This window comes from Kitasatospora sp. NE20-6, from assembly GCF_045862635.1.
Window position 1 is genome coordinate 1 of sequence record NZ_BPRL01000037.1, and the last position, 57,671, is coordinate 57,671.

45 protein-coding genes and 1 riboswitch (1 of these 46 running past the window's edge) are annotated in these 57,671 nt (G+C 75.6%); of the genes, 14 read left to right on the top strand and 31 right to left on the bottom strand.

The genetic code is table 11. The annotated features are described in order from the left end of the window. Positions 1-710: 710 nt before the first annotated feature. The 6 genes from SNE206_RS23675 (at position 711) to SNE206_RS23700 (ending at position 10,056) form a co-directional block, all read left to right on the top strand. Positions 711-1,415: a S26 family signal peptidase gene (locus SNE206_RS23675; protein ID WP_407915499.1), complete on the top strand. Its 705-nt coding sequence runs from the start codon at positions 711-713 to the stop codon at positions 1,413-1,415. 263 nt (positions 1,416-1,678) lie between these two features. Further along, the gene (locus SNE206_RS23680) at positions 1,679-1,903 is read left to right on the top strand and encodes a hypothetical protein (RefSeq protein ID WP_407915500.1); all 225 of its coding nucleotides are present in this window, start codon (positions 1,679-1,681) and stop codon (positions 1,901-1,903) included. A 538-nt stretch (positions 1,904-2,441) separates the two neighbouring features. Next, positions 2,442-3,578 (top strand): LLM class flavin-dependent oxidoreductase, encoded by a 1,137-nt coding sequence (locus SNE206_RS23685; protein ID WP_407915501.1) that lies wholly within the window; start codon positions 2,442-2,444, stop codon positions 3,576-3,578. After that, on the top strand, positions 3,575-5,101 hold the full coding sequence (locus SNE206_RS23690; protein WP_407915502.1) for an MFS transporter: 1,527 nt from the start codon (positions 3,575-3,577) through the stop codon (positions 5,099-5,101). Before SNE206_RS23685 ends, SNE206_RS23690 begins: the two co-directional genes overlap by 4 nt. Continuing rightward, the gene (locus SNE206_RS23695; RefSeq protein ID WP_407915503.1) at positions 5,091-6,569 is read left to right on the top strand and encodes a pyridoxal phosphate-dependent decarboxylase family protein; all 1,479 of its coding nucleotides are present in this window, start codon (positions 5,091-5,093) and stop codon (positions 6,567-6,569) included. The genes SNE206_RS23690 and SNE206_RS23695 overlap by 11 nt, the downstream gene beginning before the upstream one ends. 229 nt (positions 6,570-6,798) lie before the next feature. Then, positions 6,799-10,056, top strand: coding sequence for a penicillin acylase family protein (locus tag SNE206_RS23700; protein ID WP_407915504.1), 3,258 nt, complete (start codon positions 6,799-6,801; stop codon positions 10,054-10,056). A gap of 118 nt (positions 10,057-10,174) precedes the next feature. Here SNE206_RS23700 and SNE206_RS23705 read toward each other — a convergent pair whose 3' ends face one another. From SNE206_RS23705 to SNE206_RS23740, 8 genes are all read right to left on the bottom strand, one after another. Then, positions 10,175-11,641 (bottom strand): DHA2 family efflux MFS transporter permease subunit, encoded by a 1,467-nt coding sequence (locus SNE206_RS23705; RefSeq protein WP_407915505.1) that lies wholly within the window; start codon positions 11,639-11,641, stop codon positions 10,175-10,177. A 95-nt stretch (positions 11,642-11,736) separates the two neighbouring features. After that, the gene (locus SNE206_RS23710; protein ID WP_407915506.1) at positions 11,737-12,750 is read right to left on the bottom strand and encodes an MsnO8 family LLM class oxidoreductase; all 1,014 of its coding nucleotides are present in this window, start codon (positions 12,748-12,750) and stop codon (positions 11,737-11,739) included. Between the two features lie 100 nt (positions 12,751-12,850). Further along, entirely contained in the window at positions 12,851-14,008 is a 1,158-nt protein-coding gene (locus tag SNE206_RS23715) for an NtaA/DmoA family FMN-dependent monooxygenase (RefSeq protein WP_407915507.1), read from the bottom strand. Next, on the bottom strand, positions 13,992-15,734 hold the full coding sequence (locus SNE206_RS23720) for a dipeptide ABC transporter ATP-binding protein (RefSeq protein ID WP_407915508.1): 1,743 nt from the start codon (positions 15,732-15,734) through the stop codon (positions 13,992-13,994). Before SNE206_RS23720 ends, SNE206_RS23715 begins: the two co-directional genes overlap by 17 nt. Next, positions 15,731-16,552, bottom strand: a complete 822-nt coding sequence (locus SNE206_RS23725; RefSeq protein WP_407915509.1) for an ABC transporter permease — start codon at positions 16,550-16,552, stop codon at positions 15,731-15,733. Before SNE206_RS23725 ends, SNE206_RS23720 begins: the two co-directional genes overlap by 4 nt. Before the next feature lie 10 nt (positions 16,553-16,562). Then, positions 16,563-17,489: an ABC transporter permease gene (locus SNE206_RS23730; protein WP_407915510.1), complete on the bottom strand. Its 927-nt coding sequence runs from the start codon at positions 17,487-17,489 to the stop codon at positions 16,563-16,565. Next, positions 17,486-19,192, bottom strand: coding sequence for an ABC transporter substrate-binding protein (locus SNE206_RS23735; RefSeq protein WP_407915511.1), 1,707 nt, complete (start codon positions 19,190-19,192; stop codon positions 17,486-17,488). The genes SNE206_RS23730 and SNE206_RS23735 overlap by 4 nt, the downstream gene beginning before the upstream one ends. Before the next feature lie 326 nt (positions 19,193-19,518). Next, positions 19,519-20,469, bottom strand: coding sequence for an alpha/beta hydrolase (locus SNE206_RS23740; protein ID WP_407915512.1), 951 nt, complete (start codon positions 20,467-20,469; stop codon positions 19,519-19,521). 107 nt (positions 20,470-20,576) lie between these two features. Between SNE206_RS23740 and SNE206_RS23745 the strand changes: the two genes are divergently transcribed. The 5 genes from SNE206_RS23745 to SNE206_RS23765 all read left to right on the top strand — a co-directional run bounded on the left by SNE206_RS23745 (position 20,577) and on the right by SNE206_RS23765 (position 25,657). Next, entirely contained in the window at positions 20,577-21,239 is a 663-nt protein-coding gene (locus SNE206_RS23745; protein WP_407915513.1) for a TetR/AcrR family transcriptional regulator C-terminal domain-containing protein, read from the top strand. Positions 21,240-21,616: 377 nt separating this feature from the next. Beyond that, complete coding sequence (locus SNE206_RS23750) at positions 21,617-22,975, top strand: bifunctional o-acetylhomoserine/o-acetylserine sulfhydrylase (RefSeq protein ID WP_407915514.1); 1,359 nt, start codon at positions 21,617-21,619, stop codon at positions 22,973-22,975. Beyond that, positions 22,972-24,120, top strand: coding sequence for a homoserine O-acetyltransferase (locus SNE206_RS23755; protein WP_407915614.1), 1,149 nt, complete (start codon positions 22,972-22,974; stop codon positions 24,118-24,120). The genes SNE206_RS23750 and SNE206_RS23755 overlap by 4 nt, the downstream gene beginning before the upstream one ends. A 148-nt stretch (positions 24,121-24,268) precedes the next feature. Then, positions 24,269-24,414, top strand: a riboswitch (SAM riboswitch). 36 nt (positions 24,415-24,450) lie between these two features. Next, positions 24,451-24,588, top strand: coding sequence for a hypothetical protein (locus SNE206_RS23760; protein WP_407915515.1), 138 nt, complete (start codon positions 24,451-24,453; stop codon positions 24,586-24,588). Between the two features lie 127 nt (positions 24,589-24,715). After that, positions 24,716-25,657: a glutathione S-transferase C-terminal domain-containing protein gene (locus SNE206_RS23765; protein WP_407915516.1), complete on the top strand. Its 942-nt coding sequence runs from the start codon at positions 24,716-24,718 to the stop codon at positions 25,655-25,657. 39 nt (positions 25,658-25,696) lie between these two features. On the opposite strand, the gene SNE206_RS23770 is transcribed toward SNE206_RS23765, so the two are convergent. The 6 genes from SNE206_RS23770 to SNE206_RS23795 form a co-directional block, all read right to left on the bottom strand. Further along, on the bottom strand, positions 25,697-26,656 hold the full coding sequence (locus SNE206_RS23770; RefSeq protein WP_407915517.1) for an SDR family oxidoreductase: 960 nt from the start codon (positions 26,654-26,656) through the stop codon (positions 25,697-25,699). A 70-nt stretch (positions 26,657-26,726) separates the two neighbouring features. Next, positions 26,727-27,818, bottom strand: a complete 1,092-nt coding sequence (locus SNE206_RS23775) for an LLM class flavin-dependent oxidoreductase (protein ID WP_407915518.1) — start codon at positions 27,816-27,818, stop codon at positions 26,727-26,729. Then, a complete protein-coding gene (locus SNE206_RS23780; RefSeq protein WP_407915519.1) occupies positions 27,815-29,188 on the bottom strand; it encodes an NtaA/DmoA family FMN-dependent monooxygenase in 1,374 nt (457 codons plus the stop codon). Before SNE206_RS23780 ends, SNE206_RS23775 begins: the two co-directional genes overlap by 4 nt. 33 nt (positions 29,189-29,221) lie before the next feature. Beyond that, positions 29,222-30,451 (bottom strand): LLM class flavin-dependent oxidoreductase, encoded by a 1,230-nt coding sequence (locus SNE206_RS23785; protein ID WP_407915520.1) that lies wholly within the window; start codon positions 30,449-30,451, stop codon positions 29,222-29,224. A 177-nt stretch (positions 30,452-30,628) separates the two neighbouring features. Then, positions 30,629-30,751, bottom strand: a complete 123-nt coding sequence (locus SNE206_RS23790) for a putative leader peptide (protein ID WP_407915521.1) — start codon at positions 30,749-30,751, stop codon at positions 30,629-30,631. Between the two features lie 237 nt (positions 30,752-30,988). Continuing rightward, positions 30,989-32,686, bottom strand: a complete 1,698-nt coding sequence (locus tag SNE206_RS23795) for an ABC transporter family substrate-binding protein (protein WP_407915522.1) — start codon at positions 32,684-32,686, stop codon at positions 30,989-30,991. Between the two features lie 364 nt (positions 32,687-33,050). On the opposite strand from SNE206_RS23795, the gene SNE206_RS23800 reads away from it, so the two are divergent. From SNE206_RS23800 to SNE206_RS23810, 3 genes are read left to right on the top strand one after another with little or no spacing between them, the layout of a single operon-like run. Beyond that, positions 33,051-34,034 (top strand): ABC transporter permease, encoded by a 984-nt coding sequence (locus SNE206_RS23800; RefSeq protein ID WP_407915523.1) that lies wholly within the window; start codon positions 33,051-33,053, stop codon positions 34,032-34,034. Continuing rightward, a complete protein-coding gene (locus SNE206_RS23805) occupies positions 34,034-34,999 on the top strand; it encodes an ABC transporter permease (protein ID WP_407915524.1) in 966 nt (321 codons plus the stop codon). The genes SNE206_RS23800 and SNE206_RS23805 overlap by 1 nt, the downstream gene beginning before the upstream one ends. Then, positions 34,996-37,044 (top strand): dipeptide ABC transporter ATP-binding protein, encoded by a 2,049-nt coding sequence (locus SNE206_RS23810; protein WP_407915525.1) that lies wholly within the window; start codon positions 34,996-34,998, stop codon positions 37,042-37,044. Before SNE206_RS23805 ends, SNE206_RS23810 begins: the two co-directional genes overlap by 4 nt. A 146-nt stretch (positions 37,045-37,190) precedes the next feature. Here SNE206_RS23810 and SNE206_RS23815 read toward each other — a convergent pair whose 3' ends face one another. From SNE206_RS23815 to SNE206_RS23895, 17 genes are all read right to left on the bottom strand, one after another. Next, positions 37,191-37,310 (bottom strand): ALQxL family class IV lanthipeptide, encoded by a 120-nt coding sequence (locus SNE206_RS23815; protein WP_405014900.1) that lies wholly within the window; start codon positions 37,308-37,310, stop codon positions 37,191-37,193. After that, positions 37,307-40,108: a class IV lanthionine synthetase LanL gene (lanL, locus tag SNE206_RS23820; protein ID WP_407915526.1), complete on the bottom strand. Its 2,802-nt coding sequence runs from the start codon at positions 40,106-40,108 to the stop codon at positions 37,307-37,309. The genes SNE206_RS23815 and lanL overlap by 4 nt, the downstream gene beginning before the upstream one ends. Before the next feature lie 29 nt (positions 40,109-40,137). Continuing rightward, entirely contained in the window at positions 40,138-40,719 is a 582-nt protein-coding gene (locus SNE206_RS23825; protein ID WP_407915527.1) for a GAF domain-containing protein, read from the bottom strand. Continuing rightward, on the bottom strand, positions 40,719-41,576 hold the full coding sequence (locus tag SNE206_RS23830; RefSeq protein ID WP_407915528.1) for a S8 family peptidase: 858 nt from the start codon (positions 41,574-41,576) through the stop codon (positions 40,719-40,721). The genes SNE206_RS23825 and SNE206_RS23830 overlap by 1 nt, the downstream gene beginning before the upstream one ends. Continuing rightward, a complete protein-coding gene (locus SNE206_RS23835) occupies positions 41,573-44,860 on the bottom strand; it encodes an adenylate/guanylate cyclase domain-containing protein (RefSeq protein WP_407915529.1) in 3,288 nt (1,095 codons plus the stop codon). Before SNE206_RS23835 ends, SNE206_RS23830 begins: the two co-directional genes overlap by 4 nt. 73 nt (positions 44,861-44,933) lie before the next feature. Beyond that, entirely contained in the window at positions 44,934-45,134 is a 201-nt protein-coding gene (locus tag SNE206_RS23840) for an aroma-sacti cluster domain-containing protein (RefSeq protein WP_407915530.1), read from the bottom strand. Then, on the bottom strand, positions 45,134-45,841 hold the full coding sequence (locus SNE206_RS23845) for an iron-containing redox enzyme family protein (protein WP_407915531.1): 708 nt from the start codon (positions 45,839-45,841) through the stop codon (positions 45,134-45,136). The genes SNE206_RS23840 and SNE206_RS23845 overlap by 1 nt, the downstream gene beginning before the upstream one ends. Continuing rightward, positions 45,838-46,914, bottom strand: a complete 1,077-nt coding sequence (locus SNE206_RS23850) for a radical SAM protein (RefSeq protein WP_407915532.1) — start codon at positions 46,912-46,914, stop codon at positions 45,838-45,840. The genes SNE206_RS23845 and SNE206_RS23850 overlap by 4 nt, the downstream gene beginning before the upstream one ends. Continuing rightward, entirely contained in the window at positions 46,896-48,827 is a 1,932-nt protein-coding gene (locus SNE206_RS23855; RefSeq protein ID WP_407915533.1) for a BTAD domain-containing putative transcriptional regulator, read from the bottom strand. The genes SNE206_RS23850 and SNE206_RS23855 overlap by 19 nt, the downstream gene beginning before the upstream one ends. Positions 48,828-49,038: 211 nt before the next feature. Next, positions 49,039-50,367 (bottom strand): MFS transporter, encoded by a 1,329-nt coding sequence (locus SNE206_RS23860; RefSeq protein ID WP_407915534.1) that lies wholly within the window; start codon positions 50,365-50,367, stop codon positions 49,039-49,041. Between the two features lie 106 nt (positions 50,368-50,473). Then, positions 50,474-53,131, bottom strand: coding sequence for a class III lanthionine synthetase LanKC (gene lanKC / locus SNE206_RS23865; RefSeq protein ID WP_407915535.1), 2,658 nt, complete (start codon positions 53,129-53,131; stop codon positions 50,474-50,476). Between the two features lie 108 nt (positions 53,132-53,239). Beyond that, positions 53,240-53,398: a hypothetical protein gene (locus SNE206_RS23870; protein ID WP_405014911.1), complete on the bottom strand. Its 159-nt coding sequence runs from the start codon at positions 53,396-53,398 to the stop codon at positions 53,240-53,242. Between the two features lie 161 nt (positions 53,399-53,559). Continuing rightward, on the bottom strand, positions 53,560-53,718 hold the full coding sequence (locus SNE206_RS23875; RefSeq protein ID WP_407915536.1) for a hypothetical protein: 159 nt from the start codon (positions 53,716-53,718) through the stop codon (positions 53,560-53,562). Positions 53,719-53,873: 155 nt separating this feature from the next. Continuing rightward, positions 53,874-54,008, bottom strand: coding sequence for a hypothetical protein (locus SNE206_RS23880; RefSeq protein WP_405014912.1), 135 nt, complete (start codon positions 54,006-54,008; stop codon positions 53,874-53,876). Between the two features lie 321 nt (positions 54,009-54,329). Beyond that, the gene (locus SNE206_RS23885) at positions 54,330-57,278 is read right to left on the bottom strand and encodes an AAA family ATPase (RefSeq protein ID WP_407915537.1); all 2,949 of its coding nucleotides are present in this window, start codon (positions 57,276-57,278) and stop codon (positions 54,330-54,332) included. A 52-nt stretch (positions 57,279-57,330) separates the two neighbouring features. Further along, positions 57,331-57,570 (bottom strand): hypothetical protein, encoded by a 240-nt coding sequence (locus SNE206_RS23890; RefSeq protein WP_407915538.1) that lies wholly within the window; start codon positions 57,568-57,570, stop codon positions 57,331-57,333. Beyond that, positions 57,567-57,671: the end of a type 2 lanthipeptide synthetase LanM family protein gene (locus tag SNE206_RS23895; RefSeq protein WP_407915539.1), read on the bottom strand. It continues 2,916 nt past the right edge of the window; the window shows 105 of its 3,021 coding nt (coding positions 2,917-3,021); its start codon lies beyond the right edge, outside the window; the stop codon is at positions 57,567-57,569. Before SNE206_RS23895 ends, SNE206_RS23890 begins: the two co-directional genes overlap by 4 nt.

The window sequence follows — 57,671 nt, forward strand, 5'->3', positions numbered from 1 at the left end:
TCAGAGCACGGTAGTTGAGCTCGTCGACCTGATCCGCGAAGTCACGCCACACCTGGGCGCACTCACGCAGCTTGTCCTCGTCCGCCTTCGGCCAGTCGAAGCCGAGCATCTCCAGGACCCACTCGACACCGTCCGGCAGCATCAACGACACGAGTCAGTTCCCCCTTGCGGAATCCCGTGGCCGTCCGGGCCAGGGCAGAAGACGAGCGGTCAACAGGTCGGCGCGGGCCGGTCAGGCCTGCGGGTGTGCGGCGCGGATGCCGTCGAGCGGCCGTGGAGCGGCAGGCTGCGCCCGCCGGCCGTGATCCGCTGCTGCACCACCGAAACTGCCCCGTCCCCGTCCCCGTACGACCACGACCGTGGTCACCCGGCCCTGTGCGGCCGGATGCGACCGTCGACCCGTCGAGCGCACGATCCTACGGCGGGACGCGCAGCGGGCGGCACTGCGGGTCGCCACTTCGCACGACCCCCACCTGACCGGAATGAATCCCTCCGGATCGGCACCGGCCGAAGCCGTTCACGGGGAGGGGGAGGGGACGGGTCGGCGGCGTGGGGGAGGCTGCCGACCGCCTGCCCGGGGCGTCCACCGCCGTTCCCCAGGTGGCAGTGTGATGATCGGTAGGATGCCCCGCGTCGGTGCCGGGGCATGCCCGGGTGCGCGCAGGGTGCGTGCAGGTGTGCGAACGGCGTCGAGGACGGAGTGGTGCGGGATGGTGCGGCGGGGGATCCGGGGGCGGCGGGCCGTGGTCTGGTCGGCGGCTGCGGTGCTGGTGGCCGGCGGCGCCGTCGCGGCCGACGCGGCACGGCACCTGGCGGGCGACTACCACGTGTACACCGTCCGCAGCAGGGCGATGATGCCGCTCCTGGAACCGGGCGACCGGGTGCTGGTCGCGGACACGGTGACCGTGCAGGACGGCGGTGTCGTGCTCCTGGACGCCGGCCGTGCCGCCATGGACGGCCCCGTGTTCAAGCGGATCCTGGGGCATGCCGACGACCGGCTCTACTGCTGCTCCGAGGACGGCATACGGCGCAACGGCGCAGCGATGGACGAGCCCTACGTACGCGGCACCTCCATCGACTTCGACGTCACCGTGGGGCCGCACCAGCTCTTCGTGCTCGGCGACAACCGGGGGGAGACGGCCGGCGAGCAGGTGCCGCAGCACGTCCTCGCCGACGGGGACGGCCTGGTGCCCGAGACCTCGGTGCGGGGCCTCGCGGTGTGGTCGACCGGCGGCCTGGTGGACGGGGCGGCCGGCCGGAAGGCCCGGGCGCTCGTGGTGCAGGCGGGTGTCGGGCTGCTGCTCGCCGTCGCGGGTGCCGTCGCACTGGCGGCGGCGTGGATGCAGGGCCGCCGGAGCAGGCGACGCGCGGCGGCCCCGGACGGACCCTCCCGGTCGGCCACCCCGGTCGGCTGAACCGGGAAGCCGTCCGCGGCATCCCGCGGCCGGCCGGATCGTCGAACCCGGGGAGACCGTCCTGCACGCAGGCCCCTCCGGCCCCGACCCCGGCCCGACACCCGCCACCCCGGCACCCCGACATCGGTCATGGTCCGACCCGCCGGTGGCGAACTGCCGTGCCGCCCGGCCCCGGTGACGGAGGGACCGCGGCCCCGCCCGCCCGCCGCCCTGTCCGCCGATCACTCGTACACCTGTCGCATGCGCCTCCTACACTCGGTGGCGTGGAGAACCTCAAGTGCACGCAGTGCGGTGTCCCCGGTCTGGAGCAGGGCTTCGTCGAGGACACCGGTGAGGGCTCCCGCGGGTACGCGCGCTGGATCGCGGGTGCCCTGGAACGCGGCATCTTCGGCGGGGCCAAGCGCCTGGGCCGCCCGCGCTGGCAGATCGACGCCTTCCGCTGCCCGTCGTGCGGACACCTGGAGCTCTTCGCCGTCAAACCCGTCTGACGGGTGCGCCCCTCGACAGGTGACGCAAGGCCGACTCCTCTTCCGGGCAGGGCCGCAGGTCTGCAGGGTTGCAGAGGCGCAGGCCCGCCTGCCGATCCCGGCGGCCGGCCGGGCAGGCGGCTCTTCCCGCCGGCCCTTGTGGGCGGGGTGGGTTGTCGTTCATGATCTGTGCCATGTCAGGCGTCCTTGCAGCCAGCGAGTCCTTCGTGCACCGGTCCGGTGGCGAGGGCGGCTGTCCGGTGCCCTGTCCGTCGTGTTCCTGTCGCGCCGGCCTCTCCTGTCGCGCCGGCCTCTCCTGTCGCCCCGGCTTCTCCTGTCGTCCGGGCCTCTCCGGTCGTCCCGCCGTCCGTCGCCGTCCCGCCGTCTGACGGGCGGTCCCGACCGGCGGGTGCCGTGCCGGTCGCCGGGGTGAGCCGTGCGCCGCGGGTTCCGCGCCGGTGCGTCACCCCTCCCTTCCCTGTCTCTTCCCGCCGGCCGTTCCGGCCGGTCCCGTGTACCCGGGGTGTGCCGCCCGCGCACCGCCCGGTGAGGAGTTCCCGTGCCCGGAGACGAGCCCGCCCTGCGTGGTGAGCCGGTGTTCCACTGGTTCCTGCCGACCGGCGGCGACGGACGCGACCCCGGCGGGGTGACGTCCGTGCAGGGCCGCACGCTCGCCGCGACCCGCCGCCGCGCCGACGTCGGCTACCTCACCCAGGTGGCCCGCGCGGCCGAGCAGGCCGGGTTCACGGCGCTGCTCGCCCCGGTCGGCCTGGGGTGCGTCGACCCGTGGATCATCGCGACGGCCGTCGCCCAGCACACCGAGCGGATCGGCTTCCTGGTGGCGTTCCGCCCCGGGTTCGCCAGCCCGACGCTGCTGGCGCAGCAGGCGGACGCCTTCCGCCGCTTCGCCGGGGGCCGGCTGCGGCTCAACGTGGTGACCGGCGGGGATCCGGTCGAGCAGCGGGCGTACGGCGACCGCCTCGCGCACGACGAGCGCTACGACCGCACCGACGAGGTGATGGCGGTGCTGCGGGAGCTGCTGGAGGGCCGGAGCGGCGACGTCGAGGGCCGGTACGTCCGCACCGAGGGGGCCGCCCTCGTGGACCCCGCGACCGAGCACCCGGTGCCGCTGTACTTCGGCGGTGCCAGCCCGGCCGCCGAGGCGGTCTCCGCGCGCCGCGCCGACGTGCAGCTGTACTGGGGGGAGCCGCCGCAGGCGCTCGCCGCCCGGATCGCGCGCCTCGACGGTCTGGCGGCGCAGGCCGGCCGGGTGCTGCGGCACGGGCTGCGCATCCACGTGATCGCGCGTGACACCGCGGCGGAGGCGTGGGCGGAGGCCGGGCGGATGCTGGACCGGATGGACCCGGCGGCCGTCCGGGCCACCCAGCAGCGGTTCGCCGCGATGGACTCGACCGGGCAGGCCCGGATGGCCGCCCTGCACGGCGGGCGGGCGGACGCCGCGTCCCTGGAGATCGCCCCGAACCTGTGGGCGGGCGTCGGGCTCGTCCGGGAGGGCGCGGGGACGGCGCTCGTCGGCTCGCACGACGAGGTGGCGGAACGGCTGGCCGAGTACGCGGCGCTGGGCATCGACGAGTTCGTGCTCTCGGGCTACCCGCACCTGGAGGAGGCGTACCGGGTCGGCGAGGAGGTGCTGCCCCGCTTCCGCGCGCTCGTTCCCGCGGGCAGGGCCCGGTGAGCGCCCCCGCGGCCGCACCGCTGCCCGCCCCCGCGGCCGGACCGCTGCCCGCCCGGGTGCGGATCGGCTACGGCATCGGCTCGCTGTGCACGGGCACCTTCGGCACGGTGCCGGGCCTGATCCTGCTCTACTACCTGACCGACGTGCTGGCGGTGCCGGCGGCGGTGGCGGGCGCGGCGGTGTTCCTGCCGAAGGCGTGGGACGTGCTGGTCAACCCGCTGGTGGGTGCGGTGTCCGACCGCAGCCGGTGGCGGTGGGGGCCGCGCCGGCCGTTCCTGCTGATCGGGGCGTGCACGCTGCCGCCGCTGTTCGCGCTGCTCTTCGCCGCGCCGCCGCTGCGCGGTGCCGCGGCGGCCGGGTACGTCGCCGTGGTGTTCCTGCTGGCGGCGACGGCGTACGCGGTGTTCCAGGTGCCGTACGTGACGATGCCCGCCGAGATGACGGAGGACGAGGCGGAGCGCGGCCGGATGCTGGGCTGGCGGGTGGGCTTCCTGGGGGCGGCGATCCTGCTCTCCGGGGCCGTGGCACCGGCGCTCGCGCACGCGGGCGGCGACACGGCGGACGGCTACCGGCTGATGGGCGTGGCGGTCGCGGGCCTGCTGGCGGTCGGCATGTTCGGCGCCTGGCACGCGACCCGGGGAGCACCGGCCGTGGCGCGCAGCCGGACGGAGCCGTCGCTGCGGGCGCAGCTCGCCGCCGTCCGCGACAACCGGCCGTTCCGCCACCTGCTCGGCATGTGGGCGGTGCAGGCGCTGGCGGTGGGCGTGATGCTCGCCGGGGTGCAGTACTTCGCGACGTACACGCTCGGCTCGCCGTCGGCGGTCACCCCGCTCTTCGCGGCGATGATCGGCCCGCTGGTGCTGGTCATGCCGCTGTGGAACCGGCTCGCGCGCAGCCGCGGCACGGCGTACGCGCAGGGCTGCGCGACGGTGCTGTTCGTGGTGGCGTGCGCGGCGCTGGCGCTGACCGGCGCGGCCGGGGCGTGGCTGGGCTACGCGGCGGCGGCCGCGGTGGGCGTCGCGTACGCGGGCCTGCAGCTGCTGCCGCTGACGATGCTCGCCGACACCCTGGCCGCCGACGCCGAACGCACCGGCAGCCGCCGCGCCGCGACGTTCACCGGGCTGTGGACGGCTGCGGAGACGCTGGCGCTCGCCGTGGGCGCCGGGGTGTTCGCCGCGGTGCTCGCCCTGAGCGGGTTCCACGCGTCGGACGCCGCGCACCGCAGCACCCAGCCGGACACCGCCCTCGCCGCCATCACGGCCGGCACCGGCCTGGTGCCCGCCCTGCTCGCGGCGGCCAGCCTGCTGCTGCTCCGCCGCTACCGCGCCGAACCCGCGCACCCCCTGCCCGGCACCGGCCCCCTGCCCGGCACCGACCGTCTCCCCGGCACCGGCCCCCTGCCCGGCACCGACCGTCTCCCCGGCACCGACCGTCTGCCCGGCACCGACCCCCTGCCCGGCACCGGTCCCCTGCCCGCCGCCACCACCCCTGCACCCGAGAACGGAACCACCCGTGCCCGCTGACCACACCCCCGCCGGCGCCCTCCCGCCCGGCCGCCCCGCGGACGACGTCCTGGCGGAGCTGCGGGCCCTGCGCGGCGACGACGCGCCGACCCGCGGCGGCCGCACCTTCGCCTACGTGTACGACGCCGGGCTGGAGGGCCTGGACGCCCTGGCCGCCGCCGCGTACACCGCCTACGCCACCGTCAACGGCCTCGACATGACGGTCTTCCCGTCCGTCGCCCGGCTGGAGAACGACATCGTGGCCGCGGTCGCCGCGGTGCTGGGTGCCCCCGGCGCGCAGGGCACCTTCACCAGCGGCGGCACCGAGAGCATCCTGCTCGCCGTGAAGACCGCCCGCGACCACGCCCGTGCCACCCGCGGGGTGACGGCCCCGCGCATGGTGCTGCCGTCGACCGCCCACGCCGCCTTCCACAAGGCCGCCGCCTACCTGGGCGTCGAGGCCGTCGTCGTGCCCGTCGACCCTGCGACGTACCGGGCCGACGCCGGCGCCATGGCCGCCGCGACCGACGACCGGACGGTGCTGGTCGTCGCCTCCACCCCCTCGTACGCCCACGGCGTCGTCGACCCGGTGGCGGAGATCGCCGCCGCGGCCGCCGCCCGCGGCGTGCTCTGCCACGTCGACGCGTGCATCGGCGGCTGGATCCTGCCCTACCTGCGCCGCGCCGGCCGCGAGGTGCCCGCGTTCGACCTGTCCGTGCCGGGCGTCACCTCGCTCTCCGTCGACCTGCACAAGTACGGCTACGCCGACAAGGGCGCCTCCGTGGTCCTCTACCGGGACGCCGAGCTGCGCCGCCACCAGTACTTCGCGCACGCGGGCTGGCCCGGATACCCGGTCGTCAACCCCACCGTGCAGGGCACGAAGTCCGGCGGGCTGCTCGCCCAGGCCTGGGCGGTGCTGCGGCACGTCGGCGAGGACGGTTACACCGCGCTCGCCGCCCGGGTCGCGGACGCCTCCGACCGCCTGCTGGCCGGCCTGCGGGCCACCCCCGGCGTCCGGGTGCTCGGCGACCCGGCGGCCGGGCTGGTCGCCCTCACCCTGGACGGCCCGGACGGGCGGCCCGACCTCAGCCTGCTGCTGCACCTCGCCGACGAGATGCGCGAACGCGGCTGGTACCTCCAGCCGCAGCTGTCGTACGACGGCCTGCCGCCCAACCTGCACCTGACCCTCACCCCGGCCACCGCCGACCGGGTGGAGGACCTGCTCGCCGACCTGGCGGACGCCCTCAAGGCCGCCCGCACCCTGCCGCCGGTCGCCGTCGACCCGGCGCTGGCCGAGCTCGCGGCCGGCCTCGACCCCGCGGCCCTCGGACCGGAGGAGGTCGCCGGGGTGCTGGCCTTCGCCGGGCTCGACCCGCAGGGCGGCCTGCCCGGCCGGATGGCCCCGGTGCTCGTGCTGCTCGACGCCCTGCCGGGGCCGCTCAAGGAGCGGCTGCTGTCCGAGTTCGTCGGGTCGATCTTCCGGATCTGACGCGGGGCCGGGGGCGCGCCGACACGCCCCCGGCATCGCCCCGGCGTCGTCCCGGCATCGCCCCGGAGGTTCCGGACTTCCACTCAAGCCCCTTGTGTGTCAGCGCTGTTGCGGTCCCATGGCGGATTGCGGTGCGGATCTACCGACAGGTAGGGGAGCGGGTCTAGCGTTCGCGTGCACCCGTTCCCGGGTGTGCATGCCAGCCCCCACACCCAAGGAAGAGGCTCCGGTGCCCCCAGCTCCAGCCCCTGTTCCGGCGCAGGCCGCCCGGACCCGCCGCTCCGGCGGTCCGGGCCGCACCCGGCGGTCGCTCCGCTCGGCCGCCGTCTCGGCCCTGACCGCCGTCGCCCTGCTCGCCGGCGGCGCGGCCGCGCTGCCCGCGCAGGCCGCCGCAGGCCCGGCGCCCGCGCCCGGTGACCCGTGCCTGGGCCAGTGCCAGGACATCCTCACCGCGGGCGAGAACGGCCACGCCACCCTCGCCGGGATCCTCCTGCACCAGAGCGTCGGCACCCGGCCCGCCCACTCGGCCGACCAGGTCGAGCGGTACGACAACCTCCTGCACGACTACTCCGGGCTGACGGACGACCAGCTCGCCGCCTACTTCAACGACGCCTCGTTCGGCGTGGCCGCCGGGCAGGTCGAGAGCACCCTCTCCCCGCGGCCCGGCGTCACCATCACCCGCGACAAGGCCACCGGCACCCCGCACATCAAGGGCACCACCCGGGCCGACACCGAGTTCGGCGCCGGCTACGCCGCCGGGCAGGACCGCCTCTGGCTGATCGACGTGCTGCGCCACGTCGGACGCGGCGAGCTCTCGTCGTTCGCCGGCGGTGCCGCCGGCAACCGGGCGCTGGAGCAGAGCCTGTGGGCCGTCGCCCCGTACACCGAGGCGGACCTCCAGCAGCAGCTCGACCGGGTCCGGGCGTCCGGCGGCCGCGGCGCGCAGGCGTACCAGGACATCCAGGACTACGTGGCCGGGCTGAACGCCTTCGCCGCCGCCGACGTCGCCGCCGACACCTACCCCGGCGAGTACGTGCTGACCGGCCACGGCTCCACCGTGCAGCCCTTCACCGCGACCGACGTCGTCGCGGTCTCCTCGGTCATCGGCGCGATCTTCGGAGGGGGCGGCGGCGGCGAGGTCGAGAACGCCCTCGCCCGGCTGGCGTTCCGCCAGCGCTACGGCACCGCCGACGGCGACCGCGCCTACGCCGCCTGGCGCTCCGGGGACGACCCCGAGGCCACCGCCACCGTGCACGACGGCACGGCGTTCCCGTACGCGGCCTCGCCCGCCGCCCCGGTCGGCACCGCACTCCCGGACGCCGGCTCGGTCACCGCCTACGCGCACGCCCGCAACGGCACGGGCACCGGCGCCACCGCGACGGCCGCGCAGGCCGCCGCGGCCACGGCGGAGGGCGTGCTGCCCGCCGACCTCATCACCGCGAAGAAGGGCATGTCGAACGCCCTCCTCGTCTCCGGCGCGCACACCGCCTCCGGCCACCCGATCGCCGTCTTCGGCCCGCAGACCGGCTACTACGCGCCGCAGATCCTCATGGTGCAGGAACTCGACGGGCCCGGCCTGCGCACCCGCGGGGCGTCCTTCCCCGGCCTCAGCTTCTACGTGGAGATCGGCCGCGGGCCCGACTACGCCTGGAGCGCGACCTCCGCCAACCAGGACATCACCGACACCTTCGCCGTCGACCTCTGCGAGGCGTCCGGCGCCGCACCCACGACCGCCTCCCGCAGTTACCTCCTCGACGGCACCTGCACGCCGTTCGAGACCCTCACCCGGCACAACGCCTGGGCGCCGTCGACCGCCGACGCCACCGCCGCGGGCGCCTACGACCTGGTGACGCTGCGCTCCGCGTACGGCCTGGTCACCCACACCGGCACCGTCGCCGGCCGGCCGGTCGCGTACACCGCGCTGCGCGCCACCTACCGGCACGACCTGGACTCCGTCATCGGCTTCCAGGAGTTCAACGACCCGGCGGCGATCACCTCCGCGGCGGCGTTCCAGCAGGCCGCCCAGGACGTCGGCTACACCTTCAACTGGTTCTACGCGGACGCCGACCACACCGCGTACTACAACTCCGGCACCGACCCGGTGCGGGCCGCGGGCACCGACCCGGACCTGCCGATCCTCGCCGGCCCGGCCTACACCTGGCAGGGCTGGGACCGCACCGCCAACACCTCGGCCGTCGCGCCCCCGGCGCAGCACCCGCACTCCACCGACCAGGACTACTACGTCAGCTGGAACAACAAGCAGGCTCCCGGCTTCACCTCCGCCTGGGGCAACGGCGCCGTGCACCGCGCCGACACGCTCGACCGGCGGGTCGCCGACCTCACCCGGCGCGGCGCGGTGACCCGTGCCGACCTCGTCACCGCCATGGAGGACGCCGCCGCCGTCGACCTGCGGGCCGAACGCGTCCTGCCCGACCTGCTGCGCGTCATCGACGCGGCACCGGTCACCGACCCCGGGCAGGCCGCCGCCGTGGCGAAGCTCCGCGCCTGGCAGGCGTCCGGCTCGCACCGGCGCGAGGCCGCGAAGGGCGACGGCGTCTACGCCGACGCGGAGGCGATCCGCCTGCTGGACGCCTGGTGGCCGCTGCTGGTCGAGGGAGAGTTCCGGCCCGCGCTCGGCGACGGCCTCTACCGGGCGCTGACCGCCGTCGCGCAGATCAACGAATCACCCTCCAACGGGCAGCAGGGCAGCGGGAGTTCCGGCAGCAGCATCGCCGCGGGCGAGGCGCACAAGGGCTCCGCGTTCCAGCACGGCTGGTGGTCGTACGTCAGCAAGGACGTCCGTGGCGTCCTCGGACAGACCGTCCGCGGCCCGCTGGACCGCCCGTACTGCGGCGGAGGCTCCCTGACGGCCTGCCGGCAGGTGCTCCTCGACACGCTCACCGCCGCCGCGGCGACCCCCGCGACCACCACCTACCCCGCCGACAAGTACTGCGGCGCGGGCGACCAGGTCTGCGCCGACTCCATCGTGCACCGGGCGATGGGCGGCATCACCGTGCCCCGCATCGCCTGGCAGAACCGGCCCACCTACCAGCAGGTGGTGGAGTTCCCGGCCCGCCGCACCGACGACCTCGCGAACCTCGCCGCCGGGGCGAAGGCCACCGCCTCCGACTACCAGAACGCCGTCGTCGTCTCCTACCCGCCGGGCAAGGCCGTCGACGGCGACCCCGGCAGCCGCTGGGCCAGCAAGACCGTGGCGACCGCCTGGATCAGTGTCGACCTGGGCGCCGTCCGCCGGGTCGGCCGGGCCGTGCTGAACTGGTCCGACCAGTACGCGAAGTCCTACCGGATCGAGGTCTCCTCCGACGGCACGACCTGGCGCACGGTGTACGCCACCACCGACAGCCGGGGCGGCCTGGAGAACCGGCCCTTCGCCCCGACCGACGCCCGCCACGTGCGGATCACCCTGCTGGAACGGGGCACCGACAACCGGTACTCCCTGAACGAGATCGGGATCCACTCCCGCTGACGCCGCGGCGGCCGGTGCGGGCCCACCCGCACCGGCCGCCGTGCCCGGCGGACGGCCCCGCAGGGGTCACTCGTACCGGCCGGACGGCCCGTACCGGTCACCCGTACAGGCCGGCCGGTCAGGACGCCGCCGGCGCGGTCTCCTCCCGCGCGGGGGCCCCGTCGGCCGGCCCGGCGACGGGCTTCGGCCGGCCGGGCAGCGCGAGCCCGGCCACCACGATCAGCGCGGTGACCGCCAGTTCCCACCAGAAGGCGGTGGAGTACGCGTCCCGTACGGGCTCCCCGTTCGCGACCCCGCGCTGGACGAGCAGCGCGACCATGGCCACGCCGAACGACCCGCCGACCTGGTTCAGCGACAGCATCGTGCCGGTCGCGCCCGAGATCCTCTCCGGCGGCACCGTCCGGTAGAGCGACGCCAGCGTCGGTGCACCGACGCAGCCCAGACCCAGGCCGGCCAGGACCGCGTACACGCCGAGCAGCGCCTGGCCGGTCGAGCCGTCGGAGAGCGCGTGGCCCAGGACACCGAGCACCACCAGGGCCGCGCCGAGCGGGACGAGCAGCCGGGCGCCGATGCGGTCGCTGAGCCGCCCCGCCAGCGGCATGCCGAGGAAGGTGCCCACACCGAAGGGGACCAGCAGCAGACCGCCGGCCATCAGGCTCCGGCCGTGCACCTGCTGCTGGTACAGCGGCAGCAGCACGTACAGGGAGAAGACCGCGGCGCCGGTCAGGGCCATCGCAAGGACGGCGGCGGTGAAGCCCCGGTCGGCGAACAGCCGGACGTCGACGAGCGGCTGGCGGCGGGTGGTGAGCGCGTGCACCACGAAACCGGCGAGCAGGGCGGCGCCCGCGAGCAGGGCGGCGATCACCGTGGCGGAGCCGAACCCCTGGTGGGCGGTCTGCGACAGGCCGTAGACCAGGATCGCGAAGCCGGGGCAGAGCAGCAGCGTGCCGAGGACGTCGAAGGTGGCGCGCTCGCCCTCCGCCGGGGCGTCCGCGGGCACGACCTTGAAGGAGAACAGCAGGGCGGCCAGCACGATCGGCACGTTGACCAGGAAGAGCCAGCTCCGGTGCAGGTTGTCGGCGATGACACCGCCGAGCACGGGGCCGATCACCGGACCCAGCGTCATCGGCAGGGCCAGCAGGCCCATCACCCTGCCGAGCCGGGCCGGGCCCGCGGCGCGGGCGGTGAGCGTCATCATGACCGGCTCGACGATGCCGGCGGCCACCCCCTGCAGGATGCGGAACACCACCAGCGAACCGATGTTCCAGGCCAGCGCCGAGCCGACCGCGGTGAGGGCGTGGAGCACCAGGCCGACCAGCCAGACCCGCTTGCCGCCGAAGCGGTCCACGGCCCAGCCGGTCACGGGGATGGTGGCCGCCACGGCCAGCAGGTAGCCGGTGATGACCCACTCGGCGCCGGTCAGCGTGGTGCCGAAGTCCCGTGCCAGTGGGGCGAGGCCCACACCGACGATGGTCGCGTTGAGCGTCGCGGTGACCGATGCCAGCGCCATGACGACGATCAGCCTGACCAGCGGACCGCCGAGCCGGTCCCCGGCCGGTCGACCGGTGTCGTGCGAGGGGCTCATGTCTGTCCTTCGGGCAGGAGGGAGGGAATCAGGAAGGAGGGAAGGCGAGGGAGGGAAACAGGAGGAAGGGAAGGCGGGGGGAGGACGCACGGCCGTCACGCCGTCAGTTCGGCGAGCCGGGTGTACGACTCCCGCCGGTCCGCCGGGTCGTAGGTGTTGGCCACCACCATCACCTCGTCGGCCCCGGAGGCGGCCACGAACGACTTCAGCTTCGCCGCGACCGTCCCGGGGCCGCCGACGACCTCCGAGCGCAGGTCGCTCAGCGGCAGCGCGTCCTGCGCGGCCCGCTCGGCCGGTGTCGGCCGGTACGCCAGCGCCTCCTCGACCGGCAGCAGGGGCGAGGAGTTGCCCGCCGCGTGCCGGGCCAGCGCGAGCCGCCACGGGGTGGCGAGCGCCTCGGCGTGCGCGTCGTCCCGGCCCACCACCACCGTCAGGGTGAGGACCGCCCACGGCCGGGAGCCCCCGTGGGCGGGCACGAACTCCTCGCGGTAGCGGCGCAGCGCCGCGAAGGCGCCGGCCGGGTCCTGGTAGGCCGCCAGGTAGGCGTAGCCCAGACCGAGACGGGCGGCCGCGGAGGCCGAGGAGGGGCTGCCGCCGAGCAGGAACACCTCCGGCAGCGGTATGTCGTCCGGTACCGCCCGGACGGAACCGAGCTCGTGCCCGGCCGGCAGCGCCCCCCGCCCGCCGAACGCCAGGAGCTGGGCGAGCTGTCCGGCGAAGGTCTCCGGGGCGGGCGAGGAGCGCCGCAGTGCGGCTGCGGTGGGCGGGTGTCCGGTGCCGCTGGAGCGGCCGATCCCGAGGTCGATCCGGCCCGGGTGCAGGGCTTCCAGGGTGCGGAACTGCTCGGCCACGTGCAGTGGTGCGTGGTTGGGCAGCAGCATGCCGCCCGCGCCGATGCGCAGCCGGGTGGTGCGGGCCGCGAGGTGGGCGACCACGATCTCGGGCGCCGAGATGCCCACGGCCGCCTGCGCGTGGTGCTCGGCCACCCAGTACCGGTCGAAGCCCAGGTCCTCGACGTGCCGGGCGAGCCGGACGGCTTCGCCGAGCAGTTCGCCGCTGCTCACGCCGGCCCGTCGTGGGCCCTGGTCGAGGACGGAGAACCGGGTCATGGGCGCTTCCTGACGGTGTGGCCCCGGGCGTGCCGGGAGGGTGGGCGGGTGAGGGGGTCCGGCCGGACGGCGGGCGGGACGCCGCCCGGGCGGGTGCCGCTCACGTCGCCGCCGCGGCGTCGTCGGGGTGCGGCAGGCCGAAGTGGTCGCGCAGTGTCGTCCCCCGGTAGCCGGAGCGGTAGATGCCGCGCTTCCGGAGGATCGGCACCACCAGCTCGACGAAGGCGGGCAGCCCGTCGGCGAAGACGTCCGGCATCAGCGTGAAGCCGTCGGCGGCGCCGGAGGTGAACCACTCCTCGGCGACGTCCGCGACGTGTTCGGGCGTGCCGACCGCCTCGATGTGCGACCCGCGCCACGGGGCGTGCCCGGCGAGCCGGTCCAGTCGGTCCAGGCGTCTGAGGGCCTCGCGGCGGCTGTCCTCGACGGTGGTCATGAGGCCGGGCAGGATCCTGACCGACCGCGGGTCGCGTCCGTGCCGTTCCGCCCGGGCCCGTACGTCGGCGGCGTAGGCCAGCGCCGTGTCCTGTGTTCCGGCGCCGGAGAACACCACGTCGGCGGTGCGTCCGGCCAGTTCACGTCCCGGTCCGGAGGCGCCGGCCTGGACGACGAGGGGGTGGCCCTGCGCGGACGGCGGCAGCGGCAGCGGCCCGCGCACGCTGAAGTGCCGTCCGTGGTGGTCTATCGGCCGCAGCCGGCGCGGATCGGTGAAGCGCCCGGTCTCCACGTCGGCGACCAGCGCCTCCGGTTCCCAGCTGCGCCACAGTGCCTTGACCACGTCGACGAACTCCTCGGCGCGCGCGTAGCGGTCGGTCCTCGGGGGGAGGCCGCTGCCGCCGAAGTTGGCGGCCACCTGCGGGATGTACGTGGTGACGGCGTTCCATCCGGCGCGGCCGCCGCTGAGGACGTCCAGCGACTTGAACCGGCGGGCGATGTTGTAGGGCTCGTTGGAGGTGGTGGAGGCGGTGGCGATCAGGCCGATCCGCTCGGTGGCGGCGGCGATCGCGGTCAGGACGAGCGTCGGCTCCAGGTAGTAGGCGCCGTGCGGGCCGGAGTCGATGTCACCGAAGACGCCGGGCGTGTCGGAGAGGAAGACGGCGTCCATCAGGCCGCGTTCGGCGAGCTGTGCGGCCGCCACCCACGCCTCGGTCTTCGCGAAGCCGTGCGGGTCGGAGCCGGGTGCGCGCCAGGCGGCCGGGTGCACGCCCGTGGCGCCGCCGACCATGTGGAGGTTGAGATGGAGTTCACGTCCGGTGCTCATGGGCCCTTCCGGGGGACGGGCCGTCCAGTCGGGGGACGGCGTCGAGCAGTGCGCGGGTGCAGGGGTGCCGGGGTGCGGCGAAGACCTCGCCGACGTCGCCGGACTCCACCGTCCGGCCGTCCTTCATCACCAGCACCTCGTCACCGATGTGGTGCACCACGCCGAGGTCGTGGGAGATGAAGACGTACGCGACGCCGAGTGCGGCCCGGAGGTCGGCGAGGAGGTCGAGCACCTGCGCCTGGACCGAGACGTCGAGCGCGGCCACCGGCTCGTCGAGGACGACGACCCGGGGGCGGGGGGCCAGCGCCCGGGCGATCGCCACCCGCTGGCGCTGTCCGCCGGACAGCTCCCGCGGGCGCCGCCGCAGCAGCTCCGGGCCGAGGCCCACCTGCTCCAGCAGTCCGGCGACGCGTCCGGAGCGTTCGCCGCGCGGCACGCCGATGGCGGCCAGCGGCTCGGCGACGATCCGGGCGACGGTGTAGCGGGGGTCGAAACTGCTCAGCGGGTCCTGGTGGACGACCTGGACGCGCCGGTGCAGCGCGCACCGGTCCCTGCCGGACAGGCCGTGCCAGGACCGCCCCTCCACCTCGACGGAGCCCGTGTCGGGCGCGGTGAGGCCGAGCAGGATCCGCCCCAGGGTGCTCTTGCCCGAGCCGGACTCGCCGACGATCCCCAGGGTCCGGCCGGCCCGCAGGGTGAACGACACGTCCTCGACCGCGGTCAGCGTGCCGTGTCCCGGCACGGCGAAGGACCTGCCGACGCCCCGGGCGGCGAGCACCACCGGTGCCTCGGCCGGCCCGGCGGGCCGCGGCACCGGAGTCCCGGTGCGTGGCCCGGAGAGCCGGGTGCCGCGGGCGTGCGGCTGCGGCACGGCGGCCAGCAGCTGCCGGGTGTACGGGTGGCCGGGGTCGGCCAGCACCTCGGCGGTGGGCCCCTCCTCGACGACCTCGCCGTCCTTCATCACCAGCACCCGGTCGGCGGTCCTCGCCACCACGGCCAGGTCGTGGCTGATCAGCAGCAGGGCCCTGCCGGCCCGCCGCCGTTCGGCGAGGAGGTCGAGGATCTGCGCCTGCACGGTGACGTCCAGCGCGGTGGTGGGCTCGTCGGCGATCAGCAGGGCGGGGTCGGCGGCGATCGCGGAGGCGATCAGGGCCCGCTGGCGGAGTCCGCCGGAGAGCTGGTGCGGGTACTGCCGGGCGCGCAGCTCCGGTGCGGGCACTCCCGCGTCCGCGAGCAGCCGGAGCACCTGCCCGGGCACGTCGCCGCGCGGGACGGTGCGGTGGGCGTGCAGGGCTTCGGCGATCTCGTCCCCGACCCGGCGCAGCGGGTCGAGCGAGACCAGGGCGTCCTGCAGCACGAAGCCGATCCGGCGTCCCCGCAGGGACCGCCACTGACGGTCGGTCAGTGCCCGGGCGTCGCGTCCGTCGATCCGGAACACCTCCGTGGTGACCCGCGCGCCGGGGCCGCCGAGGCCGACCAGGCTGCGCGCGGTGACGCTCTTGCCCGAGCCGGATTCGCCGACCAGGGCGACGCTCTCGCCGGGCCGTACGGTGAGCGACAGTCCGCGTACCGCCCGGACGGCGGTCCGGCGGCCGGGGAAGGAGACGGTGAGCCCGCGCAGTTCGACCACCGGCGGGGCCCCGGTGCCGTCCGTGTCCGTGCCGGGGTCCGTCACGGTGTCCGGGCCGGGCCGGGTGCCGGTGTTCGTGCCGGTGCCGCTGCTCATCGGGCCGCCCGCCCTTCGGCGCGGTCCTGCAGCCACTGCCCGACGGCCGAGAGGGCCAGCACGGCGACGGTGATCGCCGCCCCCGGGAAGACCGCGGTCCACCAGGCGACCTCGGCGTAGTCGCCGCTGTCGGCGAGCATCGCGCCCCACTCGGCGGTCGGCGGCTGCGGACCGAGGCCGAGGAAGCTGAGCGCCGATCCGGTGACGATCATGCCGCCGACCCCGACGGTGGCGAGGGCCAGCAGGGGGCCGACCGCGTTGGGCACGATGTGCCGGACGACCACCTGGAACCTGGACCAGCCGAGGACGGTGGCGGCCTCGACGAACTGGGAGCCGCGGATGCGCAGCACCTCGGCGCGCACCAGCCGGGCGTACCCGGGCAGCGTGACCAGGGCGAGGCCCGTCACGAGGTTGCCGGTGCCGGTGCCGAGCACCGCGACCACCAGCAGCACCAGCAGGACGCCGGGCACGGACATCATGACGTCCAGCAGCCGTCCGACCAGCCGGTCGGCGGCCCGGCCGCCCTGGGCGGCGAACACGCCGGTCACCGTGCCGGCGGCGAGCGCCAGGACGGAGGCGGAGACGCCGATCAGCAGGGACGGCCGGGCGCCGTGCACCACGCGGGCGTAGATGTCGCGGCCGTTCTCGTCGGTGCCCAGCCAGTGACCGGCGCCGGGCGGCAGCAGGGTGTTCACCGGGTCGGCCGCATCCGGCCCGGTGCCGGTGAACACGCCCGGGGCGAGCACCGCGAGGAGCAGCACGGTGCAGGCGGCGATCCCCAGGGCGACGCCGGGGCGCCCGCGTGTCGTGGTGGCCATGGGTCTCTCCTCAGGTTTCCCGGCTGCGCAGCCGTGGGTCGATCAGGCGGTACGACAGGTCGACGGCGGTGTTGACGACGGTGCAGACCAGGCCGGCCACCAGCACGACGCCGATGACCAGCGGCAGGTCCTTGCTGCGGACGGCGGAGACGGCGAGCGTGCCGAGGCCCTGCCGGGAGAACACCGACTCGATCACCACCGCCCCGCCGATCAGCGAGCCGGTGAGCCAGCCGACGAGCGTCGTCACGGGGAGCAGTCCGTGCCGCAGGGCGTGCCGCAGCCGTACGGCGGCCTCGCCGATGCCGCGCGTGCGGGCGGTGGTGACGAAGGGTTCGTCCAGGGTCTGCTCCAGCCCCCGGCGGAGCACCCGGGTGATCACCGCGGCCGGTGCGGCCGCCAGGGCGAGCGCGGGCAGCACCAGGCCCTCGACGCCCGGGGTGCCGAGCGCGGGGAACCACCGGAGCCTGAACGAGAACACCCCGAGCAGCAGGGTGCCCAGCCAGAACGCCGGCACGGCCACGCCCAGGCCCTCCAGCAGCGAGACCGGGGTGCGCACCCACGGCCGGCGGCCTGCCCCGAGCAGGGCTGCGGGCACGGAGACCACGAGGGTCGTCACCACGGTGGCGGCGAGGAGCGCCAGGGTGGCGCCGAGCTGCTGCCCGATCGCGGTGCGCACCGGCAGGTGCAGCACGTACGAGTGGCCGAGGTCGCCCTGGAGGATGTGGCCCAGGTAGGTCAGGTACTGCAGCGGCAGGGGGCGGTCGAGGCCGTACTCCCGGACGATCTCGGCGCGCAGCTGGTCGCTGCTCGCGCGCAGACCGGTGATCAGGTCGACGGGGTCGCCGGAGGTGAGGTGGAGCGCGAGGAAGGTGACCGTCACGGCGCCCCACAGCACCAGGACGGAGCCGGCCAGCCTGCGGGCGGCGGCGCCGATCACTTCGACAGCCAGGCGTCGGCGAAGTTCGGGAAGCTCTGCTGTTCGAACACGACCCCGTGGACCCGGGCCGAGGTGCCCAGGACGTACGTGTTGGTGAACAGCGGCAGGATCGCGGCGTCGTCGGTGACCTTCTGCTGCACCTCGGTGTAGAGCGCGTCCTGCCTCTGCACGTCGCCCGCGGACAGCGCCTCGGCGAGCTTCGCGTCGACCCCGGGGTCGCGGTAGCGGGCGGCGTTGTTGTCGATCTTGGTCGTGGGGACGTGGCCGCTGCCGAAGACGAGGCGCAGGGCGTCCGGCGAGGGGCTGGTGGCGCTGCTGTTGAGCAGGTCGTAGTCGCCCGCGAGGACGCGCCCGACGTAGGTGCCGGCGTCCAGGTTGTGGTTGCGCAGTTCGATGCCGAGCTGCTTCGCGGCGGCCTGGATCTGGGTGGCCAGGGCGACGTGCGGTCCGAAGTAGTCCCCGACGTACAGGAAGTCCAGGGTCAGGCGCCTGCCGTCCCTGGTGCGGTAGTTCTCCGCGTCGCGGGTGGTCCAGCCGGCCTCGTCGAGCAGCGCGGCGGCCGCCGCCGGGTCGTACCCGTACCGGTCGGCGGCGGCCGGGGCGTAGCCGGGCGTGGTGGGGGAGAGCGGGCCCCGGGCGGCGGGGTACACCCCGAAGTAGAGCTTCTCGACGATCAGCGGCCAGTCGATCCCGGCGCGCAGCGCCCTGCGCAGCCGGACGTCCTTCAGCGCGCCCTTCTCGGTGTTCGGGTTGTAGCTGAACGGCACGCCCGGGGCGATCGCACGCTGCACGGCGAACGCGGGGTCGCCCTTCAGCCGTGCGACGCCGACCGGCGCGATCGCCGAGGCGGCGTCCGCCTGACCACTCGTCAGCGCGCCCAGCCGGGAGGAGTTCTCGGGCACGACGCGCACGGTCAGTCCGTCGAGGCGGGCCTCGCCCTGGTTGGCGGCGCCCTCGGGAGCCCAGGCGTAGCCGGCGCGGCGCCGGTAGGAGATGCCCTGCTGCGGGACGAACCCGCCGTCGCTGGTGAACGGTCCGGTGCCGACGATCTTCGAGCAGAGCGCCTTGGGGTCGCCGGTCAGTGTCCGGGGGGATTCGATGCCCAGGCCGGGCGAGGCCAGGCCGGAGAGGAAGGAGGAGGCGGGGGCGGAGAGGGTGACCGCCACGGTGAGGTCGTCGACCACCCGCGCCTCGCGGTAGTTCTCGATCAGCTGGGCGGCGCCCGCGGACTTGGTGGCGGGGGCCACCACGTGGTCCAGGTTGGCCTTGACGGCGGCGGCGTCGAAGGGCGTGCCGTCGCTGAAGGTGACCCCTGGGCGCAGGGCGAAGGTGTAGGTCCGCCGGTCCTCGGACACCTTCCAGGACTTCGCCAGCCACGGGTGGACCCCGCCCTTGTCGTCCTGCCGGACCAGCGAGTCCAGCAGTGCCCGGGAGAAGAGCGCGTCGGCCTGGCCCTGGTGGGGGTCGAGGCAGGTCGGGCCGTAGGGGACGGCGAGGGTGAGGGTGCCGCCGGTGACCGGCGGGCCCCCGGCGTCGGCGCTGCCCGCCGGGGATCCGCCCGAGCAGGCGGCGAGCGGCAGCAGGGCGGCGAGGGCGATGATCGTGGCGCCCGGTCCGGGGGCGGACCGCGGGGGGCGGGCGGTGCCGCGGGCCCCTCCGGAGTCGGCGGCGGTCGTCGCGGCGGCGGGGTGGTGCGTGGGCATGGTGGAGGCTCTTTCCGGGGCGCGGGGACGGCGGCCGCGGCCGCCGGGTGGCGTGTCGGGGATCGCCGCGAAGGCCGCCGCACCCCGCCCGTCAGGGAGAGCGGTGCGGTGAGGCGGCTCGACGCGGCGGGGGACACAGCGCGCCGGCGGTACGGGAGAGGTCGATCGCCCGGCGGGTGGTGGCCAGCAGCACGCGCACGCCTGGCAGGCCACGGCAGGCGGACACCCGTACTCCTCGGATCAGGGCTCCGGAACCGGAGCGTCGACGGTCCGTCAGTGGTTGCGGTGGGCCGTCTGCACCACCGTCTTCTGACCTTGACAGTTAATCAGATTGAACTCGTGGGTTCAATATCTGTCGTCCCGGCGGGCCCCAGTGCCCGGCGCAGCGCGTCGACCTGCAGGGCCAGTGAATGCCGGCTCACCGACGCCTGCGGGTCCTTGACGTCGAAGCCGTGGTACGCCCCGGGGAACACGTGCAGCTCCAGCGGCACACCGGCCCGGGCCAGCCGCAGTCCGAAGCCGATCACCTCGTCCCGGGCCAGTTCCAGGTCCCCGACCGAGAGGTGGACCGGGGGCAGTCCCGCCAGGTCGGCCGCCCTGGCCGGCGCGGCGTGGGCGGGAACCTCCGGATGGCCGGGCGGCAGCGGGGCGAGGTAGGCGCCCCAGCCGGCCAGCGAGGACTGCCGGTTCCAGGTGCGGGGGTCCAGGACGAGCCGGCTGGACGGCGTCGAGTGCCGGTCGTCCAGGACGGGGGCGTGCAGCAGCAGCAGGCGCGGCAGCGGGTCGCCGGTGTCGCGCAGCGCCAGTACCAGCCCGGCCGCGACCGCCGCCCCCGAACTGCTGCCCGCCACCGCGACCCGGGTGCCGTCCGCCCCCGCCCGGCCGCCGTGGACCCGCAGCCAGCGCAGCGCCGTCCGGCAGTCCTGCTGTGCGGCGGGGTAGGGGTGCAGGGGTGCGAGCCGGTAGCCGACCGAGACCACCACCGCCCCCGCGCCCTCGGCGTACAGGTCGCACAGCGGATCGAACCACTCCAGGCGCTCGCCCGCGGTGAAGCCGCCGCCGTGCACGAACAGCACTGCGGGCCGGTCCGGGCCGGGGGCGGAGGGCCGGTAGATCCGTACGGGCACCGGTGGGGCGTCCGGGTCCTGGGGGTCGTGCACCACCAGATCCTCCCGCCGGGGCGCGGCCGCGCCGGGCCGCAGTCCGGCCATGCCGGGGACGGGGGAGAGGTAGCCGTCCAGCAGTTCCGGGTCGAGCCGGGGGGAGATGTCCTGCATGGGTCCGGACCTTCTTCCGGTCGGGGCCGCCGTGCGATCCACGGCTGCAAAGTGAACTCACTGGTTCAGATGAGTTGTATCAGCAACCTGTGCGCTACCGTGGGGATGTGACCGAAAGTGAACGGCCGACTGCCGGACGGGGCCGGATCGACAAGCGCAGCGCCATCCTCGAAGCCGCCGTCAAGGTGTTCACCCGCGAGGGCTACGCACAGGCCGGCATCGACGCCATCGCGGCGGCGGCAGGCGTGGCCAAACCCACGGTCTACAACCACTTCGGGGACAAGGAGAACCTGTTCCGCGTCGTGATGCGGGACGGCGCCGAGCGCACCTCCACCCGCATCGTCGCCGCCCTCGCGAGCCTCCCCGACGACGGCCAGGACCTCGCGGCCGAGCTGGAGCGGGTCGCCCACCGGGTCGTCGAGTGCCAACTCGGCGACGAGGGCTGGGGCCTGCAGCGACTGCTCTACGCCGAGGCGGCCCGGCTGCCCGACCTCTACGACCAGGTGGTGGCCCGGGGCTCCCGGCCGGTGCTGGACGTCCTCTGCGGCCGGCTCGCCGGCCTGGCCAACCGCGGCCACCTCGACCTCGACGACCCCGCGGTGGCGGCCACCCAGTTCATGGCCCTGGTCTCCGGCAACCTCCCGGGCCTGTCCGCGCTCGGCACGCGCCCGGTCGACCGCGCCGACCTCGACGCCGCCGTCCGCACCGGCGTGGACACCTTCCTGCGCGCCTACGGCACCGCCCGCCGCCGCCGGCCCCGCCGGGACTGACGGACCGGCACACCGCCCTCCCCGGGCCGGACCCGGAGCGGTGACATTCCGGAACGGTGCTGGTACTCCGGCGCGCGACTGTGGTTACCTGGCCCCATGACCGTTCTCGTGACCCGCCGACACGTGGACTACGTGCGCGTCACCAGCACGGCGTGTTCCGCGGCGCGCTGACGCCGCCCTCCGGACGAGCCGAAGCCGTGCGCCCGGTGCCATGACACCGGGCCGGCCCCGCAGGCCGTCCCCCGCCGTCGCGCGCCGCCCCGCCGCCGTCTCCCGCCCGCGCCGGACCGCGCAACCCGCCCGCCGTGCCCCCGGCACGCCGTACGGCACCCCTGTCCTCCGGCGCCAGGCGTTCACCCCCGCTCCCAGGGAGAACCATGAGCCAGCCGCTCGACTCCGTCACCGCAGGCCACACCCCCGAGCACGACCCGGGGGCCGGAACCCCGGCCTGGTCGTTCGAGACCAAGCAGATCCACGCGGGCGCCGTCCCGGACCCGACGACCGGTGCCCGCGCCGTGCCGATCTACCAGACCACCTCGTTCGTCTTCCGCGACACCCAGCACGCCGCCGACCTCTTCTCGCTGGCCGAGCCGGGCAACATCTACACCCGCATCCACAACCCCACCCAGGACGTCTTCGAACAGCGCGTCGCGGCGCTGGAGGGCGGGGTCGCCGCCGTCGCGCTGGCCTCGGGGCAGGCCGCGGAGACGCTCGCGATCCTGACGGTCGCCCGCGCCGGCGACCACATCGTCTCCAGCGCCTCGCTGTACGGCGGCACCTACAACCTCTTCCGGCACACCCTGCCGAAGTTCGGCATCGAGGTGTCCTTCGTCGACGACCCGGACGACCTCGACGCCTGGCGTGCGGCGATCCGGCCGCAGACCAAGGCGCTGTTCGCCGAGACCCTGGGCAACCCCCGCGGCAACGTCCTGGACGTCCGCGCCGTCGCCGACGTGGCCCACGCCGCCGGCGTGCCGCTCATCGTCGACAACACCGTGCCCACCCCGTACCTGCTCCGGCCGATCGAGCACGGTGCCGACGTCGTCGTCCACTCGGCGACGAAGTTCCTCGGGGGGCACGGCACCACGGTCGCCGGGGTGGTGGTCGACGGCGGCACCTTCGACTTCGGGGCCCACGCCGAGCGGTTCCCCGACTTCGACGAGCCCGACCCGAGCTACCACGGCCTCCGCTACTGGCCGGCCCTCGGCCCGGGCGCCTTCGCGGCCAAGCTGCGCGTGCAACTGCTGCGCGACCTGGGCCCGGCCCTCGCCCCGCACTCCGCCTTCCTGCTGCTGCAGGGCGTGGAGACGCTGTCGCTGCGCATCGACCGGCACTCGGCCAACGCCCGGGAACTTGCGGAGTGGCTGGAGCAGCGGGACGAGGTCGCCGCCGTCCACTACCCCGGCCTGCCGTCGAACCGGTGGTACGAGGCCGGCCGGCGCTACCTGCCGCGCGGGGCGGGGGCGGTGCTCGCGTTCGAGCTCCGCGACGGGGTCGAGGCGGGCCGGCGTTTCGTCGACGGGGTCGAACTGTTCAGCCACCTCGCGAACATCGGCGACGTCCGGAGCCTGATCATCCACCCGGCGTCCACCACCCACAGCCAGCTCGACGCGGAACAGCTGGCCGCCACCGGCGTCTCCCCGGGCCTCGTCCGCCTGTCGGTCGGCCTGGAGCACATCGCCGACCTCAAGGCGGACCTGGAGACGGGCTTCCGCGCCGCGAAGGGCGCCTCCTGACCGCCGCACCGCCGGCCACGGTCCCCCTCCCGCCGGCCACCGGGGCCTGGCAGGAGGGCGACCCGCCCGGCCGCAGGCAATGGCACGTACGGGAGCAGGCACTGCCCCTCGAAGCCGGCGGGGAACTGCCGGGCGCGCGGCTCGCGTACGAGACGTGGGGCCGGCTCGCACCGGACGCCTCCAACGCGGTGCTCGTCCTGCACGCCCTTACCGGTGACAGCCACGTCGTCGGCCCGAACGGCCCCGGACACCCGACACCCGGCTGGTGGGACGGCCTGATCGGCCCGGGGCGGGCCCTGGACACCGATCGCTGGTTCGTGGTCGCGCCCAACGTCCTGGGCGGCTGCCAGGGCAGCACCGGTCCCTCCTCCCGGCGGCCGGACGGCCGCCGCTGGGGCGGCTCCTTCCCGTTCCTGACCCAGCGCGACCAGGTGCGGCTGGAAGCCGGGCTGGCCGACGAACTGGGCATCGGCCACTGGGCCCTGGTGATCGGCGGCTCCATGGGGGGCATGCGCGCCCTGGAGTGGGCCGTCTCCCGTCCGGACCGCACACGGGCACTGCTCCTCCTCGCCTGCCCCGCGGCGGCGAGCGCCGAGCAGATCGCCTGGGCGGGCATCCAGCTGCGGGCCGTCCGCTCCGACCCGCACTGGACCGGCGGCGACTACCACGACCGCGGGCCCGGCCGCGGGCCGCACGCCGGGCTGGGCCTGGCACGCCGCCTCGCCCAGGTGACCTACCGGGCCGAGCCCGAGCTGCGCAGCCGCTTCGGCCGGACGGCACAGGGGGACGAGGACCCGTGGCGCGGCGGCCGGTACCAGGTGGAGTCGTACCTCGACCACCACGCGGCCAAGTTGGCGCGCAGGTTCGACGCCGCCAGCTACGTCGTGCTGACCGAGGCCATGAACAGCCACGACATCGGCCGCGGCCGGGGCGGGACGAGGGCCGCCCTGCGCCGGGCCACGGCCAGGACGCTGGTGGCAGGGGTCGACTCCGACCGGCTGTACCCGCTGGACCAGCAGCGGGAACTCGCCGCCGGCCTCCCCGGGGCGGACACGACCCGGGTGATCGAGTCCCCCTACGGCCACGACGGGTTCCTGATCGAGACGGAGCAGGTGGCCGCCCTGATCGGCGAACTGACCTCCTGACGGCCCGGTCGCGGCCCGTCCCGCGTCCGGGCCGGCCGTCGTCGCGCAGCGGACGGGCACGGCCCCGGCAGCGCGGCGCCGGACCCGTACGGGCCTACCGGCCAGTGTTCTTGACGGCCCAGCAGTGCTCCACCACACTGCTGGGGACGGTCACGACAGTCAGCGCCCCACCGTGCAGGACTCCTGCCCGGGCGGGTCATCGGCCCCGGCCCGCTGACGGGCAACCCTTCCACCGCGACGGGGTGCCCCGGGTGACGACCGGGCTCCGCCGACGCGGCGGGGCAAGCGCGGCCCCGCGTCCGGCGGGCCCCGACGATCGGACCGGTGGACATGGCCAGCAGCGACAGGCAGCGGGAGAACACCCGCCTGCCGCTGCGCCGCGCCGCCGGGCACCGGCCCTGCGTCCTCACCAGGCGCCTGCACATCGACCTGCTGCGCGTCTGCAGCGCCCGCGGCCCGGCCGCCTGATCCCGGCCATCGCGCGTCCGCCCGCACCGGGCCACGGAGCCGGTGCGGCCGGGGGCCGACGGGTGTCCTCCCGCCTGCCTCCGTGCCGGAACGGGCCGCCGTGGTTCCACCACTCCCAGGGAGAGCCATGCCCGAGTCGAACCTGCCCGCCCCCGCCCCGTCGGTGCCGTGCCTGCCGCAGCCCGTCCCGTCCGCGCTGCGGGCCGCGGCCACCGACCCCGCCTTCCGCAGCCGCATCGGCGTCCAGCGCGCCGGGGGCTTCTACCCCGCCCCGCACCGGTACCAGGTGTACCTCTGTCCGGACTGTCCGGACTCCCTGCGCGTCGCCATCACCCTCGACCTGCTCGACCTCGGGGCAGCGGTCACCACCACCGTCCTCACCCCCCGCACCGGCACCGACACCGGCACCGACACCGACACCGACACCGACACCGGCACCGACACCGGCACCGGCGCCCCCGCCGCCGACGGACCGCTGCGCCTGGCCTACGAGGCGACCCTGCACCACTACGACGGCCCGCTCACCGTGCCCGCGCTCTGCGACCGGTGGAGCGGACGCGTCGTCAGCAACCACACCCCCGACATCCTCCGCGACCTCGCCGAGCACCTGGCCGACCCGGCCCGGGACGACCTCCCCGACCTGCGCCCGGCCGCCCTGGCCGACGACATCGACGCCCTCCGCGCCCTCCTCGACGAGGCCCTGTCCGGCGACGCCCCGCCGGAGGCGCAGCACCGGGCGCTGGCCCTGCTCGACGGCCGGCTCGACGCGGCACCCTACGCCCTCGGCGGCCGGCCGACCGCCGCCGACGTGGACCTGTGGGTGGCCCTCGTCCGGCTGGGCGGCGGGCTCGGGCCCCGCCCGGACACCGGCGCGGCGGGCCTCCTGGACGGCTACGACCGGCTGCGGGCGTACGTCCGGCGGCTGCACCGCCTCCCCGCGTTCCAGGGGAACCTCGGCCCGGAGCGGCTCGCGTCCTTCCGGCGTGCGGCCGGACGCTGCGCCGACCCGGCGAGGCCGGCGGACCCCGTCGCCGCGCTCGCGCACACCCTGCGGATCGGCGCGGCCTGACCGTGCGCAGGCCGCGCGCCGGCCGGTCGCCGCGCGGCGTCAGCGGTAGTCGTCCGCCGGGCGGTCCTTCCCGCCGTACCTGACGTCCTCCAGGTACGCCCAGGCGTCAGGGCGGCTGCCGTCCACGTCCCGTACGCCGTAGACCCGGGCGAGCTCCCCGCTGGAGGTGGACCTGCCGTTCCAGCGGGCGGCCCGCCCGGGGTCGGCGGCGAGCGCGGCGACCGCGCGGGCGAGGTAGGCGGGCGACTCGGCGATGGCGAAGTCCGGCTCCCGGGCGACGGCGTCGCGCCAGTTGTCCTCGGTCACGCCGAACGCGGCGAGCATCTGCTCCGACCGCAGCCACCCCGGGGAGACGGCGACCGCCGTGCCGCCGTACTCCGCCAGCTCCTGGCCCAGGCCGAAGGCCATCCGGATCGGCGCGTTCTTGGCGAGGTCGTAGTAGAGGTTCTCGCGGTACCGCCGGTTGGAGACCGCCGTGCCGTCGGTGACCTCCACGTGCAGCGGGCCGTCCGAGCGGATCAGCAGCGGGAGGGCGAGCGCCGCGGTGATCACGTGCGACCGCACCCCGAGCTCCAGGATGCGCAGGCCGTCGGCGAGCGGCGTCTCCCAGCTCTTCTTGCCGAAGACGGAGCCGGCGAGCAGGTGCTCGCCGCCCCAGAGGTCGTTGACGAGGATGTCGAGCCGCCCCTGCTCGCGGTCGATCCGCCCGACGAGGGCCCGCACCTGGTCCTCGTCCAGGTGGTCGGTGGGCACCGCGACACCGGTGCCCCCGGCCGCCGTGACCAGCTCCGCGGTCTCCTCGACGGTCTCCGTGGCCCGGCCGACCTCGCTGACCCGGTCGCGCGTGGTGCGACCGGTGACGTAGACCGTGGCGCCGGAGCGGCCGAGCTCGACGGCGAGGGCCCGTCCGGCGCCGCGGGTGGCCCCGGCGACGAGGGCGATCCGCCCGGCGAGCGGGCCTTCCGGGCCGGCGGGCGGGCTGTCCGTGTTCGTGTTCATGGCACCAGGGTGCACGCCGGGAGTGACGGTCCGGGGCAGGATCCGGGTCACGCTCCGGCGCGGCGGGCGCTCACGGTGCGGCGGCCGGCTCGGCGGCCGGTACGGGCACCGCCGGGCTGCCCCAGCCCCACGGCGGGTCGGGGATCCCGTGCCGCAGGGCGGGGGCGATCGCCGACTGGAAGAGTTCGAGGCTGTCGCGGTGCCGGGTCTCGGTGAGCCCCCCGGCGTCCGCGTGCAGGTGCAGCACGCTGTGCCCGAGCTGCTCGTGGTAGCGGTGCACCTTGTCGATCACCTGCTGCGGGCTGCCGATCAGCGCGGAGCTGCGCTCCACGAAGTCCTCCAGGGTGGTGAACACCGGTTCCAGGCCCATCCGGTGCTGGAGGGCGAGCTGCCCCTCGAAGACCGGCCGGTAGACGGCGAGCGCCTGCTGCGAGGTCGGGGCGGCGTAGTAGCCCGCGGTGCCCGCACCGACCGTGGCCAGGGCGGGGTCGTGCCCGTGCTGCTCCCACCGCTCCCGGTAGTGGCGCACGAGCGCGGCGTACGGGCCGATGCCGTGGGTGACGTTGGCGGAGAACAGCGGGTCGCCGTACCGCGCCGCGAGGTCGACCGACGCGCGGCTGGTGGCACTGCCGTGCCAGACCCGGACGGGCTGCTGCAGCGGGCGCGGCCACACCTCGGCCCCGGTCAGCGCGGGCCGGAACCTCGGGGTGGCCGTGACGCGGTCGTTCCGCCAGATCCGGCGGAACAGCTCGTACGACTCGGCGTTGCGGTCCCACTGGTCCTCGGGGGTGACGTGGAACAGGTCGCGCTGCGCGGTGCCGTTGCCCTTGCCGATGATCAGCTCCAGCCGGCCGTCCGACAGGTGGTCGAGCGTGGCGTAGTCCTCGTAGGCGCGCACCGGGTCGAGCAGGCTGAGGGTGGTGACCGCGGTGAAGAGGCGGATGCGCCGGGTGAGGGCGGCGATGTGGCTGAGCACCACCGGCGGTGAGGAGGAGATGAAGGGGCGTTCGTGGCGTTCGCCGACCCCGAAGCCGTCGAAGCCGAGCTCCTCGGCGAGGAGCGCGTTGCCGACGACCTCGCGGAAGCGGTCGCGGGTCGACGGCCGGACGCCGGTGACCGGGTCGGGGGCGTGCACGATCAGGGTGATGGCGATGAACTTCACGGTGCCACTCCCGCCCCCGCCGCCGTGCCGGGCGCGTCCAGCCCGAGGTGGTCGCGGAGCGTGGTGCCCTCGTACTCGGTGCGGAACACGCCGCGCTCCTGCAGCAGCGGCACGACGGTGTCGGCGAACTCGTCGAGCCCGCCGGGCGTCAGGTGCGGCACGAGGATGAAGCCGTCGCTCGCGTCGGTCTGCACGGACTCGTCGATCGCGGCGGCGACCTGCGCGGGGGTGCCGACGAACGACTGGCGCCCGGTCACCTCGATGACGAGCTCGCGGATGGACAGGCCCTTGGCCTCGGCGAGCTCCCGCCACTGCCGGGCGACGGCCACCGGGTCGCGGTGCATGCGCACGCTCGCGCGGCCGCGGGCGACGGTGTGCTCACCGACGAGCGGGTCGTCGGCCGGGAGCGGACCGTCGGGGTCGTACGAGCTGAGGTCGCGGTTCCACAGCTGTTCGAGGAGCCGGACGGCCGTCTGCCCGCTGACCTGCTGACGCCGGATCACCGCGGCCTTCTCCCGCGCCTCGGCGTCGGTGTCGCCGAGGACGAAGGTGGCGGCGGGCAGGACCTTCAGGCTGTCGGGGGAGCGGCCGTACCGGGCCAGCCGTCCCTTGACGTCCGCGTAGAACGCCCGGCCGGCCTCCGGGGTGCCGTGGCCGGTGAAGATGGCGTCCGCGGAGGACGCGGCGAACTCCCGGCCCTCCTCGGAGTCGCCGGCCTGGAAGATCACCGGCCGGCCCTGCGGGCTGCGCGGCACGTCGAAGCGGCCGCTGATGCCGAACTCGCCGACGTGGTGGTCGAACCGTCCGGCGTCGGCGTCCCGGAGGAACACCCCGGCCTCCTTGTCCGCGGCGATCTCGTCGCCCCGCCAGGAGTCGAACAGCTCCCAGGCCGCGGTGAGGAACTGCCGGGCCCGCAGGTAGCGGTCCTTCTCGGCGAGGAAGCCGCCCCGCCGGAAGTTCTCCCCGGTGAACTCGTCCCAGGAGGTGACGACGTTCCAGGCGGCCCGGCCCGCCGACAGGTGGTCGAGGGAGGCGAACTGCCGTGCCACCTCGTACGGTTCGTTGAAGGTGGAGTTGATCGTGCCGGCCAGCCCGAGCCGGTCCGTGACGGCCGCGAGGGCGGCCAGCACGGTGAGGGTGTCGGGGCGGCCGACGACGTCAAGGTCGTAGATCGCGCCGTTCTGCTCACGCAGGCGCAGCCCCTCGGCGAGGAAGAGGAAGTCGAACCGGGCGCGTTCGGCGGTCCGCGCCATGTGCACGAAGGAGTCGAAGGCGATCTGGCTGCCGGAGGCGGGATCGCTCCAGACGGTGGTGTTGTTCACGCCCGGGAAGTGCGCGGCGAGATGGATCTGCTTGACGGGCTTGCTCATGCGGCGGCGTCCCCACGGTCTCTCGGCGGATGGTCAGACGGTTCCGGCTGCGGCCCCGGCGGCGGTGGCGTACCGGTTCGCCGGGCGGGGCAGGCCGAGCAGTCCCCGCAGGGTGCCGGCCTCGTACGAGGTGCGGAACACGCCGCGGCGCTGCAGCTCCGGGACGAGGCCGCGGGTGATCCGCTCCAGGTCGTGCGGCAGTGCGGCGGGCCGCAGCCGGAAGCCGGTCAGCCCGGCCCGCTGCCAGTCCTGCAGCAGGTCGGCCAGGCCGGCGGGCGTGCCGGTGAAGACGTGCGCGTCGCTCGTGTACGCGGCGCCGGCCCGCTCGTCCAGGCGGGCCCTGCGGTCGGCGGCGGCCTGCGCGGTGTCGTCGAGGAACACCACGAGGTCGCCGAAGACGTGCACGGTGTCGCCGGTGCGGCCCGCGGCGGCCTGCTCCTCCCGGACCGCGGCGACCTGCGCGCGCGCCCCGGCGGCGTCGTGGGGGGTGACGAAGCCGAGGTCGGCCGAGCGGGCGACCAGCCGGTACGGCACCGTGTCGTGCGCGAGGGCGGTGACGAGCGGCTGGCCCTGCGGCGGCCGCGGCGTGATCGACGGGCCCTTGACGCTGAACCGGGCGCCCTCGAAGTCGATGTGGTGCAGCTTGTCGCGGTCGACGAACCGGCCGGTGGCGACGTCCCGGATCTCCGCGTCGTCCTCCCAGCTGTCCCAGAGCCGCCGCAGCACCTCGACGTAGTCGCCGGCCTCGTCGAACAGGTCGGTGACCAGGGCATGCACGGCGGGGTCGCCCAGGTCGTCGAAGCGGAGGCCGGGCGCCGGGCGGCGGCCGAAGTGCGCCGTCTCGTCGGCACGGGCCGACACCTTCACCCGCACCCCGGCCCGGCCGCCGCTCACGTGGTCGAGGGTGGCGACGGCCTTCGAGAGGTGGAACGGCTCGGTGTGCGTGACGACCGCGGTCGGCACCAGGCCGATGTGCCGGGTCAGCGGGGCCACCCGGGCGGCGACCAGCACGGCGTCCAGCCGCCCCCGCACCTGGTCGGTGCGCCCGTCCGGTCCGGCGGGGTCGGACGACTGCAGGGCGAGCGCGTCCTCCAGGGTGACGAAGTCCAGCAGGCCCCGCTCGGCCTCGGTGACCAGGCCGGCCCAGTAGCCGGCCGTGAGCAGGTCGGACGGGCGGGCGTCCGGCTCCCGCCAGGCCGCGGGGTGCCAGCCGGCGCCGTCGAGGGCGACGGCCAGGTGGAGGGGCGTGCGCGAGGGGGACATGGGCCTGTCGCTTCCTGTCGGAGTGGCAGCCCTGCCCGCGCGGAGGTGCGGCGGGGCGTGCCGGAGGGATCGGCGGCGGGTGGGGCGGCGCGCACTGCGGCGTCGGCGGGGGTGCGGATGCCCGGGCAGGGCGGTGCCGGGGCGGAAGGGACCGTGATGCCGCGCGGAGGCGCTGCCTCAGCGCGGACAGAGGGCGCTGGCGACGCGCTGCAGGTCGATGTGGCGCCGCGCGTACGCGCCGGTCGCGCCGTGGAGGGGCGTGCGGGTGCCGTCCGTGGACGGTCCGGCTGCTCGCTGCACGTCCGTCACCTCCACCTCGTCACCCGGTGCGTCCCGCCGCGCGGGGGTTGCCGGTGCGCAGGCCGGACACCGGCCCGGGGCGCACCACCTGTGTGCACGCTATCCCCGGACCGGTGTCCGCACAATCCCCACCCCGGCGCTCCCGGCCCGGCCCCGCGGTCACCGGCCTTCGCGTGCAGCGGAGTTGTACCGCCCGGCCGTGCCGGTAACCGCCCGGCCGTGCCGGTACCGCCCGGCCTACTTCTCCCAGCCGACCGAGGTGATGACGGTGTCCGCGAGGCTGCCCGCGCCGAAGTTGGCGAGGCCCCTGCGGACGGCGACGATGCTGGGGCGCTGGTAGAGCTCGACGGTGTGGGCGAGTTCCCAGATCTTCACGTCGGCCTGGTTGTAGAGCTCGGCGGCCGCGGCGGGGTCGAGGGTGGCGGCGGCCTTGCGCAGCAGGGTGTCGATCTCGGGCGTGCTGAGCTTGGAGTAGTTGCCGAAGACGTTGTCGCCCTGGGGCGCGCGGTAGATGGGCACGGTCTTCGAGAGGGGGAAGGAGCCGGTGTTGCGCCAGCTCGCGAGGTCGAAGCGGCCCTCGTTGATGTACTTGGAGAAGTACTCCTTGCTCGGCACCCGGTCGACGGTGAGCTTCACGCCGACCTGCTGCAGCATGCTCCGGACGGCGGCGGCGAGGTCGGCCTGGGCCTGGGTGGAGCCGTCGCTCATCACGTAGTGGAGCTCCAGGGGCGTGCCGTCCTTGCTGCGGGTGCCGCCGGTGTCCTTCCAGCCGGCGGTGTCGAGCAACTGCTTGGCGGCGGACGGGTCGTAGGTGACCCAGTCGCCGGCGTTGGCCCGGTAGCCGTTCTGGTTGGTCATGAAGAGGTGGTTGTCGAGGGGCTTGAACTCGACGGGCACGCCCTGGTTGACGATCTTGATGAGCGAGGCCCGGTCGAGGGCCTTGCCGAGTGCCTGGCGGACCGTCCGGTCGGCGAGGGCGCCGTTGCCGCCGAAGGAGATGTGCACCTCGTCCCAGGGGGTGCCGGTGCGGATCGCGGCGTCCTTGGAGTCCTTCAGCTGCCCGTAGGCGGTGGCGGTGCCGGCGGAGGCGTAGTCGACCTCGTTGTTGAGGAACGCCTGGGTGATGGCGGCGGAGTCCAGCACCCGGTAGGTGATCCGGTCGAGCTTGGGCTTCGGCCCCCACCAGGCGGGGTTCGGCACCAGGGTGATGGTCTGGGCGGTCTTGTCCGCGGTGCCGATCGTGAACGGGCCGCCGACGATCGGGACCTTCTCGATCCACCCCTCGTTGAAGGCCTGCGGGGTGGCGATGCCCGCTGCCGGGAGCAGCGGGTTGAAGAGGCTCTGCCAGTCGGCGTACGGCTCGGTGAACGTCACCCTGACCTCGGTGGGGTCGGCGCCCTGCTCGACGGCGGAGATCTGCTCGTAGCCGGAGGAGTCGGAGAGGTTGTAGGCCGGGTCCTTGCCGTTGGAGGCCTGCCAGACGGCCTTGAAGTCCTGGTAGCCGAGGGCCTTGCCGTCCGACCACTTCGCCTTGGGGTTGAGCCGGTAGGTCACGACCTGCGGGGAGGTCGAGGTGACCTTCGCGGACTCCAGGTACTCGGGCACCGCCTGGTAGACGCCCTTGGCGTCGGAGCGGAAGAGCTTCGCCTCGACGTAGCCCATGATCTCGACGGCGTCGCCGTAGGTGCCGTCGACCTGGTACGGGTTCCACTGGGTGATCCACTGCTGGAGCGGCTCGCGCAGCTCGCCGCCGTCCTTGATCCGGTCCAGGGGCTGCGGGTTGTTGTCCTCGGCGTCCCGGGTGGGTGTGACGGTCTTCGCCACGTCGTCCGCCGTGCCGCCGGAGGTGCCGGAGCAGGCGGTGGCGGCCAGGACCACCGCGACGGCGGCGGCCGCGGTGCGGCCGACTCTGCGGGTGGCGAGCGTTGCGTCCATCGGGAGTTCCTCGGGGGTCTCGAAGAGCGGACGGCCGCCAGGTGTGGCGGCACTTGAACGTGGGCAGCCAAGTCGGTGCCGACGGGCAGAACGTAACAGCGGATCAGGTCGGCGACCAGGGGGCGATGTTCAGAACTGATCGAAACGAAACAGGACGAAATGCGGCCGCAACATCCCGTCCGTATCCGTCTGATCGACTGTGACCTGCGTGTTCGCCGACCCCGGACGAACCGCCTCGCACCGCGACCCGGCACGGACGACCCCACCGTGCCGCCGGACCGTGCGCGAACCTGCTGCAAACACCCCTTGAGCGAAGGCGAACGACCATGTCCACCAGGTGCACGAACCGCCCGGGCGGTGCCCTGTGACCCGCTATCTGGCGAAGCGACTGGGCTACTACGCCGTCCTCCTGGCCGCCGCGGTCTTCCTCGCCTACGCGCTCTCCTGCGCCGCACTCGGCCCGCGGGCCTACTTCGAGGCCAAGCAGCCCCGCCCGTCCGCCGCCGCCGTCGACCGGCAGCTCACCGCGCTCAACATCAACGACCGCACCCCGGTCGTGCGGCGCTTCGCCACCTGGGCCGACGGGCTGCTGCTCCACGCCGACCTCGGCCGCACCATCCACAACACCTCCGTCAACGAGGAGTTCGGCCGCCGCATCGGCGTCTCGCTGCGGCTGCTGCTCGTCGGCAGCCTGCTCGGCATGGTGCTCGGCGTCGCGGGCGGCGCCTGGAGCGCCGTCCGGCAGTACCGGTTCTCCGACCGGGCGCTGACGGTCTTCTCCTTCGTGCTGCTCTCCACCCCGGTCTTCCTCGTCGCCCTGTTCCTCAAGAACGGCGCGATCGCCGCCAAGGACGCGGCCGGTCACGAGGTCGTCCCGTTCACCGGCTACGAGACGCCGAACCTCGCCGGCGGCCCCGTCACCCACCTCGGCGACTGGGCCCTCCACCTGCTGCTGCCCACCCTCTCGCTGGCGCTCGGCGGCCTCGCCACCTACAGCCGCTACCAGCGCTCCACCATGCTCGACGTGCTGGGATCCGACTTCCTGCGCACCGCGGAGGCCAAGGGCCTCACCCGCGGCCGCGCCCTCGTCCGGCACGGCCTGCGGACGGCGGTCATCCCGATGTCGACGATGTTCGCGTACAGCTTCCTCGGCATCTTCACCGGCGCCGCCTTCACCGAGACCATCTTCGGCTGGCACGGCATGGGGGAGTGGTTCATCCAGGCCGTCAACGAGCAGGACATCAACGCCGTCGTCGCCGTCAACCTCTTCGCCGCCGTCGTCGTCCTGGGCGCCGGCTTCCTCGCCGACGCGCTCAACGCCGCGCTCGACCCCCGGGTGAGGTACTGATGACCACCACCGTGCTCCCCGGCGCCGCTCCCGCCCCGGTCGACGGCACCGCCCCCGCCGGCCGGCTGCGGCTCGTCCTGGGCCGCCTCGCCGCCGCCCGCGGGGTGCTCACCGGCGCCGCGATCCTGCTGCTGCTCTTCCTGCTGGCCTTCCTCGGCCCCCACCTGACCCCGTGGGACTACGCCACGCCCAACTACGCGGCGATCCGGCAGCCCCCCTCCGCCGACCACTGGTTCGGCACCAACGGCATCGGCCAGGACGTCTTCGCGCAGACCGTCCGCGGGCTGCAGAAGTCGCTGGTCATCGGCCTGCTGGTGGCACTGCTCTCCACCGTGCTGGCCTCCCTCGCCGGCGCCTGCGCCGGCTACTTCGGCGGCTGGACGGACCGGGTGCTGATGTTCCTGGTCGACCTCATGCTGATCTTCCCCGGCTTCCTCGTCATCGCGATCGTCTCGCCCCGGCTCCGCGGCACCGGCTGGCTCGCGTTCGTCCTGCTGCTCGCGCTGTTCAACTGGATGATCACCGCCCGGGTGATCCGCTCGATGACGCTGTCCCTCCGGGAACGCGAGTTCGTCCGGGCCGCCGAGTTCATGGGCGTCCGGCCGTTCCGCATCATCCTGCGGCACATCCTGCCGAACGTCTCCTCCTTCCTCATCATCGACGCCACCATCACCGTCGGCGGCGCGGTCATGAGCGAGGCCGCGCTCTCCTACTTCGGCTTCGGCGTCCGCGCCCCGGACGTCTCCCTCGGCACCCTGCTCGCCGCCGGCACCGGCGACGCGCCCGTCTTCCCCTGGCTGTTCTACTTCGCCGCGGCCCTGCTCGTGCTGTTCGTCCTCGCCGTCAACCTCGTCGGCGACGGGCTGCGCGACGCCCTCGACCCCACCGCCGACGCCGCCCGCCCCGCCCGACGCCTCCGGGCCGCCCGCCCCTCGTCCCGCCGACCGCGCCGGAGCACCCCGTGACCCCCGCCCTGCTCGACGTCCAGGACCTCACGGTCGACTTCGGCCCCCTGCCCGCCGTCCGCGGCGTCGACCTGCAGCTGCGCCGCGGCGAGACGCTCGGCATCGTCGGCGAGTCCGGCTCCGGCAAGTCCGTCACCGCCCTCGCCGTGCTCGGCCTGCTGCCCGGCACCGCCCGCGTCGGCGGCTCCGTCCGCCTGGAGGGCCGCGAACTCCTCGGGCTGCCCAACCGGGAACTCGCCCGGATCCGCGGCCGCAAGGTCGCCATGGTCTTCCAGGACCCGCTCTCCGCGTTCACCCCCGTGCACCGGATCGGCGACCAGATCGCCGAGGCCGTCCGCATCCACCAGCCCGTCGACCGGGCCACCGCCCGCCGCCGCGCCGCCGACCTCCTCGACCTCGTCGGCATCCCCGAGCCCGGCAAGGCCCTCGACAGCTTCCCGCACGAGTTCTCCGGCGGCATGCGGCAGCGCGCCATGATCGCGATGGCCGTCGCCAACGGCCCCGACATCCTCCTCGCCGACGAACCCACCACCGCCCTCGACGTCACCATCCAGGCGCAGGTGCTCGACGTGCTGCGCACCGCCCGCCGCGAGACCGGCGCCGCCCTCGTGCTCGTCAGCCACGACCTCGGCGTCATCGCCGGCATGGCCGACCGGGTCGTCGTCATGTACGCCGGGCGGGTCGTCGAGACCGCGCCCGTGGACGCCCTGTTCGCGAACCCGCGGCACCCCTACACCCTCGGCCTGATCGGCGCCGTACCCCGGCCGGACGGCCGCGGCGGACCGCTCGTGCCGATCCCCGGCCGACCGCCCGCCCCCGGCGAGAGCGGGCCGGGCTGCCCGTTCGCCCCGCGCTGCCCGCTCGTCGAGGACCGCTGCCGCACCGCCGAACCCCCGCTCGCCGGAACGGCCGGCACCGCCGACCACGCGGCCGCCTGCGTCCGTGCCGAGGAACTGGCCGTACGCGCCCCGGCCCCCGGCGACGTCTACCCGGTGCCCGGACCACCCGCCCCCGGCCCGGCCGTACCGCGCGCCGAGCGCGAACAGGTGCTCGCCGTCAGCGGCCTGACGAAGACCTTCCCCCGGCTCAGGGGCGTCGTCTTCAAACGCACGGTCGGCGAGGTGTACGCGGTCGACGGCGTCGACCTCGACATCCGGCGCGGCGAGACCCTCGGCCTCGTCGGCGAGTCCGGCTCCGGCAAGTCCACCACCCTCTACGAGATCCTGCGCCTGGCCCGCCCCGAGGGGGGCCGGATCGAACTCCTCGGCCACGACACCGCCGCGCTCGACCGCGCCGCCCGGCACCGGCTGCGCGCCCGGCTGCAGATCGTCTTCCAGGACCCGGTGGCCGGTCTCGACCCGCGGATGCCGATCGGCGACGTCATCGCCGAACCGCTCCGCGCGCAGCACGCCCCGCGTGAGCGGATCGCCCGGCGCATCCCCGAACTCCTGCGCCAGGTCGGTCTGGACCCGGAGCACGCCGACCGCTACCCGCACCAGTTCTCCGGCGGCCAGCGGCAGCGGATCTCCATCGCCCGGGCGCTCGCCGTCCGGCCCGAACTGCTCGTGCTGGACGAACCGGTGTCCGCCCTCGACGTCTCCGTCCAGGCGGGCGTCCTCAACCTCCTGCAGCAGCTGAAGGCCGAACTCGGCCTCGCCTACCTCTTCGTCTCGCACGACCTCTCGGTCGTCCGCCACCTCGCCGACCGGGTCGGCGTGATGTACCTCGGACGCACCGTCGAGACGGGCACGGTGACCGAGGTCTTCGAACGGCCCCGCCACCCGTACACCCGGGCGCTGCTCTCCGCCGTTCCCCTGCCCGACCCGGTCGCGGAACGCGCCCGGACCCGGGTGCTGCTGGCCGGTGACCCGCCGTCGCCGACCGTCCGCCAGGAGGGCTGCCGCTTCCGCGCCCGCTGCCCCGTCCACGCGGTGCTCGACACCGCCCGCCGCACCCGCTGCGAGCGCGAGAGCCCGCAGCCCGTCGAGGCCGCGCCCGGTGTCGACCACGTCGCGGCCTGCCATTACCCGCACGGGGCGCCGTAGGACACGTGGGCCGGCCGGCCGCCCCCCCCCCGGCCGGGCGGGGGGCCGCCCGGGCCGCCCCGGGGGCGCGGGTGGACGGGGGGGCCGGCGGGCCGCCGCCCCGGGGCCGGGGCGGCGGCCGGCCGGGCCGTCCACGGGCGGGCGGACTACTGCTCGGCCCAGTCGGCCCAGTCGCTGGACCAGCAGCTGATGATGGGGCAGATCCAGCCGTCGTCCACCTGCACGTCGAGCTCCAGCTGCTGGAGCGCGTTCACGTCGGTCGTCATGTCGAACACCTCCCCTCTGCGGAGTCGGGGGCTCCCTCGTGGGGGAGCCACGGTCGTGCCCCGCCGTGCCGCAGCCTCACCATCAGGCCGAGCAGCCCTGCCAGGCCGGTGTTGTAGGCCGCGCTGACACCGGTCAGGGTCTCGTCGGGGGCAAGCACGAGGTCCTCGTGGAGGACGTGCCGCGCGTGCACAGCGGCGACCAGCCCGTGCGCCCGGCGGCGGTGGTGCGGATCGTCGAGGGCGTCGGCGAGGTCGAGCAGGAACTGCGCGTCCCCCGCGAGGCCGTGGCAGGCGGCCGGTGAACTGCGGTGCCGTCCCCGGTGGACGGCGACCGCGGCCGCCTCCGCGGCCTCCCGGTGGCGCGTGTCGTCGGTGGCCTGCCAGAGGCGGACGAGGAAGGTGCCGATCCCGGACGCACCGCTGCACCAGTGCGGCGCGTGGGTGGGCGCCCCGGCGCGGCGGTCGTCCGCGGCCCACCCCGCCGCGCCGTCCTGCGGGCGGGCCGCGGTCAGCAGCGTCTCGCCGGCCTGCTGCGCGGCCGCCACGAAGTCGTCGCGCCCGGCGGCCAGTCCGGCCAGCAGGAGGAAGGTGCCGACCCCGGCGACCCCGTGGCCGAAGCCGTAGTGGGCGATGCCGGCGAGGTCCGAGTCGAAGCCCCGCGGTACGGGCCAGACCGTGCCCGCGCGCCCCGGGGCGGCGGCGGCCAGCAGGTGCTCGGCGGCGGTGACCGCGCGCGCCAGGAAGCCGGGATCGCCGGTGGTGCGCCAGAAGTGCAGCTGGGTGAGGCCGGCGCCGGCCGCGCCGTGGAGGACGTCCGGGTTGGGCCACCGCACCGGAACGGCGCGGGCGAGCCGGACGGCGTGTCCGGCCAGGGCGTCGTCGTCGAGCAGCCGGGCGGCGTCGAGCAGGGCCCACGCGGTGCCGGAGCGGCCGAAGTACAGGCCCGGGAGGTGCGGTCCGGGCCCTTCCGTGCGGGCGGCGATCCAGCGGGCGGCCCCGGCGATGCCGGCGTGCAGCCGCGGGTCGGGGCGGTGCCGGCCGGCGGCGGTGAGCGCGCCGAGCACCCCGGCGGCGCCGTGCTGCACGTTCAGCGGGTCGGTCCGCTCGCCGGACGGCCCGGCGGGCCAGAGCCGTTGCGGGTCGTGCGGGGTCATGGTGTCCAGGAGCCAGGTGAGGCCGTCGTCGAGCATCCGGTCACCGGCGGTGCCGTCCGCCGGGGCAGGTGCGGGGACGGAGGCGGAGGCGGGGGCGGCGTCCGGCCGCGGCCGGGCGAGGTGGGCCCGCAGCCGGTCGGGGCCCGGGCGTGCGGCGGGGTCCTCGGCCATCATGGCCAGCACCGTCCGCCGGTGGGCCCGGGCCCCGGGCCCGTCCGCGAGGACGGAACCGACGAGCAGGGCGAGGCGTTCGTCGTGCCGCCGGCGTACGGGCCGGTCCGGGGCGAGCACGGGGTCGGCCCCGGTCAGCACGTGGAGGAACACCGCTCCGAGGCTGAAGCAGTCCGCCTCCGGACCGGGCGCCCGGCCGCCGTCGGCCGTCTCCGGCGCGGAGTACCCGGGCGTGCGGACCCGCCGTACCGGGCTGCCCGGCTCGGCGACGGCCTCCGGATCGATCAGCCGCACCTCGTCGTCGGGCGTCACCATGATGTTGTCCGGCGAGAGGTCGCGCAGCACCAGGCCCAGCCCGTGCACCTGCGCGACGATGCGCGCCAGTTCGCGGACGGGGCCCGTCGGCGGCGTGCGGCCTGCGTCGAGGTGGTCGGCCGTCCAGCGCCGCAGGGTCCGGCCGGGCACGCGCTCCTGCACCAGGTAGTGGTTGCCGCCCTGGGTGAGGAGTCCGTGCACCTCGGGGGCGATCCCCAGCCCGGCGAGGCGCGCGTACACCGCTGCCTCGTGGCGCAGCAGGTCGGTCGCGTCGGTGCCGGAGAGGGTCGCCCCGACATGGCTGCGGGCCTCCTTCACCACGACGTCCCGCCCGGTGGCGCGGTCCGTGGCGAGGTAGACCCCGCCGCGGTAGGAGTGGCGGAGCGCCGACCGGACCTCGTAGCGGTCGCCGAGGAGGACGGCCGCGGGCCGGCCGGGCGCCGGTGACGGCCCGGGTGCGGGGTCCGGGAGGGGCGGGACGGCCCAGGCGGGCGGCGCGAAGTGCGCCGGCCTGCGGTCGCGCACGAGCCCGCCCGCCGGGGTGCGGAGCATCGGTTCGACCGTGCCGTCGACGGTGAGCCGGTCGGTGCCGCGGAAGACCCCGTAGCGGTAGTGCACGAGGCTGCCCGGGCGGTAGGGGCGGTCGGAGAGGATGCCCGGGCCCGGCAGGCCGGCGGTCGCCCGGTGGAGCGCCTCGGCGAGCCGCCGGAACTGCTCGTCGTCCGCCGGGTAGACGGTGACGAACTTGCCCCCGCTGCCCCGCTCCTGGTCGATCGCCACGAGGTCGGTCAGCAGGCGGGGCGTCCGGGCGAACTTGAACGGCACCCGCTCGCCGGCCAGCACGGCGGCGACGCGGGACAGCACGGCCGGCGCCGAGAGCGGCGTGGCCGAGACGTGGAGCTTCCAGCCCTGCTCGCGGAGGACCGCGGCGGGCGGGGCGGCGAACCACCAGAGCGGCGAAGGGGCGAGCGTCCAGCCGCGGGTGCCGGGGCCGCGCAGCGCGGTGCGGACGAGGTCCGCGTAGAGCGCCGTGTCCCCGGCCCGGTGGGCAGCGGGGGATGCGGCGGGTGCCGGTGCCAGGGCTGCTCCTTCGGGCGTCGGGTCCGGGGTCACGGCGGTGCTCGTCACGGCGGTGCTCGTCACGGCGGTGCCGGTCACGGCGGTGCGGGTGGCGGCGGTGCGGGGGTTCAGGGCGTACCGGGCACGTTCAGCAGCTCGTGGAGCTGGGTGAGGAGGCGGGTCGCCGTGACGTGGTCGTCGGGGGTGAGCGCGCGGGTGGCGGCCGGCCGGTGGTGGGTGACCAGGCGCAGCGCCGTCGCGGCCTGCCGGGCGAACATCGAGAGGAGTTCGAGTTCGTCGAGGCTGGAGCGGGTCTGCGGGGAGGGGTCGAGGACCTCCAGCACCCCCAGGGTCTGGTGGTCGTGCAGGAGCGGTACGGCCATGAGCGCGTCGGGGACGTACTGGGTGGACTGGGCGAAGGTGCGGTCGAAGGCGGTGTTCTGCGAGAGCCGGTCGACGATCATGGGTTCGCCGGAGGTGGCGACCCATCCGGCGATCCCGCGGTCGGCGGGGAAGCGGCGTCCGACGAGGAACTCCTCGCCCTGGCCGGAGACGGCCTGGAAGACGAGCTCGTCGGTCTCCTCGTCGAGGAGGAAGACGGAGCTGGCCTGGGCGCCGAAGATGGCTCTCGCGACGTCGACGACCGACTGGAGGAGTTCGAGGGCGACGGGGTGTGCGGACTGTGTGGCGGGCTCGGTGGCAGAGGACATCAGGCACCTTCGTGGCTGCGGGCGGTGACGCGGACGTTGGCGGCGGAGAGGTAGAGCGCGTTCTTCAGCTGGAAGGTCGTCATCCGCGGGTGCGCGGAGAGGAACCTGGCGCAGAGCCCGGCGACGTAGGGCGTGGCGAAGCTGTTGCCGGTGCTGCGGATCGAGGTGCCGCCGAGCCAGGGCACCTCCACGTTCTGGCCGGGGGCGAAGAACTCCACGGGCGGGTCCGGGTTGTACAGGTGCAGGTCGGGGTCGTCCTCCTGGTGGCTGCCGACGGAGATCACGGAGGCGAACCGCCAGGGGAAGCTCTCCACGGGCGTGTTGTGGGCGGAGGCGACGATCACGGTGCGGTCGAAGTAGGCCGTGTCCGCGAGCGCGTGGAGTTCCTCGGCGAAGCGGGTGCGGGTGGTGGACAGGCTCAGGTTCACCACGTCGAAGCCCTGCTCCACGGCCCATCGCAGGCCGGCGAGGAGGATGTCGCCGGTGCCGGAGAAGCGCTCGCCCAGCACCCGCACGCTGTGGATCTCGCAGTCGGGTGCGGTGCGGCGGATGATCCCGGCGCAGGCCGTGCCGTGGCCGCACGTGTCGCCGGTGTCGGTGGCCCGCACCTCGATGCCGTCGCCGTCCTTGACGACGACCCAGGAACCGCCGAGCGGGCCGATCAGCGGGTGGTCGCGTTCGACGCCGGAGTCGACCACGCACACCCGGACGCCGCGGCCGGTGCCCTGGCGCGGTTGCTGCTGGACGCCGGCGGGCACCCCGTCGGCGGTGACGGTGATGTCCTGGGGGCTCTTGCCGCGCAGACTCCAGGTGAGCCCGCCGCCCCTGGGGGTGCCCGTGGGGGCCGTGGTGGTCATGTGATGACTTCCCTTCTGCGCACGTGCGGGTTCGGTCCTGCGTCGGGCGCGTGCCCGCCGGGTACGGCGGTGCTGTCGGCCGGCAGGAGGGCGGCGGCCCACCGGATGCCGGGCAGGTGCCCCTTCGCGCCGAACCACCGGCCGGCGCGGGCGGCGGCGGTGCCCGCCTCCGGGCCGTGGTCGAGCAGCAGCAGGGTGGTGGCCTCGTCGAGTGCGGCGTGGGCGCGCACCAGCGGGGAGTCGGTGCGGTCCGCGGCCCGGACGGCCTGCGCGGCGAGCCGCAGGGCGAGGTCGGCGTCGCCGCGGCCGGCGGCGAGGCGTGCCTGCAGGCCGTCGCGGTCGGCGGTCTCGGTGTCGGGGCCGCCGTCCGGCGGGGCGGCCTGCCCGTCGAGGAGGCGGTGTGCCTCGTCGGTGCGGCCGGTGTCCAGGTGGAGCCGGGCGGACTCCAGGGTGACGGTGCGCAGCAGCGATTCCGCGCCGAGCGCCCGGGCGGCCCCGGCGGCCCGGCCGAGCAGGTCGAGGGCGGTGTCGTACTCGCGGGCGGCGGAGTGCACGGCCGCGCCGAAGAGCGGGAGGAAGACCTCGGCCTCGGCGAAGCCGAGTTCGCGGGCGAGCCGGTCGGCGCGCGCGAGGTGGTCGCGGGCGGCGTCGTGCTCGTCCTGCAGGGCGAGGAGGACGGCGAGCGGGCAGCTGAGGGTGACCTGTACGGTGCGCCGGCCCCGGCCGTGGTCGGCGAGGAGGGCGCGGCAGCGGTCGACGGCGGCCGGCACCGGTTCGGGCCCGCGCCACAGCGAGATGCCGATCGCGCCGAGGGCGGCGGCGCGTTCGGGTTCGGCGTCGGCCCGGATGGTGTGGTGCAGCGCCCGGAGCAGCAGCCGGTCGGCTTCGCCGTGCCGGCCGCGGCCCTGGTGGTGCTGGGCCAGGCGCAGGCAGGCGCGTGCCTGGCCGAGGTCGTCGGCCGCGGCCTCGAAGATCGGCAGGACGGCCAGGGCCGCCTGCGGCACGGCGTCGGCGCCGGGGGCCGCGTCCACGGCGAGGGCGAGCCGGGCGTAGGCGCTCTCCTCGGGGTGGTCGACGGCGGCGAGCGCCTCGCCGAGCAGGGCGCGGCCCTGCTCGGTGCGGCCGAGGGCGAGGTTGACCTCGCCGAGCCTGCGGGCGGTCGGTACGGTGGCGGGCTCCCCGGGGTGGGTGAGGGCGGAGGCCCGGGAGAGCAGGTGTTCCGCGCGGAGGAGGTCGGAGCGGTCGAGGGCGCGGCCGCCGGCCTCGGCGAGTGCCTCCGCGGCGCCGCGGCGCAGCGTGTCGGTGTCCGTGTCGGTGATGCCGAGTTCGCGCCGGTAGCGGTGGGCGAGTTCGAGGTGCTCGCCGATGCCGGCGGGGCCGGCGGCGCGGGCCGAGGGGAGGGCCGCGGCGCAGGCGTGCAGGTCGGCGCGGGTGCGCTTGGACATGCACTGGTAGGCGACCTCCTGCACCAGCCCGCTGGTGAAGCGGAACGACGCCGGGTCGGCGGCCGGCGGGGGGGCCGGTTCGATCAGGCGGCGGCGGCTGAGCCCGAGCAGGGCGGGTCGCAGCGCGGGCCGGCCGGGCCCGCTGCGGTCGGCGAGGTCGGTGAGCTCGTGCACGGTGAACTCGCGGCCGAGGACGGCGGCGAGGTCGAGGGCGCCGCGGTCGGCGGTGCCGAGTGCGTCGACCCGTGCGCCGAGGAGCGCCTGGACGGTGGGCGGCAGTTCGGCGGCCCGGCCGCCGCCGTCCGCGTCGCCGCCGGTGCCGCTGTCGGTGCTGTCGCCGTCGAGGGCGGAGAGCAGGTGTTCCAGGTGGAGCGGGTTACCGCCGGTGCGTTCCAGCAGCGCCGGGCCGTCCGGGTGGCGGTCGGCTCCGGCGACGAGCTCGGCGGCGAGCCGCGTGCACTCCTCCGGTGACAGGCCGGTCAGGGTGACGGCGGTCCGCCGGGGCGTCGACCACGTCTCGGCGGCTTCCGGGCGGGCCGGGCAGAGGAGGAGCACGGGGGCGGGGCCGAGCCGGGTGACGAGCCGGTCGAGGACGTCCAGCAGCAGCGGCCCGGCCCAGTGGCAGTCGTCGACGACGAGGACCACCGGCCGGCGGGCGGCGAGTGCGGTGAGCACCCGCAGCAGGGCGCTGCAGGTCTCGTCCACGGACGGGTTGGGCGTGCCGTCGAGCAGGAGGCCGCCTTCGAGCACCGCCAGGGCCTCGGAGAGGGCGGGGCGTTCCTCAGGGGCGGCCGCGCGGTGCAGGTCGCACGGGCACGGGTCGTCGGGGCCGCCGCCGTGGGGTGCGGTGCCGTGGGGTGCGGTGCCGTCCTGGGGTGCGGTGCTGTGGGCCGCGGGGAGCAGGTCGGTGAGCGCGTCGGCGAGCGGTCCGAGGCTGCCCCGGCCGCCGTAGGGCCGGCAGCGTCCGGAGCCGTGCACGAGGGCGGTGGGGCCGGTGCGTTCCAGCCATTCGCGCACCAGCCGGGTCTTGCCCTGTCCGGCCTCGCCGGAGACGGTGACCAGCCGGGCGCCGCCGCCCGCCGCGGTTTCGGCGAACACCTCGTCGAGCGCCGCGAGTTCACGCTGCCGACCGACGAAGCGCAGGTCGAAGCGGCGCAGCGACTCGGGGTCGTCCTCGCCGAGCCCCAGCAGGCGGTGGGCGGTCACCGGGTCGGCCTTGCCCTTGAGCGTGAGGGGGCCGACCTCCTGGGCCTGCACGGTGGGGCCGGCCGCGAGGAGGGTGTCCGGGCCGATCAGCACCTCGCCGGGGCCCGCGTTCTGTTCGAGCCGGGCGGCGATGTTGACGGTCTCGCCGGAGACGAGGGCCTGCCGCGTGGAGGAGTCGGCCCCGGCGACGACCCGGCCGGTGTTGATGCCGATCCGGACGCCCAGGCGCACCCCGAGTGCGGCGTCGAGGTCGGCGTTGAGTTCGTCGAGGGCCTTCAGCATGCCCAGGGAGGCCGCCAGGGCGCGCCGCGCGTCGTCCTCCCGTACGGTCGGCACGCCGAAGACGGCCATCACGGCGTCGCCGATGAACTTCTCCAGCGTGCCGCCGTGCGTCTCGATCTGACGGCGCATCATCTCGAAGTAGCGCAGGGTCACGCCGCGCAGGGTCTCCGGGTCGAGGGTGCCGGAGAGCGCGGTGGAGCCGACCATGTCGCAGAACAGGACGGTGACCACCTTGCGGCCCTCCTGGGGCGCGTCCGCCGGGCCCTGCGGGGCCTCGGCGCACGGCGTGCCGCAGGACGGGCAGAACCGGGCGCCGGACGGCAGCGACTGGCGGCAGTAGGTGCAGGGCATGCCGGTCCACCTTCAGCGTGATCGTCGGACGGAGGCGGCGCCCCGCACAGGGGCGCCCGCGTTCCCGGTCGGGTCAGAACAGCGCGCCGCCGGCGATCTCGGCGTGGGCCTGCACCTCGGGCCCGACCTCGTCCAGCCGGTTCTTGATGTCGAGGAGCAGGGAGAGCTCCTGCGGGCTGAGTTCCTCCAGGACCTCCTGCTGTTCCTCGGTGAAGGCGTCGAGGGCGAAGCCCGCCTCCTCCAGTCGGCGCAGGGCGTGCTGCGGATCGGTCATCACTGGCCTCCGGGTGCGGTGAGCCTGACGAACAGACGGGTGATCCCGTCCGCGGTGTGGAGGGCGCTGACGGCCACGGCGGTGAGCTGGGCGGGCGTCAGCGGCAGCTCGTCGAGCAGGGTGTCGAGGTCGGCCGCGTGGCCGCCGTCGAGTTCGGCGTGCTCGTGCACCGTCCGGAAGGCCGCCGGTGGCAGGCCGGTGTCCCGGGCGAGCCGCGGGGCCAGCCGGGGTGAGGGTGCGTTGTGCTCCAGGGTGAGGATGTAGCCGAGCAGGGCGACCGGGTGGTGGTGCTCGATCCAGTAGTACTGGGCGCCGGCGAGTTCGGCGACGGCGGTCGGCGGCTGCGCGGCGAGGAGCGCGGCCGGGTCGCCGCCGGCGACGGCGAGGTCGGCGAGCAGCCAGGTGTCGTGGTCGCGCTCCTCCTCGACGTGCTGGGTGAGGTAGCGGCCCAGCCGTTCGGCGAGCGGGTCGCCGGGGGTCTCCGCGCAGCGGCGGGCGGCCAGTTCCATGAGCGGGACGGATGCCCGGACGAGCGCGTGCATGGCGGCGAGGTAGCGGAGGTAGCGGGGGCGGAGTCCGGCGGGCTGCCACAGGGCCGTGCAGGCCGCCTGCAGGGTGGGTGCGGCGAGCGCGAGCCGGGTGCGCAGCACGGCCGAGGCGGCGGGTGGTGCCGGGGCGGTGCCGGGGGCGGCCGGGGAGACGGTCATGCCGGGCCCCCGGCGGCGGTGAGGGTGACGAGGTCGGCGTAGGCGGAGGTGCCGTGGCGGCGGACGAACGCGGCGGGGCCGGCCGCCCGCTGGGTCTGCGCGGTGTGGCGGTCGAGGAGTTCGCCGACCGGGCCGGCGCCGTCCCGCGCGGCCCCCGCCAGCACGTCGGGCCGGTCGGAGAGGGTCCGGCAGGTCGCGCAGTATCCGCGGTCGGGCGCCCCGGGCGCGTACCGGGCCCGGAGGTGTCCCGGCCCCACGACGCGGAGCATGCGCAGCACGGGCGAGGTGAGGGAGCGGTGGCGCACCGTGCCCCAGTCGTCCTCGGCGACGTGCCCGAGGAGCAGGTGGGCGGGTACCGGCCGGGCGTCCACCGCCTGCTGGTTGCAGCAGGCCACGACCGTGCCGTCGAAGGCGACCGTGGGCCAGGCGGCCATCGGGCAGGGCACGGCGGCGCCGCCGTCCGGCCGGGTCGCGGCGCCGGCCCAGGACGCGGCGCGCCCGACCGGCCGGACGTCGTTCACGAGCATCGGCACCCGGTCGGCGAACTCGGCGCGGATGTCGGCGACGAGACCGGCGAGGTACGGGTCGTCGGGGCCCGTCCCGGTCAGGTGGAAGCTGGCGGGCACTCCTGCGTCGAGGATCCGCCGTACGGCCGTGAACACGTCGGCGCGCGCCACCTCGCGCTCGTGGTGGACGTCGAGGCTGGCCGAGAAGTGGTCGGCCGCGGTGATCGCCCGCATGATCCGTGCCGGTACGGCCCTGCCGCCGCGGGCGAAGAACATGCCGCTCAGCAGGGCGGTACGGGTGCCCGCCGCGCGGGCCAGGGCGGCGAGTTCGGCCGCCAGGCCGGGGCGCAGGAGCGGTTCGCCGCCGGTGAGCAGCACGACCTGCGGGGCGTCGGCGGCGGTGAACGAGGCGACGAAGCGGCGCAGCCGGTCCGCGGCGGTCTGCTCGCCGGTCATCGTGGAGGAGGTCGAGCAGTGGGCGCAGGACAGCGGGCAGCGGCGGGTGAGCGTCAGCAGGAGCCCGGCGGCCGGGACGGGTCGCAGTGCGATCAGCTCGCCCAGTTCCACGTGCCCTCCCCTTCCGCGTGGTCGTGCGGTGTCGTGAGCACTGTGGCGCCCACCGGTCCGGGACCGGTTGCCCGGTGGTTCACAACCGGCATATCCGCTGCTCCGGCGGGGGCGGCGGCCCGCTCCTCGCGCCCGCCGAGCTCCCGCAGGTAGAGGTGCGCCAGCCGGGGCAGCTCGTACAGCGCCGCGTGCGCGGTGACCTCGGTCGACGGGGAGACCAGCGCCCCGGTGTGGATGAGCAGTTCCAGGACCCGCAGCGCGGCGGGCTCCGGACAGCCCAGGGCCGTCGCGGCGTCGCCGAGGGTGAAGGGCCGTGCCAGCGGCAGCCGTCCGAGGCGGAGCATCGCGGACCGGCCGATGTCGGTCAGCGCCTGCCAGCCGTCCGCCATCCGGTTCCGGACGGCGAGGTCGCCGACGGCGAGCTCGTCCATCACGGCCTCCGGCTCGGCCAGCCGGGCCGCGTACTCGGACAGCGGCAGGTGGCGCAGGACGGCCAGCCGCTGGCCGCTGATCCGCACGGCCAGCGGCGAGAGCCCGCCGGCCTCGACGATCCGCCGGGCGGAGGCGCGGTCGGCGCGGACGCGGGACGGGCCGATGATGCGGCCGAGCAGCTCCATCGCCTCCTCGACGGTCAGCGGCGCCAGGGCGATCCGGTGGACACCGGCCAGCCCGGCGAGCCACGACCGCGAGGCGACCACCGCCGCGCCGGCCCCGGTGCCCGGCAGCAGGGGCCGCACGGCCGTCTCGTCGGGCGCGTTCTCCAGCAGCAGCAGGACCCGGTGCTCGGCGAACCAGTCGCGCCACAGTGCGGCGGCCTGCGCCGGGTGGTCGGGCAGCAGCGCGGTGACCCGGTCGAGCCGGGCGGCGCGGGCCAGTTCCCCGAGGACGGCGATGAGCGGCTGCTTCGTCCCGTCGGCCCGGCGGAGGTCGACGAGGAGCCGGCCGTCGGGGAAGTCCTCGCGCAGGGTGTGCGCCAGATGGACCATCAGGGTGCTCTTGCCGGTGCCCACCGGCCCGACGAGGAGGGTGACGTGCCCGTTCCTGCGCCGTACCGCGTCGCGCAGCTCCGCGAGCTGCTCCCGGCGGCCGGTGTAGTCGGGGGTGTCGGGGGGCAGCAGCGTCCGTGTCGGCGCCCGCCGCGGGGCGGCGGTCACGGGGGCGGCCGCCGCGCCGAGGGTGCCGGCGAGCACCACCCGGTACACCTCCTCCATGGCGGCGCTGGGTGCCAGGCCCAGCTCGCGGGCGAGCAGCTGGCGCAGCGTCTCGTACACGGCGAGGGCCTCGCTCTGCCGGCCGGCGCGGTGCAGCGCGATCATCTGGACGGCCCGCAGGCGTTCCCGCAGCGGGTGCTGCTCGGCGACGTCGGCGACCGCCTCGGCGACCTCGGCGTTGCGGCCCCGCACCGAGGCGATCTCGGCCCAGGTCTCGTACGCGGAGAGGTAGCGGTCGGTCAGCCGGTCGGCCTCGGCCTGCAGCGGTTCGGAGTCCGACAGCTCCGCGAGGGGCCGGCCCTGCCACAGGTCGAGTGCCCGGCGCAGCAGTTCGGCGGCGGTGTCCGGCTCGCCGCTGCGGGCGGCCTCGCGTCCTGCCGTGGCCAGGGCGCGGAAGTGCAGGGTGTCGACCTCCTCCTCCGACACGTGCAGCAGGTAGCCGCCGGGGGCGAGGGCGAGACTGCCGGGCCGGCCGGCCTCGCAGAGGAGGCGGCGCAGCGCCCAGACGTACTTCTGCAGGTTCTTGCGGGCGGTCCGGGGCGCTTCACCGGGCCAGACGGTGTCGGCGAGGGAGTCCACCGACACGGGGGTGTTGGGGCGGCACAGCAGCATGGCCAGGACCGCCCGCTGCTTCAGCGGGCCGAGGGGCAGGGCGCGTCCGCCGCTCGTCACGGTGAGCGGGCCGAGCAGTGAGAACCTCACGGTGCACGGGGATTCCTTGTCGGAAAAAGGCATGCAGGCGTTCCTTCAGCGTCCGGGGGCGCGCGTCGGGCGGTGCGAGGGGGCTGGTGGCCGTTGTCGTGAACATCGTCGATGCGGCGCCGTGCGGCGCACATCGGGGCACCGCCCCCATATTTGTGCGGGCCCGCCGGGCGGCCGTACGTGGAGGCCGGAGGGTGGACGGCGCCGCGGTTCACACGGTCGTGGCGGTGGCGGGACCGGCCGTGGCGGCATCCGGTTCGCCCGCGTCCGGTTCGTCCGCGTCCGGTGCTTCCGTGGCCGCCGCGCGGAGGTCCGCCGCGCGCAGGTCGCGGGCGGCGCGGGCCGCCGACGGGCCGACCGCGCCGATGACCAGCAGCGCGGCACCGAGCAGCACCCACAGCGCCGCCCGGACGCCCAGCAGGTCGCCGAGGAACCCGCCGGCCAGCGCACCGGCCAGGGCGGTCGCCGACGTGACGACCTGGAGCGCCGCCATGGCGCGGCCCATCATGGCCTCCGCGACGTCGGTCGCCAGCACGGACACCAGCGCCACGTTGGCGACCGCGCCGAACAGCACGGGGAGGCCGATGCCCAGTGCGGCGCAGAGCACGGCCAGCGGCAGCGGCCCGGCCGCCACGGGCAGCAGCACCGACGACAGCAGCGCCCCGCCGAAGCACACCAGCACCGTCAGCCGGGCGTCGCGCCCCGGGTGCAGCAGCCGCCCGGCGACGGCCGACCCGGTCAGCCCCATGACACCCGACAGCACGAACGCCAGCCCGTACACGCCGACCGGCAGGTGCACGGTGCGCAGCAGGAACGGGCCGGTCAGCGTCGCGGCCCCGGCCAGCGCCGCCGCCGGCGCGACCATGAACAGCAGCAGGGCCCGGTGGAACGGGTGGGCGGCGAAGAACCGCAGCCCGGCGGCCGCCCCGCGGAGACCCTGCCGCGGGGCGGCCGCCGCCGGAGCGGCCGCCGTCCGGTCCGGTGACCGCATGCTCGCCAGCGCCAGCGCGCTGAGCAGGTAGCTGGCGCCGTCCGTCGCCAGCGCCGCCGAGCTGCCGAACAGGGCGATCACCGGGCCGGCCAGGATCCGGCCGGCCAGCGCGGCACCGAACTGCCCGGCCTGCAGCCGCGCCCGGGTCGGCCCGATCGCCTGCGCGCCGACCAGGTGGCGCAGGTGGACGAAGTAGAGGGAGGCGAGCAGGACCCCGAGGAATCCCTGGACGAGGCCGAGGCCGATCAGCCAGCCGATCGACGCCACCCCGTGCCGCAGGCCCAGGGCCACGGCCCCGACCGCGGCGGCCGACAGCAGGTCCAGCAGCAGCATCGCCCGCCGGGGACGGGCGATGCGGTCCGCCAGGGCCCCGGCCAGGAGGCCGAGGACGATGCCCGGCACCGTCGCCGCGGCACCGATCAGACCGACCTGGCCGGGCGTGGCCCCCAGGTCCGTCAGGGCCACGACCGGCAGGGCGATGGCGGTGAACACGGAGCCGAACGCCGAGGCGGTCTGCCCGCACCAGTAGAGGTTGACGTCACGTCGCACAGCAGACACTCCAGGGAGGGGAGGAAGGGATCTCTCCGCACACGCCGTACGGGGCCCGGGCCCGCCCGTGCGGCCCGGACCCCGTGCGGCGGAGGGGACGGCGGCACTACCCGGCTGCGGGCCCCCACCCGGTGGGCGGCGCCGCCGCGGACAGCGAGTCGACGGTGAACAGGGCGTCGGGCCGGGGCGCCAGCAGCTCGGTCAGGAACAGCAGGACACCGGCGGATCCGCTCCACAGGTCCGCGCTGCAGCGCAGCAGCTGGTCGCCCGGCATCCGCACCCCGGTGGCGTGGGGGAGGGCGAAGCCGAACAGCTTCTGCGCCGTCCGCACCGCCGCCGCCCGGCTCTCCGCCGAGCCGGTCACCGCCGCGTGGTCCGCGAGGGCGAACCCCAGCCCCGACAGGCCCTGGAACAGCCCGGGCATCACGGTGTACGCGACGCCCGTCACCGGCAGCAGCCGCGGCACCGCCGCGGCCAGCCGCTCGTCCTCGGCCACCGCCAGGTAGCGGGACGCGACGTGCAGCATCCCCGCCGACCCGCAGTACAGGTACGGCATGGCACGGCTGTCCACCGCCGACACGGGGAAGGTCATGCCCGCCTCCTCCGGGGCCGTCTCGCGGTCCAGCTCCAGGTGCAGCAGCTGCAGCCCGCGCTTCAGGAGCGCCTGGTCACCGCAGACCGCGGCGAGCTGGTGCAGCATCAGGGCGACCCCGGCCCGCCCGTGCGCCAGGCCGGTCGCGTCGTTCGGCCCCAGCCGGGCCGCCAGCGCCTCGTCGTCCGGCAGGGCCCGGGCCAGCGCGAGCGCCCGCTCCACGTGGTGCTCGTCGCGGGTGTGGCCGTACAGCGCCAGGTGGCCCAGGGCGAGACCGGCGGATCCCCCGAACACCGTCGCGCTCTCCGCCACCAGCGGGTGCCCGTCCGCGACCGCGAGGATGTCCCGGGCCTCGTCCACCAGCCCCTGGTCGGCCAGCACCCGGGCGATCCCGGCCGCCCCCACGTACAGCCCCGGGGCGAGGTCGCCGGCCGTGTCCAGCGCCTCGCGCCGCAGCCGCTCCAGCATCCCGTCGGGCAGCGGCCGGCCCGCCCGGTGCAGCGCGTGGGCGACCCCCGCCGCGCCGTACGCCAGGCACAGCGTGTTGGTCCGGTAGCCGTCCGCGACGGTGGGGAACATCCGCTCCGGGTGCCCGACGTCCGCCATCGCCACCAGCGCGTCCGCCACCGAGTCCCGCAGGCCGGCCAGGTGCACCAGTGGGGCGGCCGCCACCTCCTCCGGCCCGGGCAGCCGCGCCTCGCCGTTCGGCGCGTGGTACTTCGTGGCGCGCCGCCACAGCCGCTCCGGCACCGGGCCGACCCGGCCGATGCCGTACCGCAGGTGGTCCAGCACGTCGGGATTGCGGCGCACCACGTGGTGGAACGGGCCCACGAGCAGCTGGGCGAGCGCCGAGACGCCGTAGTCGTCGTACACCGACGGGTCGTTGCCGATCAGGCTGCGCGGCGGTGAGTAGCCGGGCGTCCCCATCGGGCTGAAGTCCGCCCCAGGGCGCTGCGCCACCTCGAAGTCGACCAGCCGGACGGTGTCGTCGTCGGCGACCAGCACGTTGCCGGGGCTGACGTCGACGAAGACGTAGCCGCAGGCGTGCAGGCGGTCGAGGGCCTGTTCGACCCCGTCGATCAGCGTCTGGCAGCGCTCGAAGTAGGCGGCGACGTCCTGGGCCGTCGCACCGGCCCGGATCAGGGGGTTGGTGGTGGCCATCCACTTGTTCATCGCCCTGCCGTCGATGAACTCGGTGACCAGGAAGTCGTGTTCCCAGGCGCTGAAATGGGCGAGCGGCTCGGGCGCCAGTCCGGGGGCCAGCCCGTGGAGGGCCTGCAGGGTCTCCCACTCGCCGCGCAGGCGCGCCCGGGCGTCGCGCCCGTCCGCCTCGACGGCGGTGTGCGCCCGCGCCTCCTTGATGAACACCTGCCGTCCGGTGGCCGCGTCGTGGCCCTGGTACGCGCCGCCGGCGTTGCTGTGCCGCACCGCCGCCTCGAAGACGTACCCGCCCAGCGTCACCGGCTTCGCGGGGTCCTTCACGCTGCCCGTGGCCGTGGCCGTGGCCGTGGCCGTACCCGCACCCGTACCCGTGCCCGCGGTCTTCGCCGGCGGGCGGAACGGGTCGCGGATGCCGTCCGGCGGCCGGAACGACGCCTCCCGCAGGTCCTCCACCAGCTCGCCGTGACCGTTGCGGGCCAGCAGCATGCGGGTGCCGTCGGCCCGTACGCGCGACCGCGGCACGAAGGCCCCGTACCGGTAGTGCACCGTCCGGGAGTCCCCGAAGCGGCGGTCGGTGAGGACGAACGGCCCGTCCTCGTCGGCCAGGGCCGCGCGCAGCGCCTCCATGAGCCGCCGCGCCGCCGCCTCGTCGGACGGGTACGCGGCGACGAACTTGCCGCTCTGCGGCCGGGGGGCGTGCTTGTGGTGCGCCCACTGGTGGAAGAGCCGGCAGGAGAGGTGCTTGAACGGGACGTCCTGTTCGAAGCAGATCGCGGCCACGGTGTCGAGGACGGCCTGCAGCCGGTCGGCCTTCGCGGAGACGTGGACCTTCCAGCCGTCCTCGACCCCCTCCAGCTTCCGCCGGAACCACATCGTCCACACGTTCGACTCGACGCTCCGCCACTCCGGCGGGACGGACGCGGGGAGGTAGACCTCTCCGCGGTCGGTCGCCGACTCCAGCGGTGCGTAGAACTCCGGATCGGCGACGGCGAACGCGAGCGGCTGGTGCATGCTCTCCCCTTCTCTTCCCGTGGCAGGCAGGGCGGTTCCGCAGGGCGGACATCCAACACGGCCCGTGGCGTCCGGACGGACCGTCCGGACGCCACGGGCTCGGGTGACTCAGGCGCAGGCGGCCAGGCTCACGCTGCTGCCGTCGGCGGGCGGCAGGATGCCGGCCTCGTCCTCGGGGCTGCTGAGGCCCTGCAGCGGGAGCACCGACTCCGCGTGCGCCTCGACCTCGTCCTCGTCGGTGCCGGTGGGCTCGATGTGGTCAGCCATGATCGTCTCCTTCTCGTACGTGGTGCCGTGGGTGTGTGGTGCCTCGGCGGGTGCGGCTCGCCCGGTCGCCCGGTGTCCGCCACCGCCGTCCTGCTTCTCCGCTGCGCCCGGACCCGGCCCGGTGCGTCGCGAGAGGCGTGTGCCGGCCGGAGCCGGAAGGATCAGGCGCAGGCGGCCAGGCTCACGCTGCTGCCGTCGGCGGGCGGCACGATGCCGGCCTCGTCCTCGGGGCTGCTGAGGCCCTGCAGCGGGAGCACCGACTCCGCGTGCGCCTCGACCTCGTCCTCGTCGGTGCCGGTGGGCTCGATGTGGTCAGCCATGATCGTCTCCTTCTCGCACGTGATGCCGTGGGTGTGTGGCGATCCGGCGGGTGCGGCACTCCCGGTGACCCGGTACCGCCGTCGCCGTCCCGCTTCTTCGCGGTCCGGCCGGAGCCGGGTGCCGCGGGAGTCCGTGCCGGCCGGAGCCGGACCGATCAGGCCTCCATCGCACAGGCCGCCAGGCTCACGCTGCTGGCGTGCGCCTGGACCTCGTCCTCCTCGCCACCGCCGAGCTCCTGCAGCGGGAGAACGGTCTCGTCGGTGCCGGTGGGCTCGATGTTGTCAGCCATGATCGTTTCTCCTTGGTCCGAGCGCGCAACAGTGGTGTGTGCGGGCCGCCTCGTCGGGAGGTCCCGGCAGGCGGCCCCGGTTCGGGCCGGCAGCCCTTCGCCGATGGACAGGACGCTAGGCCCGGCCGCTCCGGGAACGGTCTACGCGCGGTGCGCAGCCGGTATCACCCCAGGTCGACGCCCCGGCCGTCCCCGGCCGTCCCGTGTCCGCGCGTGCCGTTCCGTGTCCGCGCGTGCCGGCCCGCGTCCGCCGGGGGTGTCCCGGGCCGTCCGGTGCCGTCCGGTGCCGTCCCGCGCCGGTCGTGCTGCCGGTGGGGCGGCCTACTCCTCCGCGGTCAGCAGGCGGGCCAGCGCGCACAGCGCCGACCGGTCCGACCGCCCGGTCTTGCGGGCCAGGCCGGCGACGTGCTTCTCCACGGTGCGCGGCGAGATGGAGAGCCGGCGCGCGATCTCCGCGTTGCTCGGGCGCCCGGCCAGCAGGGCCAGCACCTCGTACTCCCGCAGGGTGACGCCGAGTTCCCGCACCGCGGCCGGGATCCTGTCCCGCCCGGCGCGCCGCTGCCGCACGCCCGCACCCGACCCGCGCAGCAGGGCCCGGCAGGCCCCGGCCACCGCGGTGACGTCGGCCGTGTGGAAGTACTCCTCGGCGGCCCGCAGCCACGACACCGGATCGCCCCACCCGTCGTCGAGCGCGGCCTCCGCCACCAGCCGCAGCCCGAGGTGGTGGGCGGCCGGGAAGAGCGCGCCGTAGGTGTCGTGGACGGTCGCGAGGACGGCCGCGGCCTCGCCGCCCCGCCCCTCGCGCCCCAGCAGCACCGCCTCGGCGAGCAGGAGGAACTGGTGGTTCCAGGCGAGTTCCCCCGCGGGGGCCGCGGCGTGCGCCCGGTGGGCCGCCCGGTCGGCGCGGCCGGCGAGGACGTCCAGGAGCGGGCCGATCCCGTGACTGCCCGACAGGTAGAAGACGTTGGGGTGCGCCGCCTCCCAGGCGGCCACGGCGGCGAGCTCCTCCGCCGCGGCCGCCCTGTCCTCCTCCATCAGCGCGCAGAAGGCCCGGCACAGGCCCAGGACGACGGGGGTGAGGAAGGAGTCCGCCCCGCCGGCCCGCCGGAACCGGTCGAGTTCCTGGTCCATCTCGCCGCGGCGCCCGCGGTGGGCGGCGAGCGTGGCCGAGGTCAGCAGGAGGTAGCGGTGGGTGGAGAGGTTGCGCAGCCGGGCGGTGGCCCCGAGCGAGCGGTCGATCGCCTCCCGGGCCTTCCCGTACTCGGCCCGCAGCACCGCGTGCATGGCGAGCATCCCCTCGGTGTCCTGCGTCAGCACGATCGCCCCGAGGGCCCGCGCCGTCTGCCGCGCCACCTCCAGCCGGGCCGAACTCCCGGTGCGCATGAACGCGTTGACCCCCAGACGGACGAGCGCCCCCACCCGCCACAGCTGCAGGCCGTGCTTCTCGGCCACCGCCAGCATGCGCTCCAGGCACGCGTCGGCGTGGTCGAAGCCGCGCTCGCGGCCCAGCAGCGCCAGCAGGTGCCAGGCCTGGCACGCCACCACGGGCAGCGGTGCCCGCTCCGCGACCTCGACGGCCCGGCGCGCCGACTCCTCGGCCTCCGCGGTGCGGGTGGCCCGGTCCGGCCCCCCGCCGGGCGACGACCCCGGCAGCAGCGCGAGATGCCCCTCGACCACGGCGAGGGCGGCGCCCTGTCCGGACAGCCCGGCGCCGGGTCCGCGGGGCTCCGGCATCAGCGCCCGGGCCGCCGCCACCTGCCTCCGTGCGTCGGGGCCGCGCTCGGCCATCACGGCGTCCCAGGCGAGCCGGAGGTGCAGGTCGACCCGGCGGCCGACGTCCAGCGCGTCCGCACCGGCCATGCCCAGCGTCTCGGCCAGCGCGAAGGCGCGCTCCAGGTGCCCGGCCCCGGCGAGGGCCTGCGCGAGGGATTCGACGACAGCCGCCCGGTCCTCCGCGGGCGCGAGCTCGGCCGCCCGTTCGAACAGGGTGACGGCCGACGCCCACGCCCCGCCGGCCTGCGCCCGCCGGCCGGCCTCCGCGTAGCCCGCGGCGGCACGCCCGCGCTCCCCGGCCGTGGTCCACAGGTCCGCGACCAGCCGGCACCTGTCCTCCTCCAGCACCGGGTCGGCGTCCTCCAGCGCGGTGGCCGCACGACGGGCCAGGGCGGCCCGTTCGGGCGGGGCGGGCACCGCCAGCAGCGCCTCGGCCGTCAGCGCGTGCCGGAACGCGTACTGGTCGGTCCCACGGCCCACCGGGGTGACGAAACCCGCGCGGGTGGCGGCTCCCAGCCGTGCGAAGAGGTGCTGCTCGCCCACCCCGAGGGCCATCTGCAGCGTGGCGACGGAGAACCGCGACCCCAGGCAGGCGGCCGTCAGCAGCAGGTGCCCCACCGCCGGGTCCAGCCGGCCCAGCCGCTGGGCATGGCTCTGCACGACGGAGGTCGGCACACCGGTCACCAGATCGCCCACCACCGTCGGGCCCTCCGGCGCCAGCCGCACCGCACCCGACTCCACCAGGTCGGCGAGCAACTCCTCGGCGAGGTAGGGGTTGCCGCCGCCGTGCCCGGCCAGCCGGTCGACCACGGCGGACGGCACCCGGTCCTCCGCGACCCCCAGACAGCCCGCGGCGACCGTCCGCACCCCGGAGGTGTCCAGCGGACGGAGCGTCAGCACGGCCGCCGTCCGGCGGCGGCCCGCCGCGTCGACGAGGTCGAGCGCCGCACCCGACTCCGGGCGGAGCGTGGCGACGATCAGCACCGGCAGCGCAGCCAGGTTGTCCACCAGGTAGTCGACGACCGCCAGCGTCTCGGAGTCCGCCTCGTGGAGGTCCTCCAGCACCAGCAGGCAGCCGCGCTCCCGGCCGAGCACGACCAGCAGACGCAGCAGGGCCTCGGCGAACTCCACCATGCTCTCCGGATAGCCCGCCTCCGCCCGCCGCCACTCGGGGACCACCCGCGAGAGCGCGGGCCGGTAGGGCGCCAGCTCCGGGTCCTCGGGCAGCCCGCCGACCCGGGAGTACGAGGCGAGCGCCTCCACGAGCGGCCGGAACGGCCCCGTGAGCCCCGTCGCGCTGCTGCGGCCGCGCAGCACGCACACCCCGAGCCGGCCCGCCCGGTCCGCGCTCTCCCGGGCCAGCCGGGACTTGCCGATGCCCGCCTCGCCCAGCAGGAACACCGAGCCGCCCTGCGACGCCCGCAGCCGTGCGAGTGCCTCGTCGATCAGGGTCAGTTCGCTGCCTCGGCCGGCAGTGACGGGGGAAGTGGCGCGCATGGCAAGGGCTCCCGTTCTGGGGCGGCCACCGGCGGGGCGGGCAGACCGTGCGCTACCGCACCGGCCCCTCGGACTCCGGTCCTGCCGGACAGTCCAGGGTCATGGTCATGGTCATGGTCTGCGTGAAGGTGGTGGTGTTCCGCAGCCTCGCACCCGCACCCGACAGGAGGTCGGCCCGGCGGCTCAGACCTCCGCCGCCACCGAGCTGCACACGGCCGGCCGGGTGGTCGGCGGCCTCCCCGTGCTGCGCCGCCGGCTTCCTCCAGGTGCGGACGATCTCCGTGTCGTTCATCGCGTACTCCGTTCTCCCTCGTAGGTGCCGACCTGTCCGGCGGGCAGGACGCCCCCGGCGGCCGGTGGTCCGTCACTCGGTGGCCGCAGCAGCAGCACCGA

Bases quoted from the DNA above. Each gene is read 5' to 3' on its own strand.
- SNE206_RS23815 (WP_405014900.1), bottom strand. From the start codon at position 37,310: ATGACGACCGACGTGAACGCGCTCCAGCAGCTGGAGCTCGACGTGCAG.
- SNE206_RS23890 (WP_407915538.1), bottom strand. From the start codon at position 57,570: ATGAACGACACGGAGATCGTCCGCACCTGGAGGAAGCCGGCGGCGCAG.
- SNE206_RS23785 (WP_407915520.1), bottom strand. From the start codon at position 30,451: ATGTCCCCCTCGCGCACGCCCCTCCACCTGGCCGTCGCCCTCGACGGC.
- SNE206_RS23750 (WP_407915514.1), top strand. From the start codon at position 21,617: ATGAGCCAGCCGCTCGACTCCGTCACCGCAGGCCACACCCCCGAGCAC.
- lanKC (WP_407915535.1), bottom strand. From the start codon at position 53,131: ATGCACCAGCCGCTCGCGTTCGCCGTCGCCGATCCGGAGTTCTACGCA.
- SNE206_RS23870 (WP_405014911.1), bottom strand. From the start codon at position 53,398: ATGGCTGACCACATCGAGCCCACCGGCACCGACGAGGACGAGGTCGAG.
- SNE206_RS23735 (WP_407915511.1), bottom strand. From the start codon at position 19,192: ATGCCCACGCACCACCCCGCCGCCGCGACGACCGCCGCCGACTCCGGA.
- SNE206_RS23725 (WP_407915509.1), bottom strand. From the start codon at position 16,552: ATGGCCACCACGACACGCGGGCGCCCCGGCGTCGCCCTGGGGATCGCC.
- SNE206_RS23845 (WP_407915531.1), bottom strand. From the start codon at position 45,841: ATGACCGTCTCCCCGGCCGCCCCCGGCACCGCCCCGGCACCACCCGCC.
- SNE206_RS23705 (WP_407915505.1), bottom strand. From the start codon at position 11,641: ATGAGCCCCTCGCACGACACCGGTCGACCGGCCGGGGACCGGCTCGGC.
- SNE206_RS23780 (WP_407915519.1), bottom strand. From the start codon at position 29,188: ATGAGCAAGCCCGTCAAGCAGATCCATCTCGCCGCGCACTTCCCGGGC.
- SNE206_RS23835 (WP_407915529.1), bottom strand. From the start codon at position 44,860: ATGCCCTGCACCTACTGCCGCCAGTCGCTGCCGTCCGGCGCCCGGTTC.
- SNE206_RS23885 (WP_407915537.1), bottom strand. From the start codon at position 57,278: ATGCGCGCCACTTCCCCCGTCACTGCCGGCCGAGGCAGCGAACTGACC.
- SNE206_RS23875 (WP_407915536.1), bottom strand. From the start codon at position 53,718: ATGGCTGACCACATCGAGCCCACCGGCACCGACGAGGACGAGGTCGAG.
- SNE206_RS23675 (WP_407915499.1), top strand. From the start codon at position 711: ATGGTGCGGCGGGGGATCCGGGGGCGGCGGGCCGTGGTCTGGTCGGCG.
- SNE206_RS23760 (WP_407915515.1), top strand. From the start codon at position 24,451: ATGGCCAGCAGCGACAGGCAGCGGGAGAACACCCGCCTGCCGCTGCGC.
- SNE206_RS23830 (WP_407915528.1), bottom strand. From the start codon at position 41,576: ATGACCACCACGGCCCCCACGGGCACCCCCAGGGGCGGCGGGCTCACC.
- SNE206_RS23840 (WP_407915530.1), bottom strand. From the start codon at position 45,134: ATGACCGATCCGCAGCACGCCCTGCGCCGACTGGAGGAGGCGGGCTTC.
- SNE206_RS23770 (WP_407915517.1), bottom strand. From the start codon at position 26,656: ATGAACACGAACACGGACAGCCCGCCCGCCGGCCCGGAAGGCCCGCTC.
- SNE206_RS23805 (WP_407915524.1), top strand. From the start codon at position 34,034: ATGACCACCACCGTGCTCCCCGGCGCCGCTCCCGCCCCGGTCGACGGC.
- SNE206_RS23765 (WP_407915516.1), top strand. From the start codon at position 24,716: ATGCCCGAGTCGAACCTGCCCGCCCCCGCCCCGTCGGTGCCGTGCCTG.
- SNE206_RS23720 (WP_407915508.1), bottom strand. From the start codon at position 15,734: ATGAGCAGCGGCACCGGCACGAACACCGGCACCCGGCCCGGCCCGGAC.
- SNE206_RS23710 (WP_407915506.1), bottom strand. From the start codon at position 12,750: ATGACCCGGTTCTCCGTCCTCGACCAGGGCCCACGACGGGCCGGCGTG.
- SNE206_RS23825 (WP_407915527.1), bottom strand. From the start codon at position 40,719: ATGTCCTCTGCCACCGAGCCCGCCACACAGTCCGCACACCCCGTCGCC.
- SNE206_RS23715 (WP_407915507.1), bottom strand. From the start codon at position 14,008: ATGAGCACCGGACGTGAACTCCATCTCAACCTCCACATGGTCGGCGGC.
- SNE206_RS23740 (WP_407915512.1), bottom strand. From the start codon at position 20,469: ATGCAGGACATCTCCCCCCGGCTCGACCCGGAACTGCTGGACGGCTAC.
- SNE206_RS23795 (WP_407915522.1), bottom strand. From the start codon at position 32,686: ATGGACGCAACGCTCGCCACCCGCAGAGTCGGCCGCACCGCGGCCGCC.
- SNE206_RS23880 (WP_405014912.1), bottom strand. From the start codon at position 54,008: ATGGCTGACAACATCGAGCCCACCGGCACCGACGAGACCGTTCTCCCG.